Below are 40,761 nucleotides of genomic sequence, written 5' to 3' on the forward strand. Positions count from 1 at the left end.
GAGAGTCTTACTGCTCGTTAAGGCTGGGATAAAAATTCCCGTTGTTTAATGTATGCTTTTGCATACATTTTTTCTTTCCTGATAAATATTCATATGCTCACAGCTTGGCTCATAAAATGAACAGAGGAGTAAAGCTGTGAGAGGGTGTGAGGAAAATAGATATGCAAATTGCATCTTTAAATAGAAACTATGTGGACGAACCGACGAAGCAAGTACTGCAAAACTTAGTGAATAAAAAAAGAAAGATGGAAAAATACAGGCAGAAGCGGTTTTCTGCACAAATGTTTACGTTTATTACATCAATCATTTTCATACTTTATATATATTTTTCTATTATTAAATACAGCTTGGGCAATATCGGTTTTATTATTAGCTCCATACTCAATGATTCCCTTCATATTGTTGTAGTATTATGTATTGCCGCAGGATATGCAACAGCATTATATTTTAAAAAGAAAGAAGATAAAACAGAAAATGAATTCCATTCTTTAAGATGTGAAGTTGTTCGTAAAAGCACGGACTATTGGCCGCAGCCAGAGCTGTGGGAGCGGCGCCATGAAGTGCTGCAAATGATGAAGAGGGAATTTGATATAAATTTATTTCAGGAAAGTAAGTAAAATCTAACTTCCTATTAATAAGTCCCCAATTTTATTAGAGATGTTAGTTTTACTGGCTGTTATTTTGGAAAGATATAATACTATTGATAGAAATTCGTTTATACTTAAATATATAAATTGAAGACTGTTTTTTACATGAGTTATCCAAATAAATTCTTTATTTCTAAACCTGAATTTTTTTGCAAAACTTAGTTGATTTTTGGTTCATCCATTTGCAAGCAAAGCTTGCAAATGCTTTTCAGCTTTAGCTGAAAAGTGCCCAAATTGATAAAACGAGAAAGAAAAGCTCGCTTTTCTTTCTCGTCTTATCAATTTGGGCGAGATGAGCTAAAAATCGTACGCTATACTACATTTTGTCAGATATATGTTAAGATATTAATTTGTATCCGTATAGTAAGGCTGCAAGAGGAAAGGATTATGGATGGTGCTATGGTAATTGTTTTATGGATTTTCATTAGTTTATTTATAATAGGTGTACTCATATGCTTATATATGTTCAAAAAAGCGATGGAAAATAACCTTGTAAATCATCGTTTGACATTTTCGAATTTTCCTGAAAGTTTCGGAGAAGTGAATATATTTTTTATTTCTGATATTCATAGGCGCAAAGTTAGTAAAAGATTATTAAATCAAATAAATAAGCAAGTTGATTTTGTCATTATTGGCGGCGACTTAACAGAGAAAAGGGTGCCATTTAGCCGAGTGGAGCAAAATATTAAAGAACTCGTTAAAATAGGACCGGCTTATTTTGTCTGGGGAAACAATGATTATGAAGTAGACTATCATTCATTAGATGCACTCCTGCTTGAACACGGTGTAAGTATTCTTGATAATACAGCGAGGAGCTTTGAGTCTCCAAGCGGGGAAAAGCTTATATTATTAGGGGTGGATGACCCGACACTTGGACGCGACAGGCTGGAGCTCGCCTTGTTTGACAGTGAGGAAGATGGTTTTAAAATATTAGTAAGCCATAATCCTGTCATTCATAAAAAAGTAAAAGATACTGATAATATATCATTTATATTAAGCGGTCACACACATGGAGGACAAATTAGGTTTTTAAATTTCGGATTGTATGAAAAGGGCGCACTTCATCAATTTGATCAATATTCCCTTTTAGTAAGCAATGGCTACGGAACATCAGGTGTTCCGTTAAGATTAGGTGCTCCTGCCGAGACACATCTTATTACGATAAGTAAAGAACAATAGAACGAAATGAAAAGATGGAAGCTTCTAATAAAGGTTGGACAACTTTTATTAGAAGTTTCTTTTTTTCATGGAGAAGAGCCAGAACTTTCTAATACGGCTGAATGATTATGCAAAGCAAAAACATTCCTTTTCACCCGCAATGAAGAGTAAAAAAACACTGTTTTGTTTGAAAGAGGACCAGATTCCAACTTTTAACCATTTAAGCTTGTCTTATTTTCGTTCTCGGTGTACACTGTTTACAAATTATTAGAACCATCTCGCTTTAAATTCATATGATGAATGTAAAATGAGCGTTCTAACGGCAGGAGGGTAAGGGATGCGGCTCGAGCGACTGAACTATAATAAGATAAAAGTTTTCCTAACAGTAGATGATTTAAGTGACAGAGGTTTAACGAAAGAAGATTTATGGAAAGACTCACTTAAAGTTCATCAATTGTTTCGTGATATGATGGAGGAAGCGAGTGAGGAATTAGGTTTTGAGGCGCATGGGCCGATTGCTGTTGAAGTCTACTCTCTTCAAGCACAAGGAATGGTTGTCATCGTCACGAAAAATCAAGAAACTGATGATGAAGAAGAAGATGATTATTCAGATGATTATATAGAAATGCAAGTAAAACTCGATGAGAGTGACGATATTATTTATGAATTTAAAACATTTGAAGATCTCATTCAGCTATCAAAATGTTTATTCCATCTAAATATTCATGATGGTATGATTTATAGTTATGAAAACCAATATTATTTACTGATAGGTGAAAATCAGCCAATGTATGTAGAAGATTTAATCTCTATACTTGCTGAATATGGCCATCCTTCTACGATAACAATTCATAGGCTGGAAGAGTATGGGAAGTGCTTAATGGAAGAGCATGCTATTCAACAGCTTTATCATTTTTTTGGAAAAAAAGACGGAACTGTCTTATAATAATCACTTGATTAAACAAACAGGATTGTTACTTTCACGTAGCAGTCCTCTTTTTCTTTTTTCTGGTATTATTACTCTTTTTGATGGACGGTTTTTAATAATAAAAGGTCTATTCTACTTTGCATAAGTTAATGGAAGGTGTATACTAAAATTCAAAGGTGGACATTTCCAACTTCAACTGAAAAGATTTAGGAGGTTAGCTTAAATGGTAGCCGATAATAACACCGACAAGAACCATGAAAATCTTGATGTATTAAAATCAACCCAAACGGTGATACATAAGGCGCTTGAAAAACTAGGGTATCCTGAAGAAGTTTTTGAACTATTAAAAGAACCGATTAGAATGCTGACAGTGAAAATTCCAGTGAGAATGGACGATGGCTCAGTTAAAGTATTTACAGGATACCGTGCACAGCATAATGATGCTGTTGGCCCGACAAAAGGCGGTATTCGCTTTCACCCTAATGTTACTGAAAAAGAAGTAAAAGCACTTTCGATATGGATGAGTTTAAAATGTGGAATCGTTGATTTACCTTATGGCGGAGGTAAAGGCGGAATAATCTGTGACCCAAGGGACATGTCGTTCCGTGAATTAGAGCGTCTGAGCCGGGGATATGTCCGTGCAATCAGCCAGATTGTAGGACCAACAAAAGATATTCCGGCACCAGATGTTTTTACGAATTCGCAAATAATGGCTTGGATGATGGATGAATACAGCCGTATGGATGAATTCAACTCACCAGGATTTATAACTGGTAAGCCGCTCGTTCTCGGTGGTTCTCATGGACGTGAATCTGCAACAGCTAAAGGTGTTACGATTTGTATTCGTGAAGCTGCAAAGAAAAAAGGCATTGAACTTCAAGGAGCGAGAGTCGTCGTGCAAGGCTTTGGAAACGCCGGCAGCTATTTATCCAAATTCATGCATGATGCAGGTGCTAAAATTGTCGGTATTTCAGATGCATACGGTGGCTTATACGATCCAAACGGTTTAGATATTGATTACTTACTTGATCGTCGTGACAGCTTTGGAACTGTAACTAAGCTGTTTAATGATACGATTACAAATAAAGAATTACTGGAGCTGGACTGTGATATTTTAGTTCCTGCAGCAATTGAAAATCAAATTACAGAAGATAATGCAGAGAATATTCGTGCGAAGATTGTAGTGGAGGCAGCTAATGGGCCGACTACTTTAGAAGCGACGCGTATTTTAACTGACCGCGGTATTTTATTAGTACCGGATGTACTGGCAAGTGCCGGCGGTGTGACAGTTTCCTACTTCGAATGGGTTCAGAACAATCAGGGATATTACTGGTCTGAAGAAGAAGTGGATGAAAAGCTCGAAACTGTAATGGTTAAATCATTTAATAATATTTATGAAACAAGTCAAAATCGTCGTGTTGATATGCGTCTTGCTGCATACATGGTAGGGGTTCGCAAAATGGCAGAGGCATCGCGATTCAGAGGCTGGATTTAATATAATATATTTGCAACATAAATGAAAATCTCCTATCATTACCGATAGGGGATTTTTTACGGTAATGATGTATAAATGAACGATTTTGTGTAACTAATATGATACGATATGGAGTTTTATAGGAGATGAAGAACGTGATAAATGAAGAAATTATTATTGTCGGCGGTGGACCATGTGGTTTATCAGCCGGTATTGAATTAGAGAGTATTGGGAAAAGTCCATTAATTATTGAAAAAGGAAATATTGTTAATGCTATTTACAATTATCCGACACATCAAACTTTTTTCAGTTCAAGTGAGAAATTAGAAATTGGGGAAGTTCCTTTTATTATTGAAAATAGAAAACCGGTGAGAAATCAGGCGCTCGCATATTACCGAGAAGTTGCAAAAAGGAAAGATCTTCGTGTTAATCCTTTTGAAAAAGTAGAAAGCGTTGTAAAAGACGGTGAAAACTTTATTGTTAAAACATCAAAAGAAACGTATCAGGCTAAATATGTAGTCATTGCAACAGGTTATTATGATCATCCAAACTATATGGAAGTTCCGGGAGAGAATTTGCCGAAAGTGTACCATTATTTTAAAGAGGGACATCCTTATTTTGATAAAGATGTTGTTGTTATTGGCGGGAAAAATTCAAGTGTTGATGCGGCATTAGAGCTTGTTAAATGTGGTGCAAGAGTAACTGTTTTATACCGTCGCAGTGAATATTCTTCCAGTATAAAGCCTTGGATTTTACCTGAATTTGAAGCTTTAGTAAGACATGACATTATTGATATGAAATTTAATGCTTCCGTAAAAGAAATTACAGAAGCTTCCGTAGTGTATGTAGTGGACGGAGAAGAAAAAACAATTAAAAATGACTTTGTATTCGCTATGACAGGCTATCATCCTGACCATCAGTTTCTAGAGAAAATGGGTGTCGATATTGAAAGTGATACAGGAAGACCCGTTTTTACAGAGGAAACAATGGAGACAAATGTAAATGGTATTTTTATTGCAGGTGTTATTGCAGCGGGTAATAATGCAAATGAAATTTTTATTGAGAACGGCAGATTTCACGGGGGTCTTATTGCACAAGCAATCATGCAAAGAGAGGCATTAACGAAATAAGAAAAAAAGTATAAAGATAAAGGAAGGGGGAGCAGATGATGAAAAAGGTGACATTAATTACTACAGGCGGAACAATTGCAAGTAAGGATATTGGCGGCGGATTGTTATCATCAGGTGCTTTAAGCGGAGAACAATTAGCAGCTCTTTGCAAACTGCCTGATGATATTGAGATAAAAATCGTTGATTTAATTCAAGTACCAAGTATGTTCATGGACTTTGAAAAAATGAGTGTATTAAGAGAAGCTGTTTTAAATGAACTAAATGATGAATCTGTCTCAGGTATCGTTATTACCCATGGTACCGATTCTCTTGAAGAAACAGCTTATTTTTTAGATGTGACAATTGATAATAAGAAGCCGGTTATTGTAACGGGATCACAGAGATCACCAGAAGACGAGGGAACAGATGTCTATTCAAATTTAAGAAATTCCATTTATGCGGCAGCTGCTGAAATATTAAAAGATGCGGGAACTGTTGCAGTTTTTAATGAACGAATTTATTCGGCAAAATATGTAAAAAAAGTTCATGCATCTAACTTACAAGGATTTCATTCATTTGGGTACGGATATCTTGGAATTATTGATAACGGCGTCGTAAATATATATCAGAAACCTGTTAATCATGAATGTTATCCCCTTGAACATCCACTGCCGCGTGTTGATATTATTAAATGTTACACGGGAGCGGACGGCTTCCTTATTGAAGCGGCAGTTCAGGCATCTGCAAAAGGGATTGTTTTAGAAGGTGCAGGCCGCGGACAGGCGGCACCTAAAATGGTCGATGCCATTCAAGCTGCTTTAGATAAGGGAATCGCAGTTGTTATGACGACAAGCGCGGAAGAAGGACATGTTCATCCATCCTACAGCTATGTTGGAAGCGGGCATGATCTTATGTCAAGAGGTGTTATTTTAGGCGGGGACTTTGATAGTAAAAAGGCGAGAATTAAATTGGCTGTTTTACTATCAAATTTTGAAGAAGTGATACAGGATCTATTTTAAACAATGAAAACTTTTGAAGCTTTTCACATTTCAAATTTCATAATATCGTGTTACGATTATAATGAATAACGTAAAATTTCCGTTAGCTGGAGTTTTACTGCCCGTTAAGTGCGGAATAAATGAATTTATGTGAAAAGAGGCCTGTTGATGGTTGCAATCATTTCTGCAGGCATTGCCCCAGGTCTTGCGTTACTAAGTTATTTTTATTTAAAAGATCAATATGAAACAGAACCGTTTTACATGGTGTTTCGGTCATTTATATTAGGGGCTCTGCTTGTTTTTCCTATTATGTTTATTCAATATGTTTTGGAAGTAGAAGCCGTTTTTACATCAAGCATCCTCACAGCATTTATTGCATATGGATTTTTAGAAGAGTTTTTTAAATGGTTTATTCTCTTCTTTACTATTTATCAGCATGTTCATTTTGATGAGCATTATGATGGCATTGTTTATGGTGTTTCCGTTTCTTTAGGATTTGCTTCCGTGGAAAATATTTTATATTTATTTGCTAATGGACTGGAATTTGCAATTGGCAGAGCTATCCTTCCAGTTTCAAGCCATGCCTTATTCGGTGTTATAATGGGGTATTATTTAGGAAAAGGGAAATTTACGTTAAAGTCGAATCAGCTCAAATGGATTATGATTTCTGTATTCCTTCCTATTTTCCTGCATGGTTTATACGATACATTATTGATAAACTTTAAGAGCGGACGTTATATTATTCTGCCTTTTATGATTTTTTTATGGTGGTTTGCATTACGCAAAGCAAAGATTGCTAGAATGAAAAAATAATCAGAGAGTAAGGGACTGCTTAAATGCAGTCTCTTTTTTTTATGCACAGCAATTCTCTTTCTAATGAATAAAATACCACGCTCTACAAAAAATACAGGTAGGCAAAGAAATTTTTAACTGGAGGAGGCTTGAGCAGCATGAAAATCATTATAAAGATGTGTATGGCTTCTTTATTATTGTTAACAGCCATAGTTTTTCAACTTTTTTTTGGAAGCATACCTAAAGCAGATGCTTTCTCAGGGCAAGTAATTCAAAGAGGAGCAACGGGTGAGGATGTTATCGAGCTGCAAGCGAGATTGCAATATAACGGATACTACCATGGGAAAATTGATGGTGTGTATGGCTGGAGTACGTATTGGGCGGTAAGAAATTTCCAGCAGCAATTTGAACTTGATAATGTTGACGGCTTAGTAGGACAGAAAACGAAAAATATGCTTGCGAATTCTACTAAGTTTTATTCTGGTTTCGTTTATAAGCAAATAAATAAAGGGAATGATTTCACCCATTACGGAGGAGTTCCACTTAGTATCCAAGCTGCACCAACGAAAGAGCAGCAGGCAAAATTAAGACAGCAGGCAGAAGGAACGAAACAGAAGTATATTGCTGAACACACGAAACAAGGCGGCCAGGCAGCCGAAAATAAGCAGCAGCAAGCAAACCAGCAGGCAAGAGAAAATAAACAAGAACAAGCGAATCAACAGGCGAGAGAAAATAAACAAGAACAAGCAAACCAACAGGCAAGAGAAAATAAACAAGAACAAGCAAACCAACAGGCAAGAGAAGATAAACAGCAGCAAGCAAACCAGCAGGCAAGAGAAAATAAACAAGAACAAGCAAATCAGCAGGCAAGAGAAAATAAACAAGAACAAGCAAACCAGCAAGCAAGAGAAAATAAACAGCAACAAGCGAATCAGCAGCAAGCAGTACAAAAGAAAGAGAAACAAAAAACAGCGGCGGCAAATGTACCAGGCGGCTACTCACAAAATGATATACAGCTTATGGCAAATGCGGTATATGGAGAAGCAAGAGGGGAGTCGTATGTTGGACAAGTAGCAATTGCGGCCGTCATATTAAACAGGGTGAACAGCCCGACTTTTCCGAACACGGTTGCTGGAGTTATTTTCGAACCAAGGGCTTTTACCGCAGTTGCGGATGGACAAATTTATTTAACACCGAATGATCAGGCAAAAAAGGCCGTCATTGATGCATTAAATGGATTTGATCCGACAGGGAATGCAACATATTATTTTAATCCAGCTACTGCAACGAGTGGATGGGTTTGGGGAAGACCGCAAATTAAACAAATTGGCAAACATATTTTCTGCCGATAAAAAGGGTGATAAATTGTGTTAAGAATAATAGCAATTACAGTATTAGCTATTGGAGTTGTAGGGACAGGTTATTGGGGATATAAGGAGCATCAGGAGAAAGATGCACTTCTCATTCAAGCAGAAAACAATTACCAAAGGGCATTTCATGATTTAGCATATCGAATTGATATTTTACATGATAAAATCGGTGCTACTCTTGCGATGAATTCGAAGGAATCACTTTCGCCGGCACTTGCCGATGTATGGAGAATTACATCCGAGGCACATTCAGATGTTGGACAGCTTCCGCTCGCTTTATTGCCATTTAACAAAACAGAAGAATTTTTATCAAATATTGGTGATTTCAGCTATCGGACAGCTGTTCGTGATTTGGAAAAAGAACCGCTTTCGAATAAGGAAATGAAAAGTTTGGAAAAAATGTATGAGCAATCTGCAGATATTCAAGGTGAGTTAAGGAAAGTACAAAGTTTGGCAATAAAAAATAACTTGCGCTGGATGGATGTAGAGATGGCTCTTGCTTCAGGAAAAAAGCAGGCAGATAATACAATTATTGATGGTTTTAAAACAGTTGAAAAAAATGTAGGTGCCTATGCGGAAACAGATTTTGGACCAACTTTCACATCAAATAAAAACAGGGAAGAAGGATTTAATCAATTAAAAGGTAAAATGATTTCTAAAAATGAAGCAAGGAAAATTGCCGAGAAATTTGTTAATCAGCAAGTAAAAGATGTAAAAATAACAGAAAACGGCGAGGGAGCTAGTTTCGGATTTTACAGTTTAGCAATGACTGATAAAAAGGATAAATCTGAAATAAATATAGATTTAACAAAAAAAGGCGGATATCCAATTTATTTAGTAGAAAACAGAGAAATAAGTGATGCGAAAATCAGTTTAAATGATGCTACTAATAAAGCGATTGAATTTTTGAAAAAGAATAATTTTAAGAACCTTCAATTATTTGAAAGTGCACAATATGATAATACCGGCACATTTTCATTCGTTTCCGTCCGTGATGATATAAGAATTTATCCAGACACTATTCGGATAAAAGTAGCGCTTGATGATGGAAGTATTATCGGGTATTCCGCTCGTGATTATCTAGCAGCAAATAAAGACCGCAACATATCGAAACCGGCTATGACGTTAGAAAAAGCGAGAAAGAAGTTAAATCCGAATTTGAAAATTCAGGAAGACCGGCTTGCGGTTATAACGAATGAGCTTGGGGATGAAGTATTATGCTATGAATTTCTAGGGACTATAAATAATGATACGTACAGGATCTTTATTAATGCAGATAGTGGAATAGAGGAAAAGGTTGAAAAATTGAAAAATCCTGAACCGATTTACAATGAAATTTAATATTTGTAATGTGAATGGTGAAATGCTTTAGGAAATTGAAAGCGCTCTAGTTTTAAAGGAAGGAGAAAGGTATTTCATTACCTTTCTTTTTCCATGTGATATATTACATCTCTTGCGCAATGAATGTCGTCCATGATTTAATAAGATGGAGAAGCAATGATGAGAGAGTGATATTGTGCTGAATATTGGTGATGTAATAAATTTAGAAATGAAGGACGCTACTGCTGATAAATTTAAATGTAAAGTAGTAGAAATAAAAGAAAATCAATTTTATATTGATTATCCAGTTAATGAGGCAACAGGAAAAACTGCTTTCTTGATGAATGATACAGAGTTACTTGCCTCATTCGTTAATAAAGAGCAAAATATATACCGTTTTGATACGGTTGTAGCCGGCCGGTTAAAGGAAAAAATTCCGATGATTATATTATCTTATCCCGGCGATGATAAACTAGTTAAAATTCAGCGACGAGAATTTGTTAGAATCGATACAAATGTAGATATTGCTATTCATGGGATTCATAATGAATTTCCTCCTTTTACGACAGAAACGGTTGATATAAGTGCTGGCGGTACAGCGATAAAACTTCGCGAAGGACATAAATTAGAAGAGGGCAAAGAAATTATTATATGGCTGTCTCTCCCATTTCAAAATGCTCCGATTGAGTACATAAAAACGAAAGCGGAAATTACTAATTTTATTCCTGTAGAGAAAAAAGGATATATAAAAGCGCCTGCTAAATTTATCGATCTTGATGAAAAATCAAAGCAATTGTTAATTAAGTACTGTTTTGAACAACAAATACTGATAAGGCGTAAAATGGCTCAATATTAGACTTTTGTATAAAGAAAGATAGTTTTAGCTATACTAGATAAAGTGAAACTTCCTTCAGTGGGGGCCTCATCCCCTGCTGAAGGTTAGTTAAACCAATCGGACCTTTACGGGCAGCTGGGTCTCCCACTTCACTTCTTCGGATTGCTAGAATTTGAAAAGGGAGCCTTACTGCTCGTTAAGGCTGGGATAAAAACTATCGGAGATGAGTGAATGAAGCGATTTGAAGGGATTTTAATAAAGCTGCTTGTCATTCATTTTATTATTTTAATCTGCTCACAGCTTATTATACAGGAGCCGAAGATTCAGCCATATTTATCCCGCGTAGTAAAGTATGAAGGTGTCAATAAAATTACGATTTCTGAATGGCTTGAAACATTTAGCCAATAATGGCAGCAGCATGCTGATACGGGGTCAAGTCTGACCTCTCTGGCTATTTTTACACAGTACCCACCAAGGTTACTGTAGGGTGATGTCAGACTGGTCGGATATTTTTAATTTAAAATGATTATATTTACAATCTATCAAAATGGTAAACTAGTATAAATTTCAATGGAAGTTCCACTGTATACAGGAGGTATTATGGGAAAAACAATTTCTGTAGCGATTGATGGTCCTGCGGCTGCAGGTAAAAGTACTGTCGCAAAAATTATCGCTGAGCATTTTTCATATGTTTATATTGATACAGGCGCAATGTACCGAGCTTTGACATTAGCAGCTATTAAAAATAAAGCAAATCTTGAAGAGGAAAAAGAAGTTGCTGATATTCTGGCAAAGATTGAAATTGAATTACTGCCTGCTGAAAAAGGACAGCTCGTTTTATTAAATGGAGAAGATGTGACGGACGATATTCGAAAAGATGAAGTAACAAATAATGTTTCTATTGTCGCAAAACATGGTAAAGTTAGAGAAGAGATGGTTATAAGACAGCGTCATCTCGCAGCAAATGGCGGCGTCGTAATGGATGGAAGGGATATTGGCACACATGTGCTTCCAAATGCGCAGCTGAAAATATTTCTAAAAGCATCTGTTGATGAGAGAGCGAAAAGAAGGCATGAGGAAAATGTATCAAAAGGTTTTCCATCAGATTTAGAAAAGCTGAAAAGTGAAATAGCGAGCCGTGATAAGCTTGATTCCGAAAGGGAAATAGCTCCGCTTAAGAAAGCTGATGATGCGATTGAAATTGATACAACATCATTTTCCATTTTAGAAGTCGTTGAAAAGATAAAACAGTTAATGGAAGAGAGGCTTTAATAAAGTGTTCATGTATAAATTAGGCAGAGGTGCTGTAAAAACTCTTCTTACACCTTTTTATCGCTTTGAAGTTATCGGGTATGAGAATATACCGAAAGAAGGCGGAGTACTCATTTGCTCAAACCATATAAGCAACTTCGACCCGCCGGTTGTCGGTATCACTGCTGCTCCGCGTCAAGTTCATTTTATGGCAAAGGCAGAGCTGTTTAAAGTACCAGTATTGGGACCTTTAGTCCGCAGTTTCGGTACTTTTCCGGTAAAAAGAGGGATGAGTGACCGTGAAGCATTAAGGGTAGCTTTAAAAATATTAAAAGATGGTAAAATTTTAGGTCTGTTTCCAGAAGGAACGAGAAGTGTTAATGGAGAATTAGGTAAAGGACTCTCGGGTGCCGGTTTTTTCGCCTTACGTTCCAATGCAGCTGTCGTCCCATGTGCTATTATCGGTCCGTATAAAGCATTTAGCCGATTAAAAGTCGTTTATGGAAAACCGATTAATATGGAAGAACTAAGAGAGCAAAAAGCTTCTGCTGATGTTGTGACTGAAGTGATTATGGCGGAAATCAAAAACCTTATTGAAAAAAATAAGTAGATTAAAGCTTATCGCTTGACAAAAAGTAGCATTTATTAGAAGTTTATTAGAAGAGGGGTATTGTCATTTTATTTTTAAAATGAATGAAATGATAACATACATATTTTAATCTAAAGTCGCACTTGTTTTTGACCAAGGAGGTTATGGAGATGGAAGAGTTAAACAATGTTGAAGTACAATCACCAGAAGTAGGACAGATCGTTAAAGGTGTCGTTACGAAAGTGGAGGAAAAACAAGTAATCATCGAAATAGAAAACTGCAAGTTCACAGGAATTATCCCAATTAGTGAACTTTCAAGCCTTCATGTTGAAAAAGCATCTGATATTGTCGGTGAAAACGATCAATTAGATTTAAAAGTGATTAAAGTGGAAGAAGAATCACTAATTTTATCGAAACGCGCCGTTGATGCGGACCTAGCGTGGGAAAGTCTTGAAGATAAATTTGAATCTAAAGAAGTTTTTAATGCGGAAATAAAAGATGTTGTTAAAGGTGGACTCGTAGTAGATTTAGGTGTTAGAGGTTTTATCCCTGCTTCGTTAGTAGAAACATATTTTGTTGAAGATTTCTCAGAATACAAAGGGAAAACTTTATCATTAATTGTAGTAGAAATTGATAAAGAGAAAAATAGAGTCATCTTATCACACCGGGCAGTTGTGGAAAAAGAACAGGTGGAAAAGAAGCAAGAGCTGCTTGATTCAATCCAGGCTGGGGATGTATTAGAAGGAACGGTTCAAAGATTAACGAACTTCGGTGCATTCGTTGATATAGGCGGAATTGACGGCCTCGTTCATATTTCGCAATTATCACATACACATGTTGACAAACCGTCTGATGTTGTAGAAGAAGGACAGAAAGTATCTGTAAAAGTATTATCTGTTGACCGTGATAATGAGAGAATTTCACTGTCTATAAAAGAAACGCTGCCAGGACCTTTTGAAGCAATGAAGGAAAAAGTAAAGGCTGGCGATGTTATTGAAGGAGAAGTGAAACGCCTCGTATCATTTGGTGCATTTGTTGAAATTTTCCCGGGTGTGGAAGGGCTAGTTCATATTTCACAAATTTCTCACAAGCATATTGGAACACCGCATGAGGTGCTTGAAGAGGGACAAACAGTTAAGGTGAAGGTGCTCGATATAAATAGTGAAGAGCAGCGTATCTCACTTAGCATTCGTGAATTAGAAGAGTCACCGAATGCAAGTGAAGAAGATTATATTAGATTTCAATCTCAAGATGAACCATCAGGTTTTCAGCTTGGTGAGATGATTGGTGATCAATTAAATAAACTAAAGTAAATGGTGATTTAGATGGATAAACGGGCAGAGCGTAAAATGGAACATATTCATCATGCATTAAGCACAGGACAACGGCGTTTAAGCGGTTTTGATGAAATTACGTTTGTTCACAGCAGCTTGCCGGATCTATCAGTTGATTGTATTGAATTAAATACAAAAATTGGCGGACTGTTTTTAAGTTCGCCTCTTTTTATAAATGCAATGACTGGCGGCGGCGGTGAGGAAACGTTAAAAATTAATGAAGCTTTAGCAAATGCTGCAAAAGAAACAGATATTGCAATTGCTGTAGGGTCACAAATGTCAGCTGTAAAAAATAAAAATGAAGCGAAATCATATGAAATTGTCCGAAAGGTAAATGCAAAAGGCATCATTTTTGCGAATTTAGGCAGTGAAGCGACGGTTGATCAGGCTAAGACAGCAGTTGATATGATCGAAGCAAATGCATTGCAAATTCACTTAAACGTTGTACAGGAATTAGTAATGCCTGAAGGGGACCGTGATTTTACGAATGTATTAAAAAGATTGGAAGCAATTGTTAAAGGTGTGGAAGTTCCTGTTATAGTAAAAGAAGTAGGGTTTGGTATGAGCAGGGAAGCGGTAAGGCAGCTGAGTGAAATAGGTGTACAAGCAGTAGATGTCGGCGGATACGGCGGAACGAATTTCTCCCGGATTGAGAATAATCGCAGAGAGAGAATGATGACCTATTTTGATAACTGGGGCATACCGACTGCAGTGTCGATAGCCGAAGCAAGTACGAATAGAGAAAGCGGCATATCGATTATCGGTTCGGGCGGTATGCAAAATGCTCTTGATATTGCTAAAGCTGTATCATTAGGTGCAAGTGCAGCAGGACTAGCAGGTTACTTATTGAAAATATTAATCGAAGACAGCTATGAACATTTAGTACAAGAAATTCAAATGATAAAAAATGATTTGAAATTAATCATGACGGCATTAGGATGTAAGTCTATCAGTGAACTTCAACATGCACCTCTTATTATCTTTGGTCAAGCACATCATTGGCTCACAGAAAGAGGAATTGATACAAAGAAATTCAGTCAGCGTTAAGCTCGCCAATTGGCGAGCTTTTTCTATTATTTCATTATTGATTTCTTCTTCTTGCAGCTTCTGGTCCTTCTAAACCAGTTGAGCCTTTGTAATTAATTGACTGGTCCCGGTCAGATTCTACTCTTTTACTTTCTCTTAGTTTCTTTTCTTGGCGATCTTTTCCCATCTCTATCCCTCCTTTTTTTTAGTATTCATTTTCTATATTAATTTTATCCCAGCCTTAACGGGCAGTAAGACACCACTTTCAAAATTCTAGGGATTCGAAGAAGTGAAGCAGGAGATCACCTGCCAGTAAAGATCCAAACAAAGAAAGCATACTAAGTTCTATACTTCACCCGAGCAACGTATGTGTGATCGGCATCGTGCGGATTCATCAGTAAGGATGAGAAAAAACCCTGCTTATGGAAATTTCACTTTATTTTTATTCGCAAAGCTGTTTTAACACAAATAGATTTAGCCATAATGGGAATAATAGGAGGAGGAGTGAAGTGGAAGGAATTATTTATTATTGGTTCATGTGGGCGGCATGGATTGTTTGCACATTTATGTGGAGAAAAGGGAAATGGAGAACGTGGATTATTGCTTTTATTTTAGTAAATATTATTTTTAGTAATTCATTTATTGCTATAGCTGATTTTCAAGTGAGAGTAAATTATTTTTTATTTCTACTTCTTGGCTATTTTTTACTGGCGAATCGGAAAATAACATTTTCCTTTTTTCTGACTTCTGTCACATTGACGTTTGCTTACAGCGGAATGATGCTCTTTCAGTTGTATGACCCGGTCTGGTTTATTTTCGGTGGGACATGGATTATAAGTGTTCTCGTTAGTTTTTTATCTCTCTATATCGGCAAAACAGCTTATGAGCAGTTTGCGTATGTGCTTATAGCAGTTTGCCAGGGAGAATTTTTATATTCATTTATATTGAGTAATATTTACAGCGGATTGACGGTCGGGACGGAACAATTTCTTGATATTACAATTTTAAGCTGTACTCTCATCTATATTTGGGCACTATATAAAAATATGATTTTTTATGTGGAACAGCTTCTTCAAAAACCAGTAAAGGAGAAACAGGGATAGATGAATGAATATACACTACCAGTTCTTTTCGGGGTTGCAGCAGGTGTTATAAGCCGGCTTTACATGTTAAGGACGGATTATCGCCAGTATCCTACATATTTGCATGGGAAAATAATTCATATAGCGCTCGGATTTATTGCAGCTGGTTTAGGAACGATTGCTGTCCCGGCGATTATGACGAAGGAATTTACAGCTGTTACGTTTTTAACTTTAGCGGCTTCCCAGTTTCGAGATGTACGAAATATGGAGAGAAATACGTTAACACAAATGGACAGCTATGAATTAGTTCCAAGGGGAACAACGTATATCGAAGGAATTGCGATTGCATTTGAAAGCAGGAATTATCTTGTTATTTTTACCTCCTTATTTACAACATTTGCTTATTTGGTTTTTAATTTTATTGCGGCTGTCATTGCGGCTGTCATTTGTCTGTTTATATCAGGTAAGCTTATGGCAGGGGGGAAAATAAAAGATATTGTGGATATTGAGCAGGCGGAATTGCATTTTGACGGTGCTGGCTTATTTGTCGATAATATTTACATTATGAATATCGGGATTCCGGAAAAACAAGAAGCTATTCTTAAGTATGGAATGGGCTTTATTTTGAAGCCGAAAAATTTTAACGCAAATATGACGATTGCAAATCTTGGACAAAGACAAGCAATTCTACATGACGTATCTACAGCGCTTGGTGTATACAGAGATTCTGGTGAGCCTGCACTTACACCGCTTGCAAAACGTGACTTAAATGACGGTCGTCTCGGCGTTTTCGTTTTACCACAGGTTCGTGATGCAGAAAAAGCGATTGAAATAATCAGCCAGGTTCCGACTCTTGAAAATGCGATTCGAATGCCTTCTGAGAAAAAGGAAAATGGAAGGGGTGCTTCTTAATTGAGTGCAATTGAAAAATACATATTAGCTGTAGTTACGACAGACCCTACACGCACAATTGGAGGCACGGCAGTATTTATTTGTAAAACAGAAGAAGAAATGCATTTTTATGCAAAGAATCTGGAGGCAATTTTAGATGGGATCGCCCATGGTATCGGGGATGATTTATACATCGTTGTTAAACATTAGAGATAAAATAAATTATTTTAATTTCGCTGCCGTCTTTACATTATTCTTGTAGAGATAAAAGTTCTTTTTATGTATAATAAAACTATTAGATGAATATTTATACATAAAGGGGATCGGCGGAATGGATATGATTTGTGAATCAGATAAACTGGATGATTATTTACTTGAATGTAATGAGGTTAATTATTCTCATCCTCTAATTAGAGAAAAGGCAGATGAACTTTTTAACCCTTCTCAAACGGAAATGGAGAAAGTACAGATTGCTTTTGAGTTCGTTCGGGATGAGGTATTCCATTCGGCGGATATTCAAGGCAAGCATGTTACCTGTTATGCATCTGAAGTATTAGCCTATAAAGAGGGGATTTGCTATGCAAAGTCTAATTTGCTGGCAGCTTTATTAAGATCACAAGGAATACCAGCAGGTTTTTGTTATCAGCGGTTAATGCTGTTCGATACCCCTGAAAAAGGATATTGTATCCACGCTTTAAATGCTGTTTTCTTAAAATCGGTGAATAAATGGGTAAGATTAGATGCCCGCGGAAATAAGGAAGGGATTAACGCACAGTTTTCAATTCATGAAGAAAAGTTAGCTTTTTCAATTAATGAAGCATGTGATGAAAAGGATTATCCGGTTATTTATGTACAGCCTCATCCTAAAACATTAGCAGTATTACAATCACATACTAATGTACGGGAAATGTATACATATCATTTGCCAGATAATTTATGATTATTTTAATAATAACCTCATTTTAGAATGAAACTATGTTGATTTTTGGCTCATCCATTTGCAAGTAGAGCATGCTTTCTAAATATGAGTGAGATGAGCCAAAAATCGTACACTATACTAAGGTTTTTATTGTATATTGGGAATTTATAATAATAGGGTATTACTCCTTATTTGCTAAACATCATTTAATTAAGTTGAGTAATATTTTAAAATTTGATAACATAAGAAAGTTAGACCCTTCTTTCGACTGTTAGAAGGGTTTTTTAATTCAGTGAGTATGTATATAATGTAGTTTGGATAATTAATAAAATAACGAATTTTTTTATTATACATATAGAAAACCGCTAATTGGCAGGAAGGATGTTTTTTAATGGCAAAACCAGTTGTTGCAATCGTAGGTCGCCCGAATGTGGGGAAATCGACGATATTTAATAGAGTTGTTGGAGAAAGAATTTCAATTGTAGAAGATGTACCAGGGGTAACGAGGGACCGTATTTACAGTTCAGGTGAATGGCTGACGTATCAATTTAATATTATTGATACAGGCGGTATTGATATCGGTGATGAACCGTTCCTTGCGCAAATTCGCCATCAGGCTGAAATTGCGATTGATGAAGCGGATGTTATTATTTTTATGACGAATGGACGAGAAGGAGTTACGTCGGCTGATGAGGAAGTAGCAAAAATTCTTTACCGTTCAAATAAGCCGGTCGTTCTCGCTGTTAATAAAATTGATAATCCTGATATGCGTGCTTCTATCTATGATTTCTATGCGCTTGGATTTGGTGAGCCTTTCCCGATTTCAGGGTCTCATGGTCTCGGCTTAGGTGATTTATTAGATGAAGTAGCGAAGCATTTTAAAAATATTGGTTCGGAAGATTATGATGATGGAACAATTAGATTTTCATTAATCGGCCGTCCGAATGTCGGAAAGTCTTCTCTTGTTAATGCAATTTTAGGAGAAGAGCGTGTTATCGTCAGCAATATTGCAGGAACGACGCGTGATGCAATTGATACGACTTATAAGTATGAAGGACAGGACTTTGTCATTATCGACACTGCTGGAATGCGTAAAAAAGGGAAAGTATACGAATCGACTGAGAAATACAGTGTATTAAGAGCATTAAAGGCGATTGACCGCTCAGATGTTGTCCTTGTTGTTTTAAGCGGGGAAGAAGGTATTATTGAGCAGGATATGAAAATCGCAAGTTATGCCCATGATGCTGGAAGAGCAGTTGTTATTGTTGTGAATAAATGGGATGTAGTGGAAAAAGATGAAAAAACGATGAAGGAATTTGAAGAAAATATTCGTGAGCATTTTAAATTCCTGGATTATGCACCGATTGTCTTTTTATCTGCGAAAACAACGAAGAGAATCCATACATTAATGCCGAAAATTATTCTTGCGAGTGAAAATCATTCAAGACGTGTACAGACGAATGTATTAAATGATGTTGTGATGGATGCTGTGGCGATGAATCCGACTCCGACGCATAAAGGTACACGCTTAAAGATTTTCTATACGACACAAGTAGCTATAAAGCCGCCTACTTTCGTCGTGTTTGTTAATGAACCGGAATTAATGCATTTCTCATATGAAAGGTTTTTAGAAAATAGAATTAGAGAGGCATTTGAATTTGAAGGAACTCCAATTAAACTTTTCGCAAGAGCGAGAAAATAGGAGGAGGGAATAAACAATGGAGAAGATTGGTGTACTTGGAGCGGGAAGCTGGGGAACTGCATTATCAATCGTTTTAGCTGATAACGGCCATGAAGTAAGATTATGGGGACATCGGGAACAATTAATCAAAGAGATTAATGAAACGAGAAAGAATGAAAAGTATTTACCAGGTGTGGAGCTGCCCGAATCTATTACAGGCTACACTCATTTGGAAGAAACCTTAAGCGATGTTAAAACGATTGTTCTCGCTATACCGACAAAGGCACTAAGAGAAGTGCTTAAACAAGTTTCTAATATAGTAAAAGAGCCGGTAACAATTGTTCATGTCAGTAAAGGAATCGAACCAGATACATTGTTAAGGATATCCGAGATTATTGAACAGGAAATGTCTGCCGATAAATTAAAAGATGTTGTCGTTCTCTCTGGTCCAAGCCATGCAGAAGAGGTAAGCCTGAGACAGATAACAACGGTTACCTCCTCATCTAAAAATATGGATGCAGCTAAGTATGTTCAAGATTTATTTATGAACCAAAATTTCCGTGTCTATACAAATCCAGATATTATCGGTGTGGAAATTGGCGGAGCATTGAAAAATATTATCGCGCTTTGTGCAGGAATAACAGACGGATTAGGATACGGTGATAATGCAAAAGCTGCTCTCATGACACGCGGTCTCGCTGAAATTGCAAGATTAGGAAGCAAAATGGGCGGAAATCCGTTAACATTTTCAGGCCTTACAGGTATTGGTGATTTAATTGTTACCTGTACAAGTGTTCACTCGCGAAATTGGCGTGCTGGTAATTTGCTCGGAAAAGGCCAAAATCTTGACGAAGTTTTAAATAATATGGGAATGGTCGTGGAAGGTGTCCGAACGACAAAAGCAGCATACCAGCTGGCGGAAAAGTATGATGTTCAAATGCCGATTACAGAAGCATTGTACAATGTCCTGTTTAATGGTAAGAAAGCGAAGGAAGTTGTTGACTCTTTAATGGCTCGCGTGAAGACTCATGAAATGGAAGATCTCGTTAATATAATGGAGAACAGGGTGAATTAAACAAGCTACAAAACAGCTGATTAGGCATATGATAAAAAAAGTTGCTTATTATGTAATAAAATCCCCAGTAAGGTATGGAGAAATAATGCGGACGCGAATATTTTTTATCATTTTTCATAGCTAATGTAGGCATTAGAGGATGCAAGATGGTTCCTATCCGCATAAAATGCATTGTAGTCAAATTAGAGTTGTTCGTTACTGTTGGGTAAAATTAGTCTTTTTGCTGAAGTAAAGTGTGCCCCCTCTTTACTTCAGTTTTTTAATTCCTAATTTTCTCTGTTTTGGACAAGTTTTTCAAAGTATATTATAATCATCCTTAGAATAAGGGGGAATTTTATCGTGGATAGTCCAGGTCTTATGAAAATGTGGATTGCATTAACCTCGATGGGGTTTATGTTTATTTCCGTTTTCTCTATTTATTTCAGCCGTTATAAATTAAAAGGTGTTTTGAAAATGATTTTTACGGCGATGTCTTTTATATTTATGGTTTTAGCTGGAATTTTAATATTTCTTGTTGTATTTACTGGCCCAGTTCCAGAGTAAAATGAGGAAAGAAGAGGAAAGATTTACATAATGAATTATATAAAATTATTCGCTGCCCTAATTGTTTGTGCACTCCTCACCGGCTGTTTGTATCCTGAGGAAAGATTGGCCCAAAACTCTGTCCCGTATGATGATCAAATAGTTTCTGTTCAAAACGCAGTTGACCGCTTTCAAGAGGAGTCAGGCGGGCTGCTTCCGATTAAAACTCGTGATATGGAAACGCCGATATATCAAAAGTATCCAATCGATTTTAATAAATTAGCGCCTAAGTATATGGCAGAGCCTCCAGGTACATCTTTTGAAAATGGAGGTATTTATTTATACGTATTAGTAAATGTTGAAGAAGATCCGACAGTAAAGCTGATTGATCTTAGAATATCAGAGAAAATACGCGATTTGAATTTGCGTCTAAATGTATATCGCCAGTCAAATGGTTATCCTCCGTACAAAGAACAGATTACGGGCGGTGTTTATACATTAGATTACAAAGAGCTTGGGTATGAACAGGAGCCGACAGTACAAAGTCCATACTCAGGTGAGTTTCTGCCTCTCGTTATTGATGCCGATCTTAGTATTTATGTAGATTACAGATTAGATTTGTATAAAAAACTAAGTGAAAAAGAACATTCTTATAAACATGGGGAAGATATCCGCAGCATACTAGTTAATGATTCACCGTTCGTTCCTATTTATTCCTTACCTTATACAGTTGATAAGAAAAATGAACCGATTTTTATGGTAGATAGCAAATAACGATTATTTTTATAAAAAAGTCATGAACCCTTCTTTTGAGAATAAACTCTCAAAGAAGGGTTTTCTTTATAAGAAAGAGAGTGGAAAAATAATCTGAAAATTGCAGAAGAAATTTTATCTCACCAGTCATAAACAATTAGGACAATGTCATAAACATATAATGTCTCACTTAATGAAGAAGGATAAGGTTTTTCCTAATTTAACAATGCAGGGGGAAAGAGCCGTGTAATTTGTTAATTTAAAAAAGCCTTAGAAATTAAAAATACATTATTTCATAGTGTAGCTGTATTTTATTTTCGCTGCTTATTAGAGTTAGCTGAATGAATTTTAGTTTTGCATGATCGGGAGGGGATCAGACTTGGAAAAAGTAGATATTTTTAAAGATATCGCTGAACGAACTGGTGGCGATATATACTTAGGAGTAGTTGGGGCAGTAAGAACAGGTAAATCTACTTTTATTAAAAAGTTTATGGAACTTGTTGTACTACCTAATATTGATAATGAATCAGATAAAGCACGTGCTCAAGATGAGCTGCCGCAAAGTGCAGCAGGGAAGACAATTATGACAACTGAGCCAAAATTCGTTCCTAATCAAGCTGTATCGATTCATGTTGATGAGGGACTTGATGTAAATATTAGATTGGTAGATTGTGTCGGTTATACTGTACCTGGAGCAAAAGGCTATGAAGATGAGAATGGACCGCGCATGATTAACACACCATGGTATGAAGAGCCGATTCCATTCCATGAAGCGGCAGAAATCGGTACTCGTAAAGTAATCCAGGAACATTCAACAATCGGCTGTGTTATTACGACAGACGGTTCCATTGGAGAAATTCCGCGCAGAGACTATTTAGAAGCGGAAGAACGAGTTATTGAAGAGCTGAAAGAAGTCGGGAAGCCATTTATTATGATTATTAATACTGTTCATCCGCATCATCCTGAGACGGAAGCTCTTCGCCAGCAATTAAATGAAAAATATGATATTCCAGTGCTTGCGATGAGTGTAGAGAGCATGAGGGAATCAGATGTAATGGCTGTTCTCAGGGAATCATTATATGAGTTCCCAGTGCTCGAAGTGAATGTAAACTTACCTAGCTGGGTGATGGTTTTACGTGATAACCACTGGCTGCGTGAAAGCTATCAGGAAGCTGTTAAAGATACGGTGAAAGATATTAAAAGACTGCGTGATGTTGATCGTGTAGTGGGCCAATTCAGCGAATATGACTTTATTGACCGTGCGAGCCTGGCAGGTATTGAAATGGGGCAGGGAATAGCGGAAATCGATTTATACGCACCAGATAATTTATACGATCAAATCTTAAAAGAAGTAGTTGGAGTAGAAATTCGGGGAAAAGACCATCTTCTTCAGTTAATGCAAGATTTTGCTTATGCTAAGGCAGAGTATGATCAGGTTGCAGATGCGCTCCGAATGGTGAAGCAGACTGGATATGGAATTGCCGCACCGGCCCTTGCGGATATGAGCCTTGATGAGCCTGAGATCATTCGTCAAGGATCAAGATTTGGTGTTCGCCTCAAAGCGGTAGCACCATCCATTCATATGATTAAAGTGGATGTTGAATCTGAGTTTGCTCCGATCATCGGAACGGAAAAACAATCGGAAGAACTAGTTCGCTATTTAATGCAAGATTTTGAAGATAATCCATTATCCATTTGGAATTCTGATATATTTGGACGCAGTTTAAGCTCGATTGTAAGAGAAGGAATCCAGGCGAAGCTTTCCTTAATGCCGGAAAATGCACGCTATAAGTTAAAAGAAACATTGGAGAGAATTATAAATGAAGGATCTGGTGGATTAATTGCGATCATACTATAAAACCTACCCTTAGGCTGCCTATATGGCGGCCTCATTTTTATGGAAAAACGACTTTTTTTCCTTTAAATTACAAATTAGATAAAAAACAGGAGCGTATGTTCTAAAAAACAGTGCAAATAGTTGATATTATTGGATTTTTAGAGTAAAACTCTCTTGATTCGAAAAGACAGTTGTGTTAATCTTTTAACAGAAATCTTTTCCTGCATTATCAAGTACATGAAAATTAGGGTATATTGCTAGTGAAAAGAATGCAACAAAACATATTTGTTGTTTATTAATTTAACGCTCATTTTATATGATTGATGTATAGAAATAGTACAATCTGTAAAGAAATGTATGTATAGATTGTAATCCATCCCTCTTTGGGAGGAGGTGAAAGGCATGAATAAAACAGAACTTATCAACGCAGTAGCAGAAGCTAGTGAACTCTCTAAAAAAGACGCAACTAAAGCTGTTGATGCTGTTTTCGATACAATTTTAGATACACTTAAAAATGGTGATAAAGTACAATTAATTGGTTTTGGGAACTTCGAGGTGCGTGAGCGTGCAGCTCGTAAAGGTCGCAATCCACAAACTGGTGAAGAAATTGAAATTGCTGCTAGCAAGGTGCCTGCATTTAAACCAGGTAAAGCACTTAAAGATGCTGTTGCTGGGAAATAATATACTTTTAAAGTAGATTATACATAAATGCTATTTCTTCATAAGAAAGCCCCTTTAAAAGGGGCTTTTCATTTGTTGTTGGCTGAACACTATTTTTTGCTTTTATAGTAAATAATATGCTAGAATCTGAATCAAATATAAAAATGAAAATATGTAATAGATGCTTTTCGTTCGTCTAAAGTTATTTGTTTCGATGTCTTCTGTAAAAAAGGTGATTAAATCAAAGGGGGTGCAGTTCTGATTGCTAAAAACTTAGTAATCAGGATGGTAAATGAAGCAAGTTAATTTAGAGCAAATTGAAGATGCAGTAAGACTTATCCTGGAAGCGATCGGAGAAGATCCGAACAGGGAAGGTTTATTAGATACTCCAAAGCGTGTTGCCAAAATGTACGCAGAAGTTTTTTCCGGATTGAACGAAGATCCGAGTGAATACTTTAAAACCGTTTTTGGGGAAGATCATGAGGAATTAGTGCTGGTGAAAGATATTCCTTTCTATTCTATGTGTGAGCATCATTTAGTTCCTTTTTACGGCAAAGCACATGTGGCTTACATACCGAAGGATGGAAAGGTTACTGGACTTAGCAAGCTTGCCAGAGCTGTTGAAGCTGTTGCTAAAAGACCGCAATTGCAAGAAAGAATTACATCAACAATTGCTGACAGTATTACAAATTCACTGGAACCGCATGGTGTAATGGTCGTTGTAGAAGCAGAACATATGTGTATGACGATGAGAGGAATAAAAAAACCGGGTGCACAGACAATAACCTCAGCTGTTCGAGGCATTTTTAAACATGATGAGGCTGCAAGAATGGAAGTACTGTCACTAATTAAGTAAAGGGAATAAATTTACATATATAACTAATACTACTTAGGATGGCGGGTGTATATAAAAATGAGCCAAAAAAATGACTTTGTCGTCATAAAGGCAATTGAAGATGGTGTTAATGTCATCGGATTAACAAGAGGTACGGATACTAGATTTCATCATTCTGAAAAATTGGATAAAGGTGAAGTAATGATTGCTCAGTTTACAGAGCATACATCTGCAATCAAAATTAGAGGAAATGCAGTTATCCAGACATCCGTGGGAGAAGTACAAAGCGAATCGCGTAAGTAAGCAGAAACTCTGCTTTATTTGCGTTTCTTTTTATAGTAATTCCAATTTATATGATATAATTAAAATCGTCGATTTTTCTTTTTTATCTTTGCTAGCATTTCGAATAACACATCTATAGACAGTTCGTATGTGAAAATGGGGACAAGGGTGATATAAATTGCAAGACATGTATACAAAATTGGCTGAAATAAAGAGGAAGATAGAGAAAAGGTGTGCACATCCTTTTTTGATGAAATATCTTTCGAAGCCGAAAATTGATGAAGATAAGTTATTCCTTTTTCATGCAATTTTCAATGAATTAAATGAAACAGATCAAGTGAAAGAAAATTATATTATCGTGGCAATGCTCGTACAAATCGCCCTTGATACCCATGATGAGGTAACAAACTCTGATCAAATAAAGCAAAGCGAGTTCGTAAAGAGACAGCTTACAGTTTTAGCAGGGGATTATTTCAGTGGCCTTTATTATTCTATTTTATCTGGGATAAAAGATATTAAAATGGTTCGAACGTTAGCAACGGCAATAAAAGAAATAAATGAACATAAAATTAAAATTTATGAAAACGCGGAAACAGACCCGTCCGCATTAGTTGAAAGTTTATTAGTTATTGAATCTGGTTTATTTCAAAAGATATCCGAATCGTTTCATTTCGATTTATGGAAAAAATTAACCTTTCACTTTCTGGCGTATAAAAGGCTGGCAGCAGAAAGGTATAATCCTTTATTGGACAGCTCATCGATTCACCATTTTGAATATGGTCGAATAATCGCTTCTCCTAATATCTCTCAAGATGATTTTGATGAACAAATGAATTATCATTTTAATGAATCAATAAATCTTTTAGAAAATCGCCAGTTTCATTCAGCCGTATTAATAAATGCATTGAAGGAAAGATTACATTCCATTCGTTTTAACGAAGAGATTTGTTTAAATAAGACCGTGGAAGAAGGTTCATAATATGCAGCAATCTAAGGAAGAAAGAGTTCATCATGTTTTTGAGAAGATTTATAAAAACTATGATAAAATGAATTCAGTTATTAGTTTTCAGCGTCATGTCGCTTGGCGCAAAGATACAATGAAACGTATGAATGTGAAAAATGGTCAGTCCGCATTAGATGTTTGTTGTGGAACTGCTGACTGGACGATTGCTCTGGCAGATGCTGTAGGTAAAAATGGAAATGTGATCGGTCTTGATTTCAGCAAAAATATGCTGGCAATTGGAAGAGAAAAGGTAAATGACCTTGAATTGGATAATGTTAAACTGATTCATGGAAATGCAATGTCGCTCCCTTTTGAGGATAACAGCTTTGATTTTGTAACGATCGGCTTTGGCCTAAGGAATGTGCCTGATTATATGCAAGTTTTAAAGGAAATGTATCGAGTAGTGAAACCTGGTGGGAAAGTAGTATGTTTAGAAACTTCTCAGCCAACGCTACCTGTATTTAAGCAGCTGTACTTTTTTTATTTCCGCTACATTATGCCTATGTTTGGAAAAGTATTCGCTAAAAGTTATGAAGAATATTCATGGCTTCAAGAATCTGCACGTGATTTTCCAGGAATGAAAAAATTAGCAGAAATGTTTAAAGAAGCAGGATTTGACCATGTGGAAGTGAAAGCATACACAGGTGGAGTAGCAGCGATGCATATGGGACATAAAAGGCGATAAGTAGTGAGGCTGGCTCATATCGAGTCAGCCTCATATACTTAATGAAGAGTTTACTAAAAATTCAGCATTTAAGGTGAATCGAATGAAATTAAAAACATTGTATTCGTTTTTTGGTACAGATTTAGACATAATTGAAGAAGAACTAAAGAGAATAACGGCTTCAAATTATCCGCTTATTACAGAAGCGAGCTTAGAGCTGATTGAAGCGGGAGGGAAAAGAATTCGTCCCGTATTTGTTTTACTGTCAGCAATGTTTGGAGCATATAATATCGATGTTGTAAAACATGTTGCAGTAGCTCTTGAAACGATTCATATGGCATCACTCGTTCACGATGACGTCATTGATGACGCAGATATTAGAAGAGGAAAGCCCACGATTAAAGCGAAGTGGAATAATCGGATTGCGATGTATACAGGAGATTATTTACTCGCAAGTTCACTTGTTGCGATGACAAATATCGAAAACCCGGAAGCTCATAAAATTTTATCAAAAACGATGGTGGAAGTATGCCTTGGTGAGATTGAGCAGATTAAAGATAAATATAATTATGAACAGTCTCTCCGTACATATTTGAAGAGAATAAAGCGTAAAACAGCGCTTCTCATTGCGGTTAGCTGTCAATTAGGGGCCGTTTCAGCAGGGGCATCAGAAGACCTGCACCGAAAGCTTTACTGGTTTGGATATTTTGTTGGAATGTCCTTCCAAATAACCGATGATATTCTAGACTTTACTGCAACGGAAAAAGAGCTTGGGAAACCTGTAGGCAGCGATCTTCTGCAAGGAAATATTACTTTACCAGTATTATTTGCGATGAAAGATGCGGACATTCGGGCAGAAATAGAAAAGGTTTCGGCGGAAACAACAGCTGATGAATTAAAGCCAATTGTTGAAAAAATTATTCGTACAGATGCGATTGAAAAATCGTATGCTCTGAGTGAATTATATTTAGAAAAAGCTTTTGCTATATTGAAATATTTGCCGAGAGGGCGAGCTAAATCAACGTTGAGCAGTATTGCAAAGTATATTGGAAAAAGAAAATTTTAACAATATATTCACCCCATTGTTGCGAAATAAATGATAAAATGGTAATATTTACTTACAGGTAAGGTTAATACATAATTCTCAGTGGGGTGGAAAATTGAATATGGAAAAAACATTCTTAATGGTAAAACCCGATGGTGTTCAACGTCAGCTTATCGGAGAAATTGTTGCCAGATTTGAAAGAAAAGGCTTACAATTGATAGGTGCTAAGCTGATGACCATCCCTGTTGAAACGGCTGAACAGCATTACGGTGAACATAAGGGGAAACCTTTTTTTAACGATTTAGTTAATTTTATCACTTCAGGGCCGGTATTTGCGATGGTTTGGCAAGGTAAAGATGTGATCGAAATCAGTCGTCAAATGATCGGAAAGACAAATCCAAAGGAAGCTTTGCCAGGAACAATTCGCGGTGACTATGGAGCCTTTTTAAGTAAAAATGTTATTCATGGTTCGGATTCATTACAAAGTGCAAAGCGTGAAATTAATCTTTTCTTTAAAGAGGAAGAATTAGTAGCATACGATAAGCTTATGAATAAGTGGATTTATTAAAAAGCTAGCAAATGCTAGCTTTTTATTTTTTTGAAAATATGACAAATTTAAATGAATTTAAGCTATACTAACATTATGTAATCAGCTGTATTAGGAGAGTTGACGATGGTTGATCAAGACTATGAACAATTTATAAGGAATATTAAAGCAAAAACGGGTATTGATTTATCGCAGTATAAAGAAGCGCAAATGAAAAGAAGACTTACTTCTTTATATGAAAAACGAGGTTTTAAAAACTTTAACGGCTTTTACCAAGGTCTTTTAAGTGAGAAGGAGCTCTTTTATGAGTTCTTGGATCGAATGACGATTAATGTGTCTGAATTTTATAGAAATTATAAAAGATGGCAAGTGCTCGAAGAAAAGATTATTCCGAAGCTGCTCGAAAAAAACAAAAAGCTGAAAATTTGGAGTGCAGCGTGTTCAACCGGAGAAGAACCGTATACGCTCGCAATGATTTTGTCGAAATTTCTTCCTTTATCAGGAGTGCAGATTTTAGCAACAGATATCGACGAAAACGTAATTGCAAGAGCAAAATTAGGTTTATATCCTGAGAGATCACTTCAAGAAGTACCTAAGGAAATGAAAGCGAAATACTTTGTAAAAGAAGGAACAAATTATAAGCTGGATAATGAGATTATAAAAGCTGTCCGCTTTAAGAAGCAAAATTTATTAGCTGATCCATTTGAAGATAATTTTGATTTAATTGTTTGCCGCAATGTATTAATCTATTTTACGGAAGAAGCAAAGGAACTTTTATACGTAAAATTCAGCAAAGCATTGAAAGATGGCGGTGTGTTCTTTGTTGGAAGCACTGAGCAAATATTTAATGCAGAACGATATCAATTTGCATCAATTGAGACATTTTTTTATCAAAAGAATTAAAACATTCTATTTTTTTTCGCTATAATATGATATATTTCTACATAAAAGCGTTAGCGCGTTGAAGGGAGAGAGTGCATAATGAGGTATTTAACAGCCGGTGAATCTCACGGTCCTCAATTAACAGCTATTATTGAAGGTGTTCCAGCAGGACTGCCGATTACAAGAGAGGACATTAATGCAGACTTAGCAAGAAGACAAAAAGGGCATGGCCGCGGCCGCAGAATGCAGATTGAAAAGGATCTGGTGCAAATAGTCGGGGGAGTAAGACACGGGAAGGCTCTCGGTTCTCCGATTTCTTTAGTCGTTGAAAATGATGACTGGAAACATTGGACAAAAATTATGGGAATAGACCCGATTACTGAAGAAGAAGAACAAGAGGTTAAACGTCAAATTTCGAGACCGAGACCAGGACATGCGGACCTTTTAGGTGCGATAAAATACGGTCATCGTGATATGAGAAATGTACTTGAGAGATCTTCTGCACGTGAAACAACAGTTCGTGTTGCAGTTGGTGCTGTAGCAAAAAGAATATTAGCAGAGCTCGGAATTAAAGTTGTCGGACATGTACTTGAAATCGGCGGAATCAGAGCGGAAAATACAGATTATAAAAATATCGATGAACTTCTTGAAGTAACGGAAGAATCACCAGTTCGCTGTTATGATAAAGAAGCGAGCCTGAAGATGATGGAAGCGATCGATACAGCGAAGCAAAACGGCGATTCAATCGGTGGAATCGTAGAAGTAGTTGTTGAAGGCATGCCAGCTGGAGTCGGAAGCTATGTACATTATGACCGCAAGCTTGACAGCAAACTTGCTGGAGCAATGGTTAGTATCAATGCATTTAAAGGCGTTGAATTTGGAATCGGCTTTGAAGCAGCAAGAAAGCCGGGAAGTGAAGTGCATGATGAAATTCTTTGGTCAAAAGAAGAAGGATACTACCGCAGAACGAACCGTCTAGGTGGATTAGAAGGCGGTATGTCAACAGGTATGCCAATTGTTGTCCGTGGTGTAATGAAACCTATCCCAACACTTTATAAACCGCTTCAAAGCGTTGATATTGAAACGAAAGAGCCGTTTACAGCAACGATTGAAAGATCTGACAGCTGTGCTGTTCCAGCCGCGAGTGTTGTTGCAGAATCAGTTATCGCATGGGAAATTGCTAACGCAATCGTTGAACAATTTGGCTTTGACCGCATTGATCTTATTAAAGAAAATATTGAAAAAATGCGTGAGTACTCGAGGGGATTTTAATGGAAAGAGTAACGATTCAAACGACATCTGACCGCTATGATGTTTTAGTTGGAAAAGGACTTATAAATGATCTTATTACTCTTTTAGAAACAGTCTCTCCATCAAAGGTACTAATCGTGACTGACTCTGTTGTTGATCAGTATTTTGGAGATGAAGTGCTTCAAAAAGTGAGCGAGCATTTCCATGCCTTAAAATATGTTGTTAAAAGCGGGGAAGAATCAAAATCTTTTGAAGCGTACTATGATATTCAAACATTTGCATTGCAAAATGAATTTGATCGTAAATCAGCACTCATCGCATTAGGCGGCGGTGTTATCGGTGATTTGGCAGGATTTGTTGCGGCAACATTTATGAGAGGGATTCCTTTTATTCAAGTGCCAACGACATTGCTTGCTCATGACAGTGCGGTCGGCGGGAAGGTTGCGATTAACCATCCTGAAGGAAAAAATATGATCGGGGCTTTTTATCAGCCGATTGGCGTTATATATGATATTAATTATTTAGCAACTTTGCCTGCTGATGAATTCCGCTCAGGATTTGCTGAAGTAGTAAAACATTCTTTTATACGAAATGAAGAACTTTATCAGTTTTTACTTGAAAATGTTCCCACATTAGAAAATGTTTCTGACACTGTGTTGCAGAAGATGATCATTGAAGGAATTAAAGTGAAGGCAGAAGTTGTTTCTGAAGATGAGAAAGAACTTGGGGTTCGTGAAATTTTAAACTTCGGGCATACGTTGGGACATGCTATTGAAGCGGAACTTGGCTACGGGAAAATTTCTCATGGTGACGGTGTTGCAATCGGAATGCTGTTTGCCCTTTCGTTAAGCAAACAGCTATTGAATGAAGAGCTTCCTTATGAACAACTGAAACAATGGTTTAAACAGCTCGGATTTCCGACAAAAGTTCCTGATGAGCTTTCGACGGAACAATTAATAAACCGAATGAAGAGAGATAAGAAATCTCTTTCTAATAAAATAAAAATGATCTTATTACAATCTATCGGGGTAACTACATCTAAGGTCTTTACATCAGATCAGTTGGAAAGTTATCTGAATGAGTGGAGACAGGAGGAATAGGCGTGGTAAGAGGGGTACGCGGTGCGATAACAGTCGAAGTTAATGAGGCGGATCATATTATTGATGAGACAGAGCATTTACTTTCAGAAATGATTGAAAAAAACAACATCATCCCTGAAAATGTTGCTTCAATCCTCATTTCTGTAACAGATGATATAAATGATGTTTTTCCTGCAAAAGCAGTTCGTAAGTTTGAAGGCTGGGAGTATGTACCGATTATGTGTATGCAGGAAATACCAGTAGTAAATGGTCTTAAAAACTGTGTGAGAGTACTGATGACGGTGAACACAGATATAGAACAAAAACAAATTCAGCATATTTACTTAAAAGATGCTGTACAATTAAGACCGGATTTATCCAGTTCTATCGATAAATAATATTGACAATAAAAGTGAAATTATAATACGATAGATGAAAGAAAAAAGGTTTTACAAGTTTAGATGAGTATAGATAGCTGAGAATGGGTTAGTTTAGCTGAGGTTTTTTAACAATTGCATAGGTCTACCCAAAAGCGGTTTTCGCTTTTGGGTTTTACTGTATATTATATTGTGTTAATATAGTATATTTGTAGATTTTTATGCTTTCTTCCACTTTACAACCTCCTAATTTCCTCATTCTCCAAAAATATTGGAGGAGTGAGCTTATGAAAACTTCGTCGTTTTCTTCATTTTGTGAAAATAGTAAAACATATAAAACAATCCCAATTGTGAAACGTTATATTGCGGATACTTTTACCCCAATCCAACTTTTTCAACTTTTTAAAGAGGAAGCTGTTTATTTATTAGAGAGCAAAGATTCTGAATCAAGCTGGTCCCGTTATTCTTTTATCGGTTTGAACCCGTTTTTATTTGTAGAAGAGCAGGATGGAAGCTTCATTTTAAAAAATGAACAAAAAGAAATGATTAAACAGTCCGATTCTCTTACGAATATTTTTAAAGATTTACAAACTTATTTACAAATTAAATTGCCGGAATTAGATATTCCATTTGTCGGCGGGGCTGTCGGCTATATCGGCTATGATACAGTAACCATTTTAGAAAAAGTCGAAGAGCATAAAGAGAATGATGATAAACAGTCTAAATGTTTATTCTTCGTTTGTGAAACGATTATTGCATTCGACCATCAGGATAAACAGCTTTATTTCATCCATTACGAGCGACTCGAAGGAAATGAAAATGAAGCAAGCCTAAGAGCGGTGTATGAACTCGCAGAAGGCAAGTTAAGTAAATACCTCAGCATGCTGAAACAGAAGGAACAGCCTGAACAGCTGCCAATGCCGTATTTGAATCAAGATGAACTTGATTTTGAACAAATAAAATCAAATTACGGAAAAGCTAAGTTTTTAGAAGATGTAGAGAAAGTAAAAGAATATATCAGGGCTGGAGATGTCTTTCAAACGGTTCTTTCGCAAAGATTTGAGGTGCCGATTAAGACTGATGGCTTTTCATTATACAGAATTTTAAGAATTGTTAATCCATCACCATATATGTTTTATATAAAATTTGATGATACAGAGCTTGTCGGAAGTTCACCGGAGCGTCTTGTTCATATTCAAGATAAGCATTTGGAAATCCATCCGATTGCAGGAACGAGAAGAAGAGGAAGAACTGCTGAAGAAGATGAGAAATTAGCCGTTGAGCTAAGAAATGATCAAAAAGAAATAGCCGAGCATTATATGCTTGTCGACCTTGCAAGAAATGATCTTGGGCGTGTTTCTGAATATGGATCAGTAAAAACTCCAACATTAATGGAACTGGGAAAATTCTCACATGTGATGCATCTTATTTCGAAAGTGACTGGACAATTAAAAGAAGAGGTCCATCCGGTTGATGCTCTGCTTGCATCATTCCCAGCTGGAACGGTATCAGGGGCACCGAAAATTCGGGCGATGCAAATTATTAATGAATTAGAGCCGACACAAAGAGGCTGCTATGCTGGAAGTGTTGCATACATCGGATTTGATGGGAATATTGACTCATGTATTACAATTCGGACAATTACAGTGAAAGATAATACTGCTTATGTTCAGGCAGGAGCGGGAATTGTTGCTGATTCTATTCCAGAGCTTGAATGGAAGGAAACATGTAATAAAGCAAGTGCTGCCTTAAAGGCGATCCAATTAGCTGAATCGATTTTCGAAGAGGAGGGCTTAAAGAAATGAAACAATTACTAGCGAGATGTATTGAAGGAAAAACATTGATCGAAGCGGAAGCAGAATATGTAATGGATCAAATTATGACTGGTAATGCAACATCAAGCCAAATCGCCAGCCTTATTTCGATTTTGCGATTCAGAGGGGAAACTGTAGATGAGATCGTCGGTTTTGCTAAATCGATGAAAAATCATATGAAAGCTTTAAATTGTCCTTTTGATCTCGTTGATACATGCGGGACAGGCGGGGACGGCGCATCAACATTTAATATTTCAACAGCTGCTGCACTCGTTGTATCCAGCTTAAAAGTGAAAGTTGCAAAACACGGAAACCGTGCATTTTCTTCAAAGAGCGGAAGTGCTGATGTTCTTGAAACACTTGGGATTAATATTCAGACGACAGAGGAAGAAGCAATTGAAAGCTTAAAAAATGATAATATGACGTTTTTATTTGCACCGATGTTTCATTCATCAATGAAGCATGCTGTTACACCGAGAAAAGAGGTCGGTTTTAGAACAGTGTTTAATATATTAGGACCTTTAGCAAATCCGGCTAATGCAAAAAGACAGGTCATTGGTGTTTTCTCAACTGTGTATGCTGAGAAGCTGGCATATGCGCTTGAACGATTAGGTGCAGAACATGTTCTCCTTGTTACCGGCCATGACGGTTTAGATGAAATTTCTATTACATGTCCAACAGATGTTGTTGAATTAAAGAACGGCAAAATAACAAAGTATACTGTCAGCCCTGAAGAGCTTGGCTGTGAATCTGGTAATTTATCAGAAATCCAAGTGGCAGATTCGTTAGAAAGCGCAAAATTAATTCGTGATATTTTCAGCGGGCAAGGTCCTGAAAGTGCGGTAAATATCGTTGCTTTAAATGCGGGTGCAGCCCTTTATGTTGCGGGAAAAGTGGATAATTTAAAAGACGGAGCACTTATGGCGAAAGATGCAATTAACAGCGGAATTGCATTGGAACAGTTAAATGCGCTTACGCGGAAACGAGAGGAAAATTATGCTTAATAAAATTTTAGAAACGAAGAAAGAAGAGATTAGCCGATTAGTTCTGCCTGAAGAAGGACAATTTACGAAAAGATCATTTTATGATGCCCTGAAAAATCCGAATCGTCATATCGGTCTCATTGCTGAAGTGAAAAAAGCATCACCTTCAAAAGGTTTAATTAAAGAAAATTTTCACCCGGTTGAAATTGCACTTGCTTATGAAAAAGGCGGTGCAGACTGTCTTTCAGTTCTGACTGATGTCCAGTATTTCCAAGGGGCTAACGATTATTTAACAGCAGTAAAAAATGCTGTAAACATACCTATTTTACGAAAAGATTTCATTATTGATGAGCTTCAGATCGAAGAAGCAAGAAGAATCGGGGCAGATGCTATTCTTTTGATCGGTGAAGCACTTGAAGCTGAGAGATTAAAAGAGCTTTATGATGATGCTCATTCAAAAAATCTTGATGTTCTTGTAGAAGTCCATGATATCGAAACATTAGAACGAGTGCTGAAAGTATTTACACCGAAATTATTAGGAGTAAATAATCGCAATTTAAAAACATTTGAGACGAATATTCATCAATTAAAAGAAATTGCACAATTAATTCCGAAAGATACTTTATTAGTAGGAGAAAGCGGGATTTATACGAAAGAAGATCTAGATACAGTGAAGAGCTACGGGGCCTCAGCTGTTTTAGTCGGTGAATCTCTTATGAGAAAAGAAAATCAGACAGAAGCAATAAAAGAATTGTACGGAGAGATTGTAAATGGTTAAACCATTATTAAAATACTGCGGAATACGCTCCTATTCTGATCTGCAAACTGTTGCTTCATCACAGGCAGATTATCTCGGATTTATTTTTGCAGATAGTAAAAGAAAAGTAGATTCAAAAGAAGTGAAAGAGTGGCTTCAAAAAGTAAATATTAATGGGAAAAAGATCGTCGCAGTTTTCGTTAATGCGACGATTGAACAGATTGAAACGGTATATCAAGATATTAAAATGGATGTCGTTCAATTTCACGGTGACGAACCTGTTTCTGAAATGAATGAAATTAAAAATAAGCTTAATGTTGAAATTTGGAAAGCTTTACATCAACATTCTGAGACAGAAGAAGAGATGATAAGCTATCATAATATAGCAGACGGTTTTGTTGTTGATTCGAAAGTGAAGGGTCAGCGCGGCGGTACAGGTGTAACATTTGACTGGACAGTCGTTCCGAAATTTACAGAAATCGCAAAAAGATATAATAATAAACTATTTATTGCAGGCGGAGTAAAGCCGGATAATATTGAAAAGCTACTAGACTATCATCCAATTGGAATTGATTTATCAAGTGGGATAGAATTAGATGAACGGAAAAATAAAGAGATGATCAACGAGTTAGAAGAGAGGATGTTAAACTATGTACGCATATCCTGATAGAAATGGACGTTACGGAGAGTTTGGCGGTAAATTTGTTCCTGAAACAATTATGCAGCCTTTAATTGAAATCGAGAAAGCTTTTGAGGAAGTTATGCAGGATGAAAGCTTTTTTGAGGAATATAAATTTTTATTAAAAGAATATTCAGGCAGACCGACTACATTAACATTTGCCGGCAATGTGACGGAAAAATTAGGCGGAGCAAAAATCTATTTGAAACGGGAAGATTTGAACCATACCGGTGCTCATAAAATTAACAATGCGATCGGACAGGCGCTTCTTGCAAAGAGAATGGGCAAAACGAAAGTAATTGCTGAAACAGGAGCAGGCCAGCATGGTGTAGCGACAGCGACGGTTGCAGCAAAATTCGGCCTTGAATGTAAAGTATTCATGGGTGAAGAAGATATAAGACGCCAGCAGTTAAATGTATTTAGAATGAGATTATTAGGTGCGGAAGTAGTCCCGGTTTCAAGCGGAAATGCAACATTGAAAGATGCAACAAATGAAGCATTCAGATACTGGGTGCAAAACTGTGAGGATCATTTTTATATTATCGGATCTGTAGTTGGTCCCCATCCATATCCATACATCGTAAGAGAATTCCAAAAAATAATCGGGGAAGAAGCGAAAAAGCAATTTCTTGAAAGAGAAAACAAGCTTCCTAATAAAGTAGTTGCCTGTGTTGGCGGCGGAAGCAATGCAATTGGAATGTTTAAAGCATTCATCGACGAAGATGTACAGCTGATCGGCTGTGAAGCTGCGGGACTTGGTGTAGAGACGAACGAGCATGCAGCAACGATTACAAAAGGAAGCGTCGGAGTTATTCACGGTTCACTTACTTACTTATTACAAGATGAATATGGTCAAATAACAGAACCTTATTCTATTTCAGCAGGTCTTGATTATCCAGGAATTGGTCCTGAACATGCCCATTTAGCACATAGCGGCCGTGTTCAGTATGAAGCTGTTACAGATAAAGAAGCACTGGAAGCATTAGAGCTGCTTACGAAAGAAGAAGGTATTTTACCTGCAATTGAATCAGCACATGCATTGGCACGTGCATTTGAACATGCAAAATCAATGAATAAAGATGAAACAGTTTTAGTTTGCCTTTCCGGCAGAGGGGACAAAGATGTTCATACATTAATGACTTATTTTGAGGAAGGAGAAAATAATGACGCTAACTAAATTTAAAGAAATGCTGCCAAAAACAGATCATTTATTCATCCCTTTTATAACAGCAGGCGATCCTAATGGAGAAGCAACAATTGAAATTGCACTGGCACTTCAAGAAGCTGGTGCATCTGTTATTGAGCTTGGAATTCCTTATTCAGATCCAATTGCAGACGGTCTTGTTATTCAGAGAGCATCGGCACGTGCGCTAAGCAATGGAATGAATATCGTAAAAGCGATGGAACTTGTTCCCGAAATGAGAAAAAGAGGACTAAATATCCCAGTCGTTCTGTTCAGTTATTATAATCCTGTGTTACAATTAGGTGAAGAAAACTTTTTCGCTTTACTGCATAAAAACATGATTGATGGCGTATTAATTCCAGATATTCCTTTCGAAGAGAGTGGACAAATCCGTCTAAAATGTAAAGAGAACGGGATTGCTTTTATTACACTTGTAGCGCCGACATCCACTTTAAGAATAAAGACACTCGTTGAAAATGCGGAAGGATTCGTTTACTGTGTATCTTCTTTAGGTGTAACTGGTGTTCGTAATGAATTCGATAAATCAATTACTTCCTTTATTGAAGAAGTAAATAAGTATAGTAAAGTGCCAGTCGCTGTTGGTTTCGGTGTATCAACGAAAGAGCAAGTAGAAGAAATGAATAATATATGTGACGGCGTTATTATCGGAAGTGCCTTAATGAAAGAAATTGAACGTTTAAATGAAGGATTATCAAGCGAAAATACACGTGAACAAGCAGTAGAAGAGTTCAAAAACTTTGCAAAATCGTTAATCAGCTAAAAGATCGGAGGGTGTTTTCCTTTGCAAATTAAAGAACAGTTATTAGGTTTAAAACCTTATCAACCAGGAAAACCGATTGAGGAAGTACAAAGAGAATATAATTTAACAAAGGTAATAAAGCTTGCTTCAAACGAAAACCCTTATGGTTCGTCACAGCTTGCAAAAGAAGCAATCAAAGAGGAATTAGACCAGCTTGGGCTTTATCCGGACGGATACAGTGCAGCTTTACGTACAAAGCTTGCAAATTATTTAGAAGTGAAGGAAGAAGAACTGATTTTTGGAAACGGTTCTGATGAAATCATCCAAATTATTTGCAGAGCTTTACTAGATCAGCAATCAAACACAATTATGGCGACACCATCATTCCCGCAGTACAAGCATAATGCAGTTATTGAGGGTGCTGAAATTCGCGAAGTTCCTTTGAAGAATGGGATGCATGATTTAGATACAATGTTAAATAAAATCGATGAGCATACGAAAATTGTTTGGGTATGTTCACCGAATAACCCTACTGGAACATATGTGACACGTTTATCATTGCTGTCATTTTTAGAAAAAGTGCCTTCACATGTTTTAGTAGTAGTTGATGAAGCATATTATGAATATGTTGGCGCGGAAGATTATCCGGAAACAGTTCCGCTTATTAATAAATACCCTAATTTAATGGTTTTAAGAACATTCTCGAAAGCTTACGGTCTTGCAGCTTTACGTATCGGATATGGAATTGCCAATGCAACGTTTATCCGCCAGATTGAACCGGCAAGAGAGCCGTTTAATACGAGCAGAATCGCACAGGCAGCGGCAATAGCAGCAATTGATGATCAGCAGTTTATTGCAGACTGTGTAGAAAAAAATAATAAAGGCTTACAGCAATATTATGATTTCTGTGCAGAAATGAATTTAACATATTATCCATCTGAAACAAACTTTATTTTAATTGACTTTAAACGTGATTCTGATGAGCTATTCCAGGCATTGCTTGAAAAAGGATATATCGTAAGATCAGGTAATGCTTTAGGAGTGCCGGGAAGCTTAAGAATTACAGTTGGTTCTGAAGAACAAAATGCAGAAATTATTGATGTTTTAAAAAATTTCCTTAAATGAAATGTTACAAAGAGGTGATTGAATGGATCACCTCTTTGTTGAAGAATGAGGAAATGAATTTAACTAGTCGTATAAAAGGTGGTTACAATGGGGAAGACAGTTTATATTATTGGCCTTGGTTTAATTGGCGGTTCGATCGCATTAGCTATTAAGCGCGATCATCCAGATGTACATATCATCGGGTATGATATAAATAAGAACCAATGTTCATTAGCAGAAAAGATTGGTGTTATTGATGAATGCTCGGAAACAAAGCTGCCTGATTTAGAGCATGTTGATGTGATTTTTATTTCAACACCTGTTGAAGAAACATTAAAAATTATTCGTGAATTAAAAGATGTAAAACTTAAAAAAGGTGTTATTATTACAGATGTAGGAAGTACAAAAGAAAAAATTATTCAATGTGCAGAACAAGAGTTAAGCGATCGGGAAATTGTTTTTATCGGTGGACATCCAATGGCTGGCTCCCATAAATCAGGTGTTGTTGCTGCAAGGCCTCATTTATTTGAAAATGCATTTTATATTTTTACACCGACTGAGAAAGTACCGGCAGAAAAGATTGAAGAGCTTATTGATTTAATAAAAGGGACGAAGGCCAATTTTATTGAATTGTCACCAGTTGAGCATGATCAAATTACCGGTGTTATTAGCCATTTCCCGCATATTGTAGCTGCAGGATTAGTTTTTCAGGCTGAGAAGTATGAAGAGAAGTTCCCGCTCGTAAAAAGACTCGCCGCAGGCGGTTTCAGAGATATTACGAGAATAGCTTCGAGCAATCCTGCAATGTGGAGAGATATACTTATTCATAATCGAAACTCTTTATTACAATTATTTGACGACTGGATCGAAGAAATGAATCGTTTAAAAGAGTTTGTCGCAAAAGAGCAGGGAGATGAACTATTTTCCTACTTTAATAATGCAAAGCAGTACCGCGATGAATTGCCTGAAAAGCAAAAAGGAGCAATCCCGTCATTTTATGATTTATATATAGATGTACCGGATTATCCTGGTATTATTTCTGAAGTGACTGGTTATTTAGCGAAGGAAGAAATAAGCTTAACGAATATTAGAATTATTGAGACGAGAGAAGAAATATACGGTGTTTTAAGACTTAGCTTCCAAACGGAGAGAGACCGTGAAAATGCGATAAAATGTATTAGTAAGTATTCAGATTATGAAACATTTATTGTATAAGGTAAGGTGAAACTTCCATCAGTGGGTGGTTCTTCATCCCGCATTGATGG

Annotated in this window: 44 protein-coding genes; 43 read left to right on the forward strand and 1 reads right to left on the reverse strand. The window is 36.7% G+C overall.

The genetic code is table 11. The features are described 5' to 3' along the window. Positions 1-161: 161 nt before the first annotated feature. From BFA01S_RS08860 to fni, 15 genes are all read left to right on the forward strand, one after another. The gene (locus BFA01S_RS08860; RefSeq protein ID WP_066228630.1) at positions 162-617 is read left to right on the forward strand and encodes a DUF2663 family protein; all 456 of its coding nucleotides are present in this window, start codon (positions 162-164) and stop codon (positions 615-617) included. Positions 618-1,034: 417 nt separating this feature from the next. Continuing rightward, entirely contained in the window at positions 1,035-1,826 is a 792-nt protein-coding gene (locus BFA01S_RS08865; RefSeq protein ID WP_412758772.1) for a metallophosphoesterase, read from the forward strand. A gap of 316 nt (positions 1,827-2,142) precedes the next feature. Further along, positions 2,143-2,751, forward strand: a complete 609-nt coding sequence (locus tag BFA01S_RS08870; protein ID WP_066228633.1) for a genetic competence negative regulator — start codon at positions 2,143-2,145, stop codon at positions 2,749-2,751. 205 nt (positions 2,752-2,956) lie between these two features. Further along, a complete protein-coding gene (locus BFA01S_RS08875; RefSeq protein WP_066228636.1) occupies positions 2,957-4,228 on the forward strand; it encodes a Glu/Leu/Phe/Val family dehydrogenase in 1,272 nt (423 codons plus the stop codon). A 134-nt stretch (positions 4,229-4,362) separates the two neighbouring features. Then, positions 4,363-5,337, forward strand: a complete 975-nt coding sequence (locus tag BFA01S_RS08880; RefSeq protein WP_156483574.1) for a YpdA family putative bacillithiol disulfide reductase — start codon at positions 4,363-4,365, stop codon at positions 5,335-5,337. A gap of 35 nt (positions 5,338-5,372) precedes the next feature. Continuing rightward, positions 5,373-6,335, forward strand: a complete 963-nt coding sequence (locus tag BFA01S_RS08885) for an asparaginase (RefSeq protein ID WP_235842999.1) — start codon at positions 5,373-5,375, stop codon at positions 6,333-6,335. Between the two features lie 147 nt (positions 6,336-6,482). After that, positions 6,483-7,127, forward strand: a complete 645-nt coding sequence (prsW, locus tag BFA01S_RS08890) for a glutamic-type intramembrane protease PrsW (protein WP_066228643.1) — start codon at positions 6,483-6,485, stop codon at positions 7,125-7,127. Positions 7,128-7,264: 137 nt separating this feature from the next. Beyond that, positions 7,265-8,458 carry a spore cortex-lytic enzyme gene (sleB, locus tag BFA01S_RS08895; RefSeq protein ID WP_066228645.1) on the forward strand — a complete coding sequence of 398 codons (1,194 nt, stop codon included), beginning with the start codon at positions 7,265-7,267 and terminating at the stop codon, positions 8,456-8,458. A gap of 15 nt (positions 8,459-8,473) precedes the next feature. Beyond that, positions 8,474-9,817, forward strand: coding sequence for a germination protein YpeB (gene ypeB / locus BFA01S_RS08900; RefSeq protein ID WP_066228647.1), 1,344 nt, complete (start codon positions 8,474-8,476; stop codon positions 9,815-9,817). Between the two features lie 175 nt (positions 9,818-9,992). Continuing rightward, complete coding sequence (locus BFA01S_RS08905; protein ID WP_066228648.1) at positions 9,993-10,652, forward strand: flagellar brake protein; 660 nt, start codon at positions 9,993-9,995, stop codon at positions 10,650-10,652. Positions 10,653-10,862: 210 nt separating this feature from the next. Continuing rightward, on the forward strand, positions 10,863-11,039 hold the full coding sequence (locus BFA01S_RS22790) for a YpfB family protein (RefSeq protein ID WP_169800451.1): 177 nt from the start codon (positions 10,863-10,865) through the stop codon (positions 11,037-11,039). 192 nt (positions 11,040-11,231) lie between these two features. Beyond that, a complete protein-coding gene (cmk, locus tag BFA01S_RS08910) occupies positions 11,232-11,903 on the forward strand; it encodes a (d)CMP kinase (RefSeq protein ID WP_066228650.1) in 672 nt (223 codons plus the stop codon). Between the two features lie 10 nt (positions 11,904-11,913). Continuing rightward, complete coding sequence (locus BFA01S_RS08915) at positions 11,914-12,492, forward strand: lysophospholipid acyltransferase family protein (RefSeq protein ID WP_066228737.1); 579 nt, start codon at positions 11,914-11,916, stop codon at positions 12,490-12,492. Between the two features lie 149 nt (positions 12,493-12,641). After that, entirely contained in the window at positions 12,642-13,784 is a 1,143-nt protein-coding gene (rpsA, locus tag BFA01S_RS08920) for a 30S ribosomal protein S1 (protein WP_066228653.1), read from the forward strand. Positions 13,785-13,796: 12 nt separating this feature from the next. Beyond that, entirely contained in the window at positions 13,797-14,852 is a 1,056-nt protein-coding gene (gene fni, locus BFA01S_RS08925) for a type 2 isopentenyl-diphosphate Delta-isomerase (protein WP_066228656.1), read from the forward strand. A gap of 34 nt (positions 14,853-14,886) precedes the next feature. Here the strand turns inward: fni and BFA01S_RS21850 are convergent, their stop codons facing one another. After that, a complete protein-coding gene (locus BFA01S_RS21850) occupies positions 14,887-15,018 on the reverse strand; it encodes a YpzI family protein (protein ID WP_082799918.1) in 132 nt (43 codons plus the stop codon). Positions 15,019-15,340: 322 nt separating this feature from the next. Between BFA01S_RS21850 and BFA01S_RS08930 the strand changes: the two genes are divergently transcribed. The 28 genes from BFA01S_RS08930 (at position 15,341) to BFA01S_RS09065 (ending at position 40,711) form a co-directional block, all read left to right on the forward strand. After that, complete coding sequence (locus tag BFA01S_RS08930; RefSeq protein ID WP_066228659.1) at positions 15,341-15,934, forward strand: YphA family membrane protein; 594 nt, start codon at positions 15,341-15,343, stop codon at positions 15,932-15,934. Further along, positions 15,935-16,825, forward strand: coding sequence for a YIEGIA family protein (locus BFA01S_RS08935; protein ID WP_066228662.1), 891 nt, complete (start codon positions 15,935-15,937; stop codon positions 16,823-16,825). Further along, the gene (locus tag BFA01S_RS08940; protein WP_066228666.1) at positions 16,826-17,014 is read left to right on the forward strand and encodes a capping complex subunit for YIEGIA; all 189 of its coding nucleotides are present in this window, start codon (positions 16,826-16,828) and stop codon (positions 17,012-17,014) included. Between the two features lie 121 nt (positions 17,015-17,135). After that, on the forward strand, positions 17,136-17,744 hold the full coding sequence (locus BFA01S_RS08945; RefSeq protein WP_066228668.1) for a transglutaminase-like domain-containing protein: 609 nt from the start codon (positions 17,136-17,138) through the stop codon (positions 17,742-17,744). Positions 17,745-18,114: 370 nt separating this feature from the next. Next, entirely contained in the window at positions 18,115-19,425 is a 1,311-nt protein-coding gene (der, locus tag BFA01S_RS08950) for a ribosome biogenesis GTPase Der (RefSeq protein ID WP_066228670.1), read from the forward strand. A 16-nt stretch (positions 19,426-19,441) separates the two neighbouring features. After that, the gene (locus tag BFA01S_RS08955) at positions 19,442-20,479 is read left to right on the forward strand and encodes an NAD(P)H-dependent glycerol-3-phosphate dehydrogenase (RefSeq protein WP_066228673.1); all 1,038 of its coding nucleotides are present in this window, start codon (positions 19,442-19,444) and stop codon (positions 20,477-20,479) included. Between the two features lie 357 nt (positions 20,480-20,836). Then, positions 20,837-21,022 (forward strand): DUF2768 domain-containing protein, encoded by a 186-nt coding sequence (locus BFA01S_RS08960; RefSeq protein WP_066228739.1) that lies wholly within the window; start codon positions 20,837-20,839, stop codon positions 21,020-21,022. A gap of 30 nt (positions 21,023-21,052) precedes the next feature. Next, positions 21,053-21,775, forward strand: a complete 723-nt coding sequence (locus BFA01S_RS08965; RefSeq protein WP_066228676.1) for a hypothetical protein — start codon at positions 21,053-21,055, stop codon at positions 21,773-21,775. Between the two features lie 358 nt (positions 21,776-22,133). Next, a complete protein-coding gene (spoIVA, locus tag BFA01S_RS08970) occupies positions 22,134-23,612 on the forward strand; it encodes a stage IV sporulation protein A (RefSeq protein WP_066228679.1) in 1,479 nt (492 codons plus the stop codon). Between the two features lie 381 nt (positions 23,613-23,993). Next, a complete protein-coding gene (hbs, locus tag BFA01S_RS08975) occupies positions 23,994-24,272 on the forward strand; it encodes a non-specific DNA-binding protein Hbs (RefSeq protein WP_066228682.1) in 279 nt (92 codons plus the stop codon). A gap of 271 nt (positions 24,273-24,543) precedes the next feature. After that, positions 24,544-25,107: a GTP cyclohydrolase I FolE gene (gene folE / locus BFA01S_RS08980; RefSeq protein WP_066228685.1), complete on the forward strand. Its 564-nt coding sequence runs from the start codon at positions 24,544-24,546 to the stop codon at positions 25,105-25,107. A gap of 57 nt (positions 25,108-25,164) precedes the next feature. After that, a complete protein-coding gene (gene mtrB / locus BFA01S_RS08985) occupies positions 25,165-25,389 on the forward strand; it encodes a trp RNA-binding attenuation protein MtrB (RefSeq protein ID WP_066228687.1) in 225 nt (74 codons plus the stop codon). A 229-nt stretch (positions 25,390-25,618) separates the two neighbouring features. Beyond that, positions 25,619-26,347, forward strand: a complete 729-nt coding sequence (locus tag BFA01S_RS08990) for a heptaprenyl diphosphate synthase component 1 (protein ID WP_235843000.1) — start codon at positions 25,619-25,621, stop codon at positions 26,345-26,347. Position 26,348: 1 nt separating this feature from the next. After that, positions 26,349-27,056, forward strand: coding sequence for a demethylmenaquinone methyltransferase (gene menG / locus BFA01S_RS08995; RefSeq protein WP_066228693.1), 708 nt, complete (start codon positions 26,349-26,351; stop codon positions 27,054-27,056). A gap of 82 nt (positions 27,057-27,138) precedes the next feature. Further along, complete coding sequence (hepT, locus tag BFA01S_RS09000; protein WP_066228696.1) at positions 27,139-28,101, forward strand: heptaprenyl diphosphate synthase component II; 963 nt, start codon at positions 27,139-27,141, stop codon at positions 28,099-28,101. 100 nt (positions 28,102-28,201) lie between these two features. Beyond that, positions 28,202-28,648, forward strand: a complete 447-nt coding sequence (gene ndk, locus BFA01S_RS09005; protein ID WP_066228699.1) for a nucleoside-diphosphate kinase — start codon at positions 28,202-28,204, stop codon at positions 28,646-28,648. A gap of 105 nt (positions 28,649-28,753) precedes the next feature. After that, positions 28,754-29,530: a CheR family methyltransferase gene (locus tag BFA01S_RS09010; protein ID WP_066228702.1), complete on the forward strand. Its 777-nt coding sequence runs from the start codon at positions 28,754-28,756 to the stop codon at positions 29,528-29,530. Positions 29,531-29,608: 78 nt separating this feature from the next. Continuing rightward, positions 29,609-30,781 (forward strand): chorismate synthase, encoded by a 1,173-nt coding sequence (aroC, locus tag BFA01S_RS09015; RefSeq protein WP_066228705.1) that lies wholly within the window; start codon positions 29,609-29,611, stop codon positions 30,779-30,781. Continuing rightward, complete coding sequence (gene aroB, locus BFA01S_RS09020) at positions 30,781-31,860, forward strand: 3-dehydroquinate synthase (RefSeq protein WP_066228707.1); 1,080 nt, start codon at positions 30,781-30,783, stop codon at positions 31,858-31,860. The genes aroC and aroB overlap by 1 nt, the downstream gene beginning before the upstream one ends. 2 nt (positions 31,861-31,862) lie before the next feature. Then, positions 31,863-32,237: a chorismate mutase gene (aroH, locus tag BFA01S_RS09025; protein ID WP_066228710.1), complete on the forward strand. Its 375-nt coding sequence runs from the start codon at positions 31,863-31,865 to the stop codon at positions 32,235-32,237. Between the two features lie 266 nt (positions 32,238-32,503). Then, on the forward strand, positions 32,504-34,021 hold the full coding sequence (trpE, locus tag BFA01S_RS09030) for an anthranilate synthase component I (protein ID WP_066228713.1): 1,518 nt from the start codon (positions 32,504-32,506) through the stop codon (positions 34,019-34,021). Continuing rightward, complete coding sequence (gene trpD / locus BFA01S_RS09035; RefSeq protein WP_066228716.1) at positions 34,018-35,034, forward strand: anthranilate phosphoribosyltransferase; 1,017 nt, start codon at positions 34,018-34,020, stop codon at positions 35,032-35,034. The genes trpE and trpD overlap by 4 nt, the downstream gene beginning before the upstream one ends. After that, positions 35,027-35,791 (forward strand): indole-3-glycerol phosphate synthase TrpC, encoded by a 765-nt coding sequence (gene trpC, locus BFA01S_RS09040; RefSeq protein ID WP_066228719.1) that lies wholly within the window; start codon positions 35,027-35,029, stop codon positions 35,789-35,791. The genes trpD and trpC overlap by 8 nt, the downstream gene beginning before the upstream one ends. Beyond that, positions 35,784-36,437: a phosphoribosylanthranilate isomerase gene (locus BFA01S_RS09045; protein ID WP_066228724.1), complete on the forward strand. Its 654-nt coding sequence runs from the start codon at positions 35,784-35,786 to the stop codon at positions 36,435-36,437. Before trpC ends, BFA01S_RS09045 begins: the two co-directional genes overlap by 8 nt. Continuing rightward, positions 36,421-37,626, forward strand: a complete 1,206-nt coding sequence (gene trpB, locus BFA01S_RS09050; protein WP_066228726.1) for a tryptophan synthase subunit beta — start codon at positions 36,421-36,423, stop codon at positions 37,624-37,626. The genes BFA01S_RS09045 and trpB overlap by 17 nt, the downstream gene beginning before the upstream one ends. Further along, complete coding sequence (trpA, locus tag BFA01S_RS09055) at positions 37,613-38,413, forward strand: tryptophan synthase subunit alpha (protein WP_412758771.1); 801 nt, start codon at positions 37,613-37,615, stop codon at positions 38,411-38,413. Before trpB ends, trpA begins: the two co-directional genes overlap by 14 nt. A 21-nt stretch (positions 38,414-38,434) precedes the next feature. Beyond that, positions 38,435-39,517 carry a histidinol-phosphate transaminase gene (hisC, locus tag BFA01S_RS09060; protein ID WP_066228729.1) on the forward strand — a complete coding sequence of 361 codons (1,083 nt, stop codon included), beginning with the start codon at positions 38,435-38,437 and terminating at the stop codon, positions 39,515-39,517. Positions 39,518-39,604: 87 nt separating this feature from the next. Beyond that, a complete protein-coding gene (locus tag BFA01S_RS09065; RefSeq protein ID WP_066228732.1) occupies positions 39,605-40,711 on the forward strand; it encodes a prephenate dehydrogenase in 1,107 nt (368 codons plus the stop codon). The last annotated feature ends 50 nt before the right edge of the window (positions 40,712-40,761 follow it).

The sequence above is a fragment of the Metabacillus fastidiosus NBRC 101226 genome (assembly GCF_001591625.1).
Classification (GTDB): Bacteria; Bacillota; Bacilli; order Bacillales; family Bacillaceae; genus Metabacillus; species Metabacillus fastidiosus.

Excerpts from the sequence above, each read along its gene's own strand:
- BFA01S_RS08860 (WP_066228630.1), top strand. The coding sequence starts at position 162 with ATGCAAATTGCATCTTTAAATAGAAACTATGTGGACGAACCGACGAAG.
- BFA01S_RS08865 (WP_412758772.1), top strand. The coding sequence starts at position 1,035 with ATGGATGGTGCTATGGTAATTGTTTTATGGATTTTCATTAGTTTATTT.
- BFA01S_RS08870 (WP_066228633.1), top strand. The coding sequence starts at position 2,143 with ATGCGGCTCGAGCGACTGAACTATAATAAGATAAAAGTTTTCCTAACA.
- BFA01S_RS08875 (WP_066228636.1), top strand. The coding sequence starts at position 2,957 with ATGGTAGCCGATAATAACACCGACAAGAACCATGAAAATCTTGATGTA.
- BFA01S_RS08885 (WP_235842999.1), top strand. The coding sequence starts at position 5,373 with ATGATGAAAAAGGTGACATTAATTACTACAGGCGGAACAATTGCAAGT.
- prsW (WP_066228643.1), top strand. The coding sequence starts at position 6,483 with ATGGTTGCAATCATTTCTGCAGGCATTGCCCCAGGTCTTGCGTTACTA.
- sleB (WP_066228645.1), top strand. The coding sequence starts at position 7,265 with ATGAAAATCATTATAAAGATGTGTATGGCTTCTTTATTATTGTTAACA.
- BFA01S_RS22790 (WP_169800451.1), top strand. The coding sequence starts at position 10,863 with ATGAAGCGATTTGAAGGGATTTTAATAAAGCTGCTTGTCATTCATTTT.
- cmk (WP_066228650.1), top strand. The coding sequence starts at position 11,232 with ATGGGAAAAACAATTTCTGTAGCGATTGATGGTCCTGCGGCTGCAGGT.
- BFA01S_RS08915 (WP_066228737.1), top strand. The coding sequence starts at position 11,914 with ATGTATAAATTAGGCAGAGGTGCTGTAAAAACTCTTCTTACACCTTTT.
- rpsA (WP_066228653.1), top strand. The coding sequence starts at position 12,642 with ATGGAAGAGTTAAACAATGTTGAAGTACAATCACCAGAAGTAGGACAG.
- fni (WP_066228656.1), top strand. The coding sequence starts at position 13,797 with ATGGATAAACGGGCAGAGCGTAAAATGGAACATATTCATCATGCATTA.
- BFA01S_RS21850 (WP_082799918.1), bottom strand. The coding sequence starts at position 15,018 with ATGGGAAAAGATCGCCAAGAAAAGAAACTAAGAGAAAGTAAAAGAGTA.
- BFA01S_RS08935 (WP_066228662.1), top strand. The coding sequence starts at position 15,935 with ATGAATGAATATACACTACCAGTTCTTTTCGGGGTTGCAGCAGGTGTT.
- BFA01S_RS08945 (WP_066228668.1), top strand. The coding sequence starts at position 17,136 with ATGGATATGATTTGTGAATCAGATAAACTGGATGATTATTTACTTGAA.
- der (WP_066228670.1), top strand. The coding sequence starts at position 18,115 with ATGGCAAAACCAGTTGTTGCAATCGTAGGTCGCCCGAATGTGGGGAAA.
- BFA01S_RS08955 (WP_066228673.1), top strand. The coding sequence starts at position 19,442 with ATGGAGAAGATTGGTGTACTTGGAGCGGGAAGCTGGGGAACTGCATTA.
- BFA01S_RS08960 (WP_066228739.1), top strand. The coding sequence starts at position 20,837 with ATGAAAATGTGGATTGCATTAACCTCGATGGGGTTTATGTTTATTTCC.
- BFA01S_RS08965 (WP_066228676.1), top strand. The coding sequence starts at position 21,053 with ATGAATTATATAAAATTATTCGCTGCCCTAATTGTTTGTGCACTCCTC.
- hbs (WP_066228682.1), top strand. The coding sequence starts at position 23,994 with ATGAATAAAACAGAACTTATCAACGCAGTAGCAGAAGCTAGTGAACTC.
- folE (WP_066228685.1), top strand. The coding sequence starts at position 24,544 with ATGAAGCAAGTTAATTTAGAGCAAATTGAAGATGCAGTAAGACTTATC.
- mtrB (WP_066228687.1), top strand. The coding sequence starts at position 25,165 with ATGAGCCAAAAAAATGACTTTGTCGTCATAAAGGCAATTGAAGATGGT.
- BFA01S_RS08990 (WP_235843000.1), top strand. The coding sequence starts at position 25,619 with ATGAAATATCTTTCGAAGCCGAAAATTGATGAAGATAAGTTATTCCTT.
- menG (WP_066228693.1), top strand. The coding sequence starts at position 26,349 with ATGCAGCAATCTAAGGAAGAAAGAGTTCATCATGTTTTTGAGAAGATT.
- hepT (WP_066228696.1), top strand. The coding sequence starts at position 27,139 with ATGAAATTAAAAACATTGTATTCGTTTTTTGGTACAGATTTAGACATA.
- ndk (WP_066228699.1), top strand. The coding sequence starts at position 28,202 with ATGGAAAAAACATTCTTAATGGTAAAACCCGATGGTGTTCAACGTCAG.
- BFA01S_RS09010 (WP_066228702.1), top strand. The coding sequence starts at position 28,754 with ATGGTTGATCAAGACTATGAACAATTTATAAGGAATATTAAAGCAAAA.
- aroC (WP_066228705.1), top strand. The coding sequence starts at position 29,609 with ATGAGGTATTTAACAGCCGGTGAATCTCACGGTCCTCAATTAACAGCT.
- aroB (WP_066228707.1), top strand. The coding sequence starts at position 30,781 with ATGGAAAGAGTAACGATTCAAACGACATCTGACCGCTATGATGTTTTA.
- trpE (WP_066228713.1), top strand. The coding sequence starts at position 32,504 with ATGAAAACTTCGTCGTTTTCTTCATTTTGTGAAAATAGTAAAACATAT.
- trpD (WP_066228716.1), top strand. The coding sequence starts at position 34,018 with ATGAAACAATTACTAGCGAGATGTATTGAAGGAAAAACATTGATCGAA.
- trpC (WP_066228719.1), top strand. The coding sequence starts at position 35,027 with ATGCTTAATAAAATTTTAGAAACGAAGAAAGAAGAGATTAGCCGATTA.
- BFA01S_RS09045 (WP_066228724.1), top strand. The coding sequence starts at position 35,784 with ATGGTTAAACCATTATTAAAATACTGCGGAATACGCTCCTATTCTGAT.
- trpB (WP_066228726.1), top strand. The coding sequence starts at position 36,421 with ATGTACGCATATCCTGATAGAAATGGACGTTACGGAGAGTTTGGCGGT.
- trpA (WP_412758771.1), top strand. The coding sequence starts at position 37,613 with ATGACGCTAACTAAATTTAAAGAAATGCTGCCAAAAACAGATCATTTA.
- BFA01S_RS09065 (WP_066228732.1), top strand. The coding sequence starts at position 39,605 with ATGGGGAAGACAGTTTATATTATTGGCCTTGGTTTAATTGGCGGTTCG.